Raw genomic sequence first — 57,466 nt, 5'->3', positions numbered from 1 at the left:
AACCCATCGACACAGATCGTCACCTGCCGTACACCGCCGCGGTCCCATACGGCAGGTCGGCGACCACGGCCCCGAGTTCGAGGCGAATGTGGTGATCGACACACGTGACCGGTGCTTTCATCGGCAGCGCAAGGAGTGGGCGCCCTCCCCCGGTTCGTTTTGGAATCGCGAAAGCTCGGCAAAGGCGTCGCTGAATCACGGCCCAGGGGGCAGCCCTCGTTGTGGGTGCCGCTTGAGCCCTGCCCGGGGCTCGGCCACACGGAGGTCACATGGCCGCGTGGCAGCAGGCGGGCACGTCGTGAGGGTTCGCCGAAGCGGCCGTCCAGTGCGGGAGGAGAGCGACCATGGAGATCGTGAAGCAGCCGCCGACCAGTAAGGCGCCGGCCGAGTGGTTCACCGGGGATGTCTGGTGGGACGTCATCTACGCGGGCCAGGAGCCGTCGCGGGCGCGCGCGAACATGGTCAGGTTCGCGCCCGGCGGCCGGACCGCCTGGCATTCCCACTCCCTGGGCCAGACCCTGTACATCGTCGAGGGCGTCGCGCTGATCCAGTCGCGCGGGGGCGTGCTGATCGAGGCCCATCCCGGCGACATCGTCCACACGCCGCCGCGCGAGGAGCACTGGCACGGCGCCGCCCCGGACCAGTTCATGATCCATCTGGCGTTGTGGGAGAGCCCCGGCCCGGACGGAGGTCCGGAGACCACCTGGCTGGAGCACGTGAGCGACACCGACTACCTCGGCCCGCGCGCCGGCACCCGCCACCGACCGACCACCGGCGGGACGGGCACCGCCCCCCGCTCAGCCCGCTGATCACCGCCCTGGTACTGCTCCCGGCCCCGTTCCGCTCCAGGCCGGTACGGAGGCTGTCGATCACCTGCGACGGTCCTCCCACTCCCCACCACGAAGGAGACAGGCCGATCCACCGCCGCCGCCACGACGGGGGCGGGTCTACCTGGCCAGAAGGTCGCGCAGCGCCTTGACGACATCGGCGGGGGCCTCTTCGGCCATGAAGTGGCCACAGGAGACGGTGGCGTGTTCCTGGTGGGGCGCCCACGCCTCCCACAGGGCGGCGGCGTCGAAGCCGAGGGCCGCGCCCCAGTCCTGCTGCAGGACGGCCACCGGCATGCGCAGCCGGTTCCCGGCCCGGCGGTCTGCCTGGTCGTGCTCGACGTCGACGGCGGCCGACGCCCGGTAGTCGGCGACGATGGAGGGGACGGCTTCGCGGGAGGCCTTCAGGTAGGCGGCGCGGATGTCGGCGGGAATCGCCTCCGGATTCCGGGTCCAGATGTCCAGGAAGTAGCCGAAGAAGGCGTCCGCGCTGGCGCTGATCATCTGTTCGGGCAGGCTGGGCGGCTGGGCCATCAGGTAGAGATGAAAGCCGACGGCGGCTGAGGTGCCGTGCATCACGTCCCACATGTCCAGCGTCGGCAGGACGTCGAGCGAGGCGAGATGAGTGATCGCATCGGGGTGGTCCAGCCCGGCGCGGATGGCGACCAGGGCACCCCGGTCGTGGCCCGCCAGGGCAAAACGCTCGTGGCCGAAGGCGCGCGCGAGGGCGACGACGTCGGCGGCCATGGTGCGCTTGGAATAGGTGTGCCCATCGGTGTCGGCCGGCTTGTCGCTGTCACCGTAGCCGCGCAGGTCGGGGCAGATGACGGTGTGATCGGAGGCCAGGTCGGCGGCGACGTGCCGCCACATCAGGTGGGTCTGGGGGAAGCCGTGCAACAGCACGACGGGGCTGCCGGAGCCGCCTGCGGCGACGTTGAGCGACACGCCTTCGGTGACGGTGACGCGCTGGTAGTCGAATCCGGTGATCCTGGGTTCCACGGCGAGGACCCTTTCCGCTAGGCCCGTCTGTTCTTGTCGGGCGGCTGCGTCCAGCCTGCCCGCCGGCGCTCAGCAGCCGGTCAGCGGCGGCTGAGCGGCGGCTGAGCGGCGCTGCCGACAAGGGCCCGGCCGAGACGGCCGGATAACATCGGGTGACATGACCAGCGAGGCGACGGCACGAGCGGTGACCTTCGGTGTGCTGGGCCCGCTGGAGGCTTCGGACGAGCACGGCCCGCTTCCGTTGAAAGGTCCCCGGCACCGGGCGGTACTGGCGCGGCTGCTGATCGCCAGGGGCGAGGTCGTCCCGGTCGACCGCCTGGTCGACGATCTGTGGGACCGGCCCCCGGGCGGGGCGGTCGGGGTGATCCAGACGTTCGTCTCCGCGCTGCGCCGCGCGCTGGAACCGGACCGTCCTCCCCGGCAGCCCGCCCGGCTGCTGGTGACGGCCTCCCCCGGCTACACGCTACGGGCGGAGCGGCGGTCGGTGGACGCCTGGCGGTTCGAGGCGGCGGCGGGTGAGGCCGGCTCGCTGCTGGCGGCAGGGCGGGCCGGGGAGGCGCTGGTCGGCCTGGAGGAGGCGCTGGCCCTGTGGCAGGGCCCGGCGTACGCGGAGTTCGCGGAGGAGGCGTGGGCACGCGGAGAGATCGCCCGCCTGGACGGCCTGCGGCTGCTGGCCGTGGAGCGGCGCGCGGAGGCGCTGCTGGAGCTGGGGCTGGCCGCCGAGGCGGTGCCTGACCTGGAGGCCCACGCCGCGGGCCATCCGCTGCGCGAGGACGCCTGGAAGCTGCTGGCGCTGTCGCTGTACCGGTCGGGCCGGCAGGGCGATGCCCTGGCCGTCCTGCGCCGGGCCCGGGAGGTGCTGGTCGGGGAACTGGGCGTGGATCCCGGCCCCGGGCTGCGAGGGCTGGAGGCCGACATCCTCGCCCAGGCCCCCCACCTCACCGCCCCGGCCAAGACCGGCGGCGGCGTCATGCCGTCACCGCGGGAGGCGGCGGTGTCGTACCCGGCGCCCGCTGATCCTGCCGGGCGGCCGTTCGTCGGGCGCGCGCGGGAGCTGGGTCGCCTGGAAGAGGCCGCCGCGACCGCCGTGCGGCGGGGCAGGCCCGTCCTGGCCCTGGTCTCCGGCGACGCCGGCGCGGGAAAGACCGCGCTCGCCGAGGCGCTCACGGGCACGCTGACGGCGCGGGGCTGGACCACGGCGTGGGGCCGCAGCCCCGAGCATGACGGGGTGCCCGGCACCTGGCCGTGGACACAGATCGTCGAGGGCCTGGCCGCCGCCGGGGCCGGGCCCGCCCCCGCCTTGGTCCCTGTGCCGGACGGCACGGCGACCACACCGTCCGCGGCCCGGTTTCGCATGCACCACGCGGTCGCCTCCTACCTGGCCGGGGCAGCGCGGCGAGCACCGGTGATGATGGTCTTCGACGACCTGCACCGGGCGGCGGCGGAGACTCTGGACCTGCTGACCACGCTGGTGACGGAATCCGCCGCCGGGCCGGCACTGCTCGTCGGGACCTACCGGGCCACCGAGATCTCCCCCGCCCTGACCGACGCGCTCGCCGGGTTCGCCCGCGTGGAACCGGCCCGGGTGTACGTGGGCGGCCTGTCCGAGACGGCCACGGGCGAGCTCGTCCGTACCGTCGTCCAGCGGGACCTGGACGCACGGACCGCGCAGGTGATCCACCGGCGCAGCGGCGGCAACCCGTTCTTCGTCCGCGAGCTCGCGCGGCTGGTCAACGCCGAGGGACCCGCGGCGCTCGACGCCGTTCCCGCGGGCGTGCGGGACGTCATCCGCCACCGCCTGGCGCGGCTGCCGCGACCGGCACAAACGGTGCTGCGGCAGGCGGCCGTGATCGGCCGGGACGTCGACGTGGACGTGCTGGTCGCCCTCGCGGCGGACGAGGACCTGGTGGTCGACGCCCTGGAGTCCGCGCTGCTCGCGGGCTTTCTGACCGAGCGGGAACCGGGCCGGCTGCGGTTCGCCCACGCCCTGGTGCGCGACACGCTCTACGACGACGTCTCCGGGCCACGTCGGGCGCGCTGGCACGCCGCCGTCGCCGAGACGATCGAACAGCTGAACCCGGGTGACATCACCTCGCTCGCCCACCACTTCGGCCACGCCGAGAGCCGGTCCACGGCCGCCCGAGCCGCCCGCTACGCTCGCGCGGCGGCGCTGCAGGCCGAGCGGGGATTCGCCCCGCACGAGGCGGCACGGCTGTGGCGGCAGGCCCTCGCCGCCCACGACCGGGCGGCGGAGGGCGACGTGCGCAGCCGGCTGGAGGCGGTCATGGGCATGGTGCGGGCACTGGCCGTGACCGGCTCCCTGGAAAGCGCCAGGCAGTACCGCGCGGAGGCGATCGCCACAGCCGAGGAACTCGGCGACCCGCAGCTGACCGCCGAGGTGATCAGCGCCTTCGACGTGCCCGCGATCTGGACCCGCAACGACGACGAGGACCTCGCCCGGCAGATCGTCCATGTGATCGAACGCACTCTGACCGCCCTGCCCGAGGGCCAGGCGGCACAGCGCAGCCGTCTGCTGAGCGTCCTCGCCCTGGAACTTCGCGGCGTCCCCACCGACCGCGGACGCCGGGCGGCGCGGGAGGCGGAGGCGATCGCCCGCCGGCTGGGAGACCCGGCCCTGCTCGCCCTCGCCCTCAACGGCCGCTTCATGCAGGCCTTCCAGCAGGCCGGCATGGCCCCGCGTCGTGCCCGGATCGGCGATGAACTGGTTGATCTGGCCACCCGGCACCACCTGGTGACCTTCGAGGTGCTCGGACACCTCATCCTCATCCAGGCCCACTCCGCGCTCGCCGACTTCGTCACGGCCGACGCGCACGCCGCGGCCGCGGACCGTCTCGCCGAACAGCACGACATTCCCCTCGCGGGCGTGTTCACCCAGTGGTACGCCGCTCTGCGGCTGGCCGTCACCGGCCCCCTGGCCGAGGCGGAGGCCGCCTACCGCGCCGCGAGCACCGCACTCGCCGGCAGCGGCATGCCGGGGATGGAACAGGGCGTTCTCCCTCTGGCCCTGCTGTGCCTGCGCATCCAGCGGGGCGAGCGGCCGGAGGCGGACGAGGAGGCGGGCTGGGGCCCGTACGCGCCTTGGGCCCGCCCCCTGATCCTGCTCGACGCGGGCCGCCGCGACGAAGCCGAAGTGGCCGCCAGGGCCCTCCCCGACTCACCCCGCGACCTGCTCTACGAAGTCCGCACCTGCCTCGCCGCCCGGGCGGCCATCGGTGTCGGCGACCGATCGGCGATGGAGCGTGCCTACGCCCGGCTACGCCCCGCCTCGGGGGAACTGGCCGGAGCGGGCAGCGGCCTGCTCACCCTCGGCCCGGTGGCGCTTCACCTCGGCGATCTCGCCGTCGTTCTCGGGCGCCGCGACGAGGCCGCGGACCATTACCGGCAGGCGCTGGCGATCGCGGACAAGGCCGCCGCGACGCTCTGGACGACCGCCGCCCGCGACGCACTCGACCGCCTTGACAGCGAACGACCGGACACCTCTCCGGCGACCGGTCTCCGGAGAGAGCGGCGTCTGTGACAGCGGCCGGGTTCGGCCCGGCGCATATGCGCGATCCTCGCTGTTGACAGGCGGCCGCCAGGTGCGTCCAAGGGCAGCGGGCCGGTCGGCGATCGGGCGAGCACCCTTCACGCGGAGGATCCGCCATGAGTTCGCACTCGGCGCCCTGTACCCGACGTAGCGCGATCGCACGTCGTCTCCCGCTCTTCGAGTTCCGGGCACCGCTGTGAGTGCTCGGCCGGTTCCGGTGGGGAACCGGCCCGCGAGGCCGTCACGAACGCGCCCGGAGCGCCGTCCCCGTGCGCGCCGATGTCCCTCAGGCCAGCAGCCGTTTCGCCTCTCCCCGGTTCTGGGCCAGTTCGCGCACCGCGCTGCCCACTCCTGCCAGCACCGCCGTACGCTCGGCGGGGTTGTGCCGGAGCGCGCGCACGGCCGCGCGGGCCAGGCCGTTCACGGCCAGGGTCTCCCGCGGATCCCGTATCCGGGAGTACACCTCCAACAGGCCGCGCACTCCTCTCGGCCCCCCGATCAGCGCCCGCAGCAGTTCGAACTGCACGTGCGCCAGACCGTCACCCCGCCCGAGCAGGTTCGTCCAGTGGTAGGTGTGCACGCACTGCTCGTCCCGCTTCCGCTCCCAGGCCCGCGTCGCCCGGTCGAGCGCGACCTGGTCGTCCAGGACAGCGGCGGTCTCGCCCAGGAGCCGCCCGAATCGTACGGCGTCACGGATGCCCTGCGCCGTGACCGGGTCCTTGAAGTGCCCCGCGTCTCCGACCAGGACCCAGCCCGGCCCTGACGAGCGGCGGAAGTAGGACGGGTGCTCCGCGGAGCTGACGATCTTCGTAGTCCGGGTGCAGCCCTCCAGGCGCGCGGCCAGCCCCGGCACCAACCCGACGGTCCGGTCGAACTCCGCCTCCAGGTTGCCCCGGAAGTCGGCGACCCGCTCCACCGGCGGCATCAGCAGCACCATCGCCAGTCCCCCGTCGCACGGGAAGGCGTTGCCCAGCTCGTAGCCGGTCAGCCACATCGCGGCGGTGGAGCGCCACTCGTCGCGAGGGTCCTCGTAGTAGGCGTAGTAGCAGGCCCTGCCGTTGGCGTGGGTGATGCGCGGGTGTTCGGCGCCGACCAGGCGCGCGACGGTCGAGCGGCGGCCGTCCGCGCCGACGACCAGGTGGGCGCGGATCTCGTACTCCTGGCCCTTGGGGTCACGGACCCGTACACCGACGGCCCGGTCCCTCTCCCAGAGCAGGTCGATGACGCGGTGCCCCTCCCGGATCTCCGCTCCGCTCTCGCGGGCCGTCTCGACGAGGGCCGTGTCCAGGGCGGCGCGCCGGACGCACATCCCGTAGTCGATCCCGTCGACGGGGGTGTAGCCGCCCCCCGCGTCGAGGCCCGGGCCGCCGACGTGCGCACGGGAGAGCCGGGGGGCGCCGGCCTTCTCGACGCGTTCCAGGGCACCGACTCGGGCCAACTCGGCGACGCCGCCGGCGAAGAGCAGGTGAGTGGAGACGGTCGTGCTGGGGAAGCGCGCCGGATCCACCGCGATCACCCGGCGCCCCTGCCTGGCCAGTGCCGTCGCGGCCGCGGATCCCGCGCAGCGCGCTCCGGCGATGACGACATCGGCGTGTTCGCTCATCGGACCTCCCGCAGACAGTCCGTCATAACCGACGAAGATGTCGGTTATGGGAACAGTAAGTCAGCACTGACCGACGAGTCAACGCCCCGCCGGAGGTAGTCTGCGGGACGTGGAGACCGAGGAACCGAAAAAGCGCATGCGGGGATCAGTTCGGCGCGCGCACATCACCGAGGCGGCCCTGACCGTCTTCGCGGCCCGGGGCTACCACGCCACCGCGATGGAGGAGATCGCGACGGCGGCAGGGGTGACCCGCTCGGTCCTGTACGACCACTTCCCGTCCAAGCGGGTGTTGCTGATCACGGTTCTGCAGGAGCAGAACGCGCTGCTGGTGGAGCACATCGGTGCCCGCATCACCGGATCGGGATCCCCCGGCCAGCGACTGCGCGCCACTCTGGACGCGTACTTCAGCTTCGCCGAGCACCGCCCCATGGCCCGCCGCCTGCTGTTCGACCACACCGACGAGAACGACCCCGAGATCAAGGCGGTCCGCTGGGGCATCAGGGAGACCCGGACGCGGGCGGTCGCCGTGATGCTCGCGCGTGACCTGAGCCGTCTCGGATTCGACGCGGAGACCGAGATCGCCCAGGCGGTGGTCGAGTTGCTGCTCTCCAGCACGGACGGCCTGGCCCAGTGGTGGGCGCGGCATCCGTCGGTGCCACGCGAGGAACTGGTCAACGCGGCCATGCGCGTCCTGTGGAACGGGCTGTCCCAGGTGACCGAGCCCGATCCTCGCTAGCGCCCCTGTTTCGCTTTGCGCACATTTCAGTCTTGACAGACGTTAGCCGTGCGTTCATTGTTCCGCCTAGCTGAACCAACAGAGGTGTCGGTTAGCTTGGAGGATCGATGGAAGAGCAAGAAAGCCGAGACGGCAGTCGAGGCACACTCGGCCGGCGTCGGTTCGTCACGGGCGCGATGGCCGCCGCGGCCGCCGCGACGGTCGGGCCACTGGTGGGTGCGCCGGGAGCCAGGGCGGCCGCCCCCTCCTTGCTGACCGCGTCGGTCACGGGCAAGCGGGTAGCGATCTTCGGCGCCGGGATGGGCGGACTGAGCGCCGCCCAGGAGTTGGCCGAGCGTGGTTTCCAGGTCACCGTCTATGAGCGCAAGTCCCTCGGCGGCAAATCCCGGAGCATTCCGGTGCCGGGGACCGCCGCGGGCGGGCGCCGGAATCTGCCCGGTGAGCACGGCTTCCGCTTCTTCCCCGGCTTCTACCAGAATCTCCCCGACACGATGAGCCGCATCCCGTTCGGCAACGGCAACACCAGGGACAGCCTCGTCAACGCACAACTGGAGGTGATCGCCTACAAGGGCCAGCAGCTCCGCATCCCGGTGCCCGGCAGCCTCGGCGGAGTGCTCACCCCGGATTCGCTCAGGGACTACCTGATGACCGCCCTCAGCGCCGTCAGAACGGTCCCGCTGCTGCAGATCGAGTTCTTCGTCTCCAAGATCATCGCGTTCGCCACCAGCGGCCCCCGACGGCGCCTGGGCCAGTGGGAGAACATGGCGTTCTCCGACTTCATCAAGTCGAGCGCGATGTCGGAGGACTACCGGGAACTGCTGGTGAAGATGTTCACCGCCTCCCTGGTGGCCGCCCAGCCGGACAAGGCCAACACCCGCACCATGGGTCTGATGTTCGAGGCGCTCGCCTTCAGCGCGATCGGCCTCGGCCCGTACGGCCCGCCCGACCGGGTGCTCAACGGCCCGTCGAACGAGGTGTGGATCGACCCCTGGATCAGCCATCTCACCGGGCTCGGCGTCGAGTTCAAGGTCGGCTGGACCGCCACCGGGTTCACCCACAGCGGTGGCCGCATCACCGGCGCGCAGGTGACCGACCCCACCGGGGCCGCCGGGACCGTCACCGCCGACCACTATGTGGCGGCCCTGCCCGTCGAGAGGCTGCAGCCCCTGCTGACGACCTCGATGAAGACCGCCGACTCCTCACTGGCCCGGCTCTCGAACCTCGAGACGGACTGGATGAACGGCGTGATGATCTATCTGAGGGAGCCCCGCCCGATCGCACTGGGGCACCTCATCTACGCGGGCAGCCCGTGGGCGCTCACCTCGATCAGCCAGGCCCAGTTCTGGAAGAACGACTTCGCCGGGACGTACGGAGACGGCACGGTCACCGACTGCCTCTCCCTCGACCTGTCGGACTGGAACACCCCGGGCATCCTGTTCGGGAAGACCGCCAAGCAGTGCACCCGGCCGCAGATCGTGCAGGAGGTCCTCGCGCAGGTGCGCGCCGCCCTGCCAGGCGGCGCGGCGCTGCTGCCCGACTCGCTCGTGCACTCCTGGTTCGTCGACCCGGCGATCACCGGCGAGGCCACGTCCACCGTGGCCAACGACGAGCCGTTGCTCATCAACACCCCCAGTTCCTGGAGTAACCGCCCCAAGGCCACGACCAATATCCCCAACTTCTACCTCGCCGCGGACTTCGTCCGTAACAGCATCAACCTCGCCACCATGGAGGGGGCCAACGAGGCGGGACGAATGGCGGCGAACGCCATTCTGGACGCCGCCGGATCGTCGGCGGCCAAGGCGACGCTGTACGAGCTCTACCTGCCCCCCGAGTTCAACGCGCTCTACGCCCTCGACGACACCCGCTACGCGCTGGGCCTGCCCAACAAGTTCGACCTGTTCTCCCCGTACTGGCCAGGGCACTGATCAGCGGCCCTCGGAGCCCGGCCGCCCGGTCCGGCTCCAGGAGCCGGCTCCCTCCTGACGCCCACGGTGCGCACCGCGCGGGACAGGACGAATTCACGCTCGCCGAGGCGGCGCCCACCTGTCGACCGCGCGGGTCGCCGGCCCCAGCGCCCACCGCGCCTGCGCCTGCGCCTCGGCGGGCTACCGACCCATCGCCGACCGACGGAACGGCTCCCTGCCGGAAGGCGTTTCCGCCGGTCGCGACGGTGGCGTTGGAGCCGATGTCGATCTCCGTCGCGCATCGGAGGGAGCCCGGTAAGTGCGTCTTGACAGAACAATCATCCAATAGCAGATTGGGCGGCCAGTCCCGATCTCCCCCTTTCCCCGCAGGTCCGGTAACGGTTCGCCCGCCATCTCCTCGGCGGGCCGGCGCGAAGACCGGACCGCCCTGTTCGTCACTGACGGAGGAATCTTGTCTTCCACCCGGAACACCGACTCCCGCTTCCCGCATACGCCCGTGACGCTGCCCGGCGGCGGCCTCAACTGGCTGGATCAGGTCGCCCGCCACGCCCGGCACATCCCCGACCGGGTCGCATTGCGCTTCGAGGGAGTCTCCACCACCTGGGCGGAACTCCACCGGCGGGTGCTGGCGCTGGCGACGGGTCTGGCCACCGAGGGCGTGGGACGGGGCGATCGGGTGGCGATCCTGATGACCAACCGGCCGGAGTACGTGGAGGCGGTGCTCGCGATCAACCTGCTGGGCGCGCTCGCTGTCCCGCTGAACTTCCGGCTCACCGCCGACGAGATCACCTTCATCCTGAAGGACAGCGGCTCCGTCGCGCTGATCGCCGACCAGGCTCTCGCCCCGGCCGTGGCGGCGGTGCGCGGCACGCTCTCGTCCCCGGCGACGTGTGTGGTCGTCGGCGCGGACCCGGCCCAGGCCGGGCCGGAAACCCTGAACTACGCCGATCTGGCCGGCGCGTCCACCGCGGAACCGCCCGCCGCCGACATCGACGAGCGCTGGCCCGCGCTGATCATGTACACCTCCGGGACAACAGGGCACCCGAAGGGCGCCGTGCTGTCGCACCTGAACCTGGCCGGGCAGTCCGGCACGCTGATCCGGTACTGGCGGCTGCATCTCGACGACGACGTGAACCTGTGCGCCTCGCCGATGTTCCACATCGCCGCGCTCGGCACGATCGCGCCGTCCATCGCGACCGGCGGCACCACCGTCATCGTGCCGAGCAAGCAGTTCGATCCCGACGACCTGCTGCGGACCGTGGAGAGCGAACGGGTCACCCACCTGTTCCTGGTCCCGGCGCAGTGGCAGCAGGTCATCGCCCATCCGGGGGCGCCCGCCCTCGCCACCCGCCTGCGCGCCATGTCCTGGGGGGCCGCGCCGGCGAGCGTCACCCTGCTGCAGGCCATGGCCGACACCTTCCCCGGAGTCCCCAACGTCGCGGTCTTCGGTCAGACCGAGATGTCACCGGTCACCTGCGCCCTCGAGGGCGAGGACGCGCTGCGGAAGATCGGCTCGGTCGGCCGTCCCGTCCCGGCGGTGAGCGTCCGCGTGGTGGACGAGGAGATGCGCGACGTCGCGCCCGGCGAGGTCGGCGAGATCGTGTACCGCGGTCCCACCCTGATGTCGGGGTACTGGAACAATCCCGAGGCCACCGCCGAGGCGTTCGCCGGAGGCTGGTTCCACTCCGGAGACCTGGTCCGCGCCGACGAGGAGGGCTTCGTCTACGTCGTCGACCGCAAGAAAGACATGATCATCTCGGGTGGTGAGAACATCTACTGCGCCGAGGTCGAGAACGTGCTGGCCGGGCATCCGGCGGTGGCCGACGTCGCGATCGTCGGCGCGCCGCACCCGCGCTGGGGGGAGACCCCGGTCGCCGTGGTGGTCCCGGCCGACCCGCTCGCCCCGCCCACCCTGGACGAGCTGACCGAGTGGTGCCAGAGCCGGCTGGCGTCCTACAAGAAGCCGACACGCCTGCAGGTCATGGAGGCACTGCCCCGCAACGCCTCGGGAAAGGTGCTCAAGCCGGTGCTCCGCCAGGCCGTCGGAACCACCCCGCCGGATTAGGGCCCGTACGGGGTTGAGATCAGCGGGATTCGCCTGCGCGGTGGTTTGCGGTCCTGGTAGGCCATCGCTATGGCGCGTGGGGATCTCACTGACGAGGAATGGTCCTTGATCGATCCTCATCTGCCCTTGGGTGAGCGCGGTCCGATCCCGGACCTGCGGCAGCGGTTCAATGCGGTGATGTGACGGTTTCGTACCGGCAGTCCGGGACGGGGACGGACGCCGGCGGTTACGACGGCGGCGCCGAATACGGCCGACGGTGGCCGGGCTGGGCCGCTCTCGGGGCGGGCTGACCAGCAAGGTCCACCTGTCGGCCGACCGGCGATGCCGTCCGCTGTCCTTCGTCCTGACCCCGGGCCAAGCCGGCGACAGCCCACGGCTCCGCGCCGTCCTGGCCCGGATCAAGGTCCGGCTGCCCGTCGGTCGCCCACGCACCCGCCCGGCCGCGGTGGCCGCCGACAAGGCCTACTCCTCCCGCGGCAACCGCCTCTATCTGCGCAGGCGCCACATCAAGGCCGTCATCCCCGAAAAGACCGACCAGGCGGCCAACCACAAGAACCGCGGCTCCCGTGGCGGCCGCCCGCTCAGCCATGATGCAGAGCTCTACAAGCAGCGCAACACGGCCGAACGGTGCATCAACCGGATCAAAGAGTGGCGCGCTCTGGCCTTCCGCTCCGACAAGACCCCCGAAAGCCACCTCGCGGGCCTTCATCTACGCGGCGTGCCCACTCCACAAAGTTGTGCCGTCGGTCCACCGAGCATGACCGGGCAACCCGATACCGATGTCCATCGCAGATGCGATTCCTTCCAGAAAGAGCTCGTGGGCAAAGGGCGTGACCGGAGCACCCGTCACCCGGGCCGGTCAAGTGTGGCCGGGGCGGTGTGTGAGCCGGTCGGATCGTGTTCCAGCAGCCGCTGCAGTTCGGCGACGGGCTGGACTCCCGAGACCGGCGGGCGGCCGTCGATCACCAGGCTCGGAACGCCGGTGACGCCGTGCTCGGCCGCGCGGCGCCGGTCGGCGCGCACCTGTCCGGCGTACTCGTCACCGGCCAGGACGGCGCGCACCTCATCGCCGTCCAGCCCGGCCTCACCGCCTAGGCGCTGCAGGACCTGCGCATCGGCCACGTTGAGACCCTCGGTGTGGTACGCGTGCAGCAGCAGCTCCATCATCTGGTCGGCCCGGCCGCGGTCGGCGGCCAGCTTGCTCAGCCGGTGCGCGTCGAAGGTGTTCACCGGACGGGCCAGGTGCAGGTTCAGCTCTAGGCCTTCCGCTGCACCCAGCGACCGGATCCGTGCAACGCGGGCGGGCGCCTGCTCGCCCCACCAGCCGGCCATGGCCTCGGCGGCGGTCGGGCCGGGAATCCGGCCTTCCTCCGGCGCGAGCTCGTAGCTGCGCCAGATCATCTCAACGCGGTCGCGGCCGGTATGCGCGGCCAATGCGGTGGTCAGGCGTCTTTTACCGATGTAGCACCAGGGACACAGCACATCGGCGTATATCTCAAGCTTCATGAAACGTCCTGCACAGTGATCGTGGTTGATCGAAGGTGGTTGGTCTCAGCCGGCGGCATGGGCGGCGCCGCCAGCGGTTCGGGCGATCAGGCATCCCGGCGCTGGGGCCCGGGACCGACTTCCCGAACGACGGTGTAGGTAGGCACTCCGGTCATGCGTGGTTCGGCCTTGCCGGAAAGGCTCTCCAGCGCCTTGCCGATGGCGGCCGTCCGGCCATCGGTGTCGGAAGTCTCCACGAAGTGGCGGTAGTCCGCCTCGCTCGCCCAGTGCACGATGTTGTACACGCGGGTGCCGTCGGTGCTCACGTGGAAACGGGCCGAGCGGTACCCGGGGTAGAAACGCACCCACCGCTCCTGGATCTCCGCGAAGGCCTCCACAAGCTCACGCTGCGTGTCAAAGCCATCGACGGTGTAGTCAATGATCGAATAGAAACCGGAATCCGTGCTCAAGGAACACACTCCTCAAGGTCTGCTGTGGGCGGGCCCCGGCCGCCCATCGTGCAATCTCAACCACGGTTGAGGTCAAGCACACCCCTGGCACGGAGGCGTAACCGCCCCTGCCCTACTTCCGGGACGCGGCAATTCCGGCATCGGCATCGCCGAGACACTGCGCACCCGGGTCCGCCAGGCACAGATCGACGAGGGCTGCCGCCCCGGCCGCGCCACCGATGAATCCGGCGGGACTTCACCGCAACCCGGCCGAATGCCGCCTGGGTGGCCACGTCCCACAGCCGAATGGTGGCGTCCTGGCCCGCGCCGGCGACCAGGTCACCCTCCGGAGCGAAGGCGAGGCTCCGCACGATGCCGGCATGGCCGACGAGCGGCTGGCCGACCTGACGGCGGGTCTCCATGTCCCACAGCCGGATCGTCCGATCAGCGCCTGCGGTGGCCAGCAACGTGCCTTCCGCGCTGAAGGCCAAGTCCGCCACATTGGCGCGGTGAGCATGCAGCACGGCGATCCGCTGACGGCTTGCGGTGTCCCACAACCGGACCGTCCCGTCGGCCATGCCGACCGCCAGGAGACGCCCATCCGGGCTGAACGCCACGGACACACCTGCTGCGTCCACGAGCGCGGCGCCGATCTGGCGGTGGCGGCGAACGTCCCAGAACCGCAGGGTGCCATCGATACCGGAGCTGGCAAGCAGGCCGCCGTCGGAGCTGAAGTCCAGGGCGAGCACCAAAGCCGTGGAGAATTCGGGGCTCTCAGTGTGGCCGAGCAGCGGCAGGCCATTTCGCCGTTGGGTGGGCACGTCCCACAGCTGGATGGTTCCGTCGGTCTCGCCGATTGCCAGGGTCTTTCCGTCGGGGCCGAACACTACGGGGCCGCTGTAGCCCAACTCCGCTTTGGCGATGAGGTCGCCGAACCGCCGCCGCGCGGTCACATCCCAGAGGCGGCCGCCGGTGACGCTGGAGGTCGCGACGGTGCGTCCGTCGGAGGCCAGGTCCATCGCGTGGATCGTCTCACCGCCCTTCTGAGTGAGTGGCCGACCGACCTGGCGCCCAGTGGCAAGATCCCAGATGCGCACGGTGCCCTCTTCACCCGCACTGGCCAGGGTGCGGCCGTCGGCGGAGACGGCGAGGTCGAGGGCGGGGCCGATGTGGCCGATGAACGGCACGCTCACCTGGCGGCGGGCGCGGGTGTCGTACAGGACGATCACATTGCCTTCGCCCACGGTGACCAGCGTCGTGCCGTCGGGGGTAAGCGCCAGCGACAGCCCGGCTCTGGTGATGGGCTCGCCGATTTGCTTGCTGGTGGCGAGGTCCCAGAACCGTATGGTTTCGTCGCTGTCCACACTGATCAAAGTGGTGCCGTCGGGGGTGAAGGCGATCCGCCACGCCGCGACGTTGCCGCTACTGGAGACCATAAGCGGGCTGAGGTTGAAACCGTCTGCGACGTCCCACAGGCGAATCGCGCCGTCGGCGCCCGCTGAAATCTTCTGTCATGACCTCGCTCGCCACGACGAGCAGGCTGCCGTCGCGGGTGAAGGCGAGGTCATTGACGAGTTCCTCCGGGCTGGTCATCGGTCTGCCGACCGCACGGCCTGTGGCCATGTCCCACAGCCGGACCGTGCCGTCGTCGCCACCTCCTGCCACGATTCCCCCCTTGGGACTGATGGCGACTGCGTTGACGCGCCCGGTGTGCCCGCTGAAGACGGCCCGAGCAGGGGCCGGCGTGGTCGTGATCAGGGCACGCCGGGCCTCGGGGGTGGGGGCGACGCTCCAGGCGGTGGCGGCCAGCAGGGGTACCTCCGTCAACTCTGCGCCAAACGTGGAGGCGTACTCCCAGCGCGGCGACGCCTCCGTCAGCCCGGCGAGCCGGGTGCCCCGGTAGAGGAACGCCGGATCACGGCCGTGCCGCAGCCATTCGCGCGCGTCGTCGTCGAGTTGCCGCCGAACCAGGAGAGTCGCGCGGTCGGTCTGGATCCAGGTACGCAGCTGTGGCCAGGCATGGGTCAGGGCTTCGTGGGTGATCTCGGCTCTGTCCTCGTCGACAGAAACCAGGCGGGCACGGACGAAGCGGTCCAGGACCTTGCGCGCGATGCCGTGATCCGGCGAGGCCGGCGGGGGGGGAACAGGTCGGCCAGGAGGATGCTGCGGCTCCGGCCATCCGCAGCGGCAGGTCGTGGTAGGCGGCGTCCCACGCCTGCCGGTCCCCCAGGTCTGCGGGTAGTGGCCGGCCGGATTCCAGAAATCGTCCAGGCATGGCGCACGTCCCCGACCTACAGATGGAGCTGCAACAACAGCGTCAAGCTCAACCTCTCCGCGGTGCTTGACGCGGCGCTCCAAGTCGTCGGTGCGACTGCCACGGTCATCTCGATCGTCGCTTGAGCAAACCTGATCAGCGAGAGCCACCTGAGCGGGCGGCCCTGAGGAGGGTGTCGAACCTACGCACACTCACCAGGGCCACCTGGGCGCAGGCTCGGCCAATGCAGAGCCCGACGCAAGCGGGTGCCCCGGCCTTCCGGCCGGGGCACCCGCTCTGTTCGGCGCCTTACAAGTTTGTGCTGGCATGGACGGTTCGGATATCCGGGCGATGGAGTGCCGTGGCCGCCCTTCCATCGACGTCTGATGCGCCGCCTCCCCGGCTTGGGCCCCGACCACCGGCCCATAAGGGAGATACGCATTAATCGCGTGGTGGGCCTTCTCCGCATCGGTCAGCTCGAACTCGGCGAGCGTCATCGATTCTCGGCCGCGAAGAAGGCGGCCGCTTTTTCAAGGACGCCAGTTTCTCGCGCAGCTCGGCGTTCTACCGCTCCAGTTCGCGGACCCGCGCCCGCTCCGGCCCGGTGGCCCAACGGCGCCGCCGCTGCCGTGGGCTTGCTCACCCACCTGCTCGACCACCACCGCGACAAGCAATAACCGGCGTCAGCTTCTCGGCCGTAAACGACCGAGCGTGCAGCTCCTCGCCGTCGATGGGTTCGACGGTTCAGGCCGCGTCGTCGGCAGCGTGACTCACTGCCCAGCCCGCCACCCCGCGCGAGGCGATGTTACGGGCCGCGTTGACGTCGGCGTGCTCAGCGAAGCCGCACGACGTGCAGGAGAAGGTCGCCTGGCCGGGCCGGTTCCTCTTGTCCACATGCCCGCAGGCCGAGCAGGCCTGCGAGGTGTAGGCCGGATCGACGTGGACAACGGCGACGCCCTGGCGGGCGGCCTTGTAGGCGATGAAGCCCCCCAGCTGGTGGAAGCTCCATGAGTGCAGCGTGACCCGCTGGGGCTTGCGGAGCCGTACCCGGTCACGGATGCCCTGGAGGTCTTCCAGGGCGATGCCTTGCCCGGTGCGTGCAGCCTCGGTCACGATCTGCTTGGCGATGATGTGGTTGGTGTTCGCGGCGAACCGGGCCTCGGCCCGGCGACGCCGCTTCAACAGCCGTTTGGCGGACTTGGTCTGCTTGGCCTGCAGGCGGCGGCGCAGCTCGCGGTGGCGGTGGCGGACCGCGTTCAGGGTTTTGCCGCTGTGGCGAACCCCGCCACTTGTGGTCGCGATGTTGACGATTCCCAGATCCACCCCGGTGAACCCGTTCGGGGTGCGCACCGGCACGTCCGGCAGGTCGCAGGTGGCGATGAGGAACCACCTACCGTCGCGATACAACAGGTCCGATTCGCCCTTGCGGTAGGCGGCCAACATCGTGAGCTGATCGGCAGAGGCGGTGAACGCCACGTTCTTCATCCGCCCGCGCGTGGTCCAGATCGACACCGTCCGCGCCTCCATCTGCCAGGACAGGCAGCGGTCGTCGAACGGCTGGGCCGCACCGGGGCGAAAGACGATCGGCGTGGCCAAGACCCGCTCACGCCGGACGGAGCCAGGTTTGCCCAGGTTGCCGTGGCGGATATTGGCGTGCAGCGTGACGTAGGCGTCGGCGACCTTCTTGACGACATGCTGCGCGGCTTGGGCCGCCAGCCCGTAGTCGTCCTTGATCTGCCCGTAAGCATGCCGGCGCAGGTCGTAGTTGCGAAACACCCGCCGGTGGTGGGCGAGCGCTGAGACCCAGGTGGCCGCGGCGTTGACCGCGCGCAGGGTCGCCTCCAGCGCCGCCGCCTGCTCGGGCGTCGGCAGGAGTCTCACCTGCACCACCAGCTTCACAACGCCCAAACTATCCTTTGGCCCATGTCACCGTGATAGGAATCCGACCTGCGCCGGGGCCGGGGCCGAACCGTTGTCCGCACGCTGCACGCGCATTCGGTCTTCACACCCGGGCATCGGTGCGGGGTCTTCACCGGCGAACCGCTGCGCCGCCGCGCCGCTGCGCCGCCGCGCCGCTGCGAAGAAATCATGATCGAGGTGTGCGGCTTGTTGAGTTCAACGGCGAGTACGACCATGTCCGCCTGCTCGTCGGCTGCCCGCCCAAGGTCGTCCTTGCGGCCCTGGTCGATTCCCTCAAGGGTGTCTCGGCCCGCCTGCTGCGCAAGGAGTATCCCGCTGTCCACAGGTATCTGCGGGGCGGCCGCTTGCGGTCTCCGTCCTACGTCGCCGCCTCCCGCGGCGGCGCCCTTTTGAGCCTTATCAAAAAGTACATCGAAAACCAGGAGCGCCCGGACCAACGACCGGACGTTCACAACCCCAGGACCGGGAAGCGATTCCTCCCGGGCGTGAACACCCGGGGTTCCTCGCTAGATAACGCTGAACCGATTCGGCCTCCCTGGGATGGTGCGGGCCGGAACCGGCCCAAAAGCCGCAGCCCGGCCCGCGATCGAGCGGCTCATCATCCTCGTCGTCGGGCAGGTCGACATCAGGGGTGTGTTTGCCGGCGGTACTGCGTACCGTGAGGGGGTTCCCTCGCGCCAGGCTCCGCTCCCCCACGCCCGGAGGTCGCACGATGGCCACTCCCTCGTCCCCGCTTTCACCTCGTCCTGCCCGACCGACCGGAGCCGGCGCCTCGGCTCACGCGCAGTACCGTGCGGCCTGGGCTGAGGGACGCACTCGGCGCCTGATCCAACAGGCTGCGCTCGCCGTGGCGGTCTTCGCCGTGGTGACGTGGCTGTGGGGCTGGTGGGCGGGCCTGATCGCCACGGCGCTCGTCGCTGGGATCGACGCGCTCACCCGGTGGCGAAAGCACGAGGCGGTGAGAACCTGGCGCAAAGGTGCCGCGGGTGAGCGACGGACGGCTCGCATGCTGCGTCCTTTGAGCAGGCACGGCTACACGGTGTTGCACGATCGGACCTTGCCCTACGGGAAGGCGAATGTGGATCACCTGGTGATCGGGCCTGGGGGCCTGTTCGTCGTAGACACGAAGAACTGGGACAAGCGCAAGCGCATCACCCGGCGGGGCCGCCGCGGGTACGTGCGCGTCGGGCGGACCTCGGGCGACAAGGTGGTGGGCTCAGTGATCTACGAGGCGGGCAGAATCTCGGAGACGCTGAGCAGAGCGCTCAAACGACCGGTGAAGGTCGCACCGGTGGTGGCGATCCACGGGCCCGCGGTACCGCTGCTGCGCGTCATGCGGGTCTCAGGGGTGCCACTCCTGCGGGCCTCCCAGGTGCCGGGCTGGATCTCTCGGCAAAACGCGGTGCTCAGCGTGGCCGAGGTCACCGAACTGAGCGCGGCGGCCGAGAAGCTGTTCCCGCCCTACGTCGAGTAACGCCACTGGCCGACCGCTACCCCGAAGGCAGAGCGCCCAATGCCCCGACCGACACCGCACAACCCCTGGGATCGCTTCTTCGACCCCGCCGAAAAGCCGCGCGGGCCGCGACGTGCCCTACGGGGCGGGTAGCTTCGTGGAGATGCAACGGAAACCGAATCTCCGAGCCCTGTGCCGGCGCCTGCCGGCAGGCGGGAACCTGCCCGGGCATCGGCTGCGGTTCGGCTCCGGCACCGAGGGGATCGAGCGGCTCGAGGCGTCGCTGGTCGGTGAGGCGTTCTCACCACACCGCCACGACACGTACGCGATCGGGATGACACTGCGGGGTGTGCAGACCTTCCGCTACCGCGGTGAGCTGCGGCACTGCCTGCCCGGAGAGTGGCACATCCTGCACCCCGACGAAACCCATGACGGCGCGGCGGGTACCGACGAGGGATTCGGCTACCGGATCATCTACATCGACCCTTTCCTCGTCCAGGAGGCGCTGGGCGGAAGACCGCTCCCCTTCGTCGCCGATCCTGTCGTCGGGCATCGCGACGTGCATCCGTCCCTTCTCGCGTCACTGGCGGACATCGACGAACCGTTGGGCGACCTCGAACGTCTCGAGGTCGCGCTCCTGGTCGCGGAGATGCTGGAGAGGCACTCTTCCGCTCCGTTGAGGAAGCGGGCACCGCTCGCTTTGGAGCCGCTGTCGCGCGTGCGGGACCTCATCGCCGACGATCCGGCGGTCAGGCACACGGTTGAGGAGTTCGAGGACGTCTCGGGCCTGGACCGCTGGACGATCGCGCGTCAGTTCCGGGCCGCGTTCGGCACCAGCCCGACCCGTTTCCGCACCATGCGGCAACTGGACCGGTCACGCCGGATGCTGGCGGGCGGCATGCCGTTGTGCGACGCCGCACTGGGGGCGGGATTCGCCGATCAGAGCCACATGACGCGGATGTTCAAACGGGCCTACGGCCTCACGCCGGCGAGGTGGGTCGCCGCGCTCGCCGGTGTCACAGCCCACCCGTGACGTTGAGGACGGCACCGGTGACGTAGGACGCCTTGCCCGACATCAGCCACGAGACCGCCTCGGCGATCTCCTCCGGCCTGCCCGGTCGTCCCCAGGGGATGCGCCCCGCGACGCGCCGGGCTCGTCCCGGCTCCCCCGCGCGAGCGTGGATGGTGGTGTCGACCGTTCCCGGCGAAACGGCGTTGACCCGGATGCCGTCCGGGGCGAGCTCCTTGGCCAGACCGATCGTCAGCGTCTCGAGCGCCGCCTTGGTCGCGGCGTACGCGACGTACTCGTGTGGCGATCCGGTACGGGCGGCGACCGAGGAGACGTTGACGATCGCCGCCCCCGGCGCCCGCCCCGCCCAGTGCCGCGCGGCCTCGCGGCACAGCCGGACGGGCGCCACGAGGTTCACGTCGACGACGCGCCGCAGGTCGGCGTCGGTCAGGCCGGTGAAGGGGCCGATCCTGCCGGTGACCCCGGCGTTGTTCACCAGGCCCGCCACCTCGCCGAAGGACCCGGCGAGGTGGAACAGCCGCTGGGGAGCGTCCTCCTCGGTGACGTCGACACGAAGACCACGGACGGGGACGTCGGCGCCGTCGAGGGCGGCTTCCAGCGTCCGGGCGTCGTCGTCGGAGTTCGAATGCGTGAAGACGACACCGAACCCGTCCGCGCGCAGCCGTTCGACGATGCTCCTGCCGATTCCCCGCGTCCCGCCGGTGACGATCACGATCGGGTGTGTGGTCATTCCTGTGCTCCCTGGGTCGATCCGGTCCTGGCCTCGATCGCGCGGACGACGGTCACCATGTCCGAGTGATGATGCCCCAGCGCGAGCGTCTCGCCGAACAAGGCGTGGCAGACGTCCAGCAGCGGCGAGGCCAGGCCGGCCTTCCGCGCCGCCTCGGCGATGAGCCGGTTGTTCATCAGCACGTCGGCGACCGACGCCTGAGCGCCGAAGTCGCGCTCGACCAGCTTGAGCGCCTTCACCCGCGAGACACCGCTGGCCATCGGGCCGGAATCGAGCACGTCCAGGAGCAGGCGCAGGTCGAGGCCGTGGCGGTCGGCGAAATGCACGGCCTCCGCCAGGCCGGTCACCATGGTGATCAAAAACAGGTTGACCGACAGCTTCATCAGCAACGCGGAGGGAACCGGCCCGCACACCACCGTCTCGTGGCACATCGGCCGGAACAGCGGGCGAACCTCCTCGATGGCCGCGAGCCGGCCTGCCAGCATCGCCACGAGCCGCCCGGCCTTGGCGGGATCACGCGATCCTGAGACCGGGGCCTCGACATAACCGCCCCCGGCGGCGAGGATGTCGGCCTCCAGTCCCGAGGAGTGGTCGGGTGAGGTCGTCCCCATGTGAACGATGACGCGCCGCGCGACGTTCGCCTCGAACCGGGCTGTCCCGCGCCCCAGCACGGAGTCGATCGCGGCGCCGTCGGCCAGCATGAGGAACACGACGCGCACCCGCTGGAACACCTCGGCGGGACTCGTCACCACCTTCGCGCCGGCCGCCCGCAGCGTCTCGCTCCTGCCTGCGGTACGACTCCAGACGACGAGGGGCGTCCCCGCGCGAACCAGGTTGAGGGCCATGGGCTCTCCCATGAGCCCAAGACCGATGAAACCGATCTCCATCCATCCCACCTCCGGCCGTATCCACTGCGAGCAATGTTCTAGGCCAAGGCGCCGCCGACAGTCTTGAACGATTGTGCCGCCGGAGTCCGGATTCATATCTGAAACTTCTAGCTACCAGCAGATTCATCTGTTGGACTTCTGATCGCCGGGCGGCCACGCTAGTGGGCACCGAGGTCCACCACCGGGAGGAATCCATGCCGGAGTACGAGAAGGCCATGCGGCCCGAAGACATCACCCGCCTGTTCGTCGAACGGTCCAACGCCGGTGACGCGGCCGGAGTCGCCGCGCTCTACGAGGAGGGCGCGGTGATGGCCTATCCGCCCGGCGGCCGGACGGTGGGCCGGGAGGCGATCCGCGCGCTGTGGGAGAAGGTGCTGGCCGGCCGTCCCCGCTTCGAGCAGGAACAACCGCTGCCGACCCTGATCAGCGGCGACATCGCCCTCACCTCGACTCCACCGAAGGACGGGAGCGGCGCCCGTGCGCAGGTCGTCCGGCGCCAGCCCGACGGCAGCTGGCTGCGCCTGCTCGACCAGCCCGAGTTCGTTCCCCCCACCCGCTGAGGGGAGGTCGAGCTCCCCAGGGGCGCGTCGGCATCGCGCGCTCCAGGGTGGCCCGCTGGACGCCCCCTGGCTACGGGTGCACGGGGAGGTCGCGCGGGCTCGTTCCGGCCTGGTCCGGCCGATGGACGTCGCCCAGGGCGGCGCGGACGTCACGGAGGTGGTCGGTGGTCTCGACGGCCTGGGCGCGGGTGAGATCGGCCAGGCCGAACGAGCTCTCGTTGAGTGCCTCGGTCGCCTGCCACGCCAGGGTCTGCCCGGCGGAGGTGATCCTGGCCAGGACCACGCGCCGGTCGTCGGGGGAGACACGCCGTTCCACGAGCCCGCGCTGCTCCAGGCGGGTGACGACGTTGGTCACGGAGGCGGGGTGCACCATCAGCCGCTCCCCCATCTTTCCCATCGGCAGCGCCCCTCGCGCGAATGCCAGCAGTTGCAGCGCCTCGTAGGCGGCGAAGGTCAGGCCGTACGGCTTGAGGGTCTCCTCGATCCGGCTCAGCAGCAGTTGCTGCACCCGCATGACGGAGGTGACGGTGGCCATGTGGTCGGCATGTTCCGGCCAGCGAGCGTTCCACTGCCGGTGGGCTTCGGCGATGGAGTCGAAAAAGGGTGAACTAGGCACCGGCTCACGCTACTTGACCGAATCCCGATCACCTATGTACTTTAATGCCAAAATATTTGATGTCCAAGGATTTATTACCCTCCAGGAGAGTCCGGTGCCACGCTCCGACGACCACTCCCGCGTCAACGGCTCGCTGCACGTCCCCGCCCACCCGGTGCGTTTCGTCACCGCCGCCGCGCTGTTCGACGGGCATGACGCGGCGATCAACATCATGCGGCGGATCCTGCAGGCGCAGGGAGCCGAAGTGATCCACCTGGGCCACAACCGCTCGGTGCGGGAAGTGGTCGACGCGGTCATGGAGGAGGACGCCCAGGGGGTGGCGGTCAGCTCCTACCAGGGTGGGCACATCGAGTACTTCGAATATCTCGCCTCGGCGCTCGGGCAGGCAGGGCTGGGACACGTCCAGATCTTCGGCGGCGGCGGTGGCGTCATCGTGCCGGAGGAGATCGCCCGGCTGGCCGAGTCGGGGGTGCGGATCTTCTCCCCCGAGGACGGCCAGCGGTTCGGCCTGCCGGGAATGATCAATCGGCTCATCCGTGAGTCGGACGTCGATCTCGCCGCGCGGCCGGTACCGGTCGAAAGCGTGCTGGCGGGTGAGCGGACGGCGCTGGCACGCGTGATCACCTGCCTGCAGGGCGGGACACTGCCGGAGGCCGACCGGCGGGTGCTGGCGGACGCGGCCGCCGGTCGCCGGGTGCCGGTGCTCGGTATCACCGGCACCGGCGGGTCCGGCAAGTCCTCCCTCACCGACGAGCTGGTACGCCGGTTCCGCACCGACCAGCAGGACAAGCTCCGGGTGGCCGTGCTGGCGGTGGATCCGACCCGGCGCCGTGGCGGCGGCGCGCTGCTGGGCGACCGGATCCGGATGAACACCCTGGACGGCGACCGTGTCTTCTTCCGGTCCCTGGCCACCCGGGGCGCCCGCGAGCTGCCGGAGAACATCGAAGCGGTGATCGAGGCGTGCAAGGCCGCCGGATACGACCTGGTGATCCTGGAGACTCCGGGCATCGGCCAGGGCGACGCCGCGATCGTCCCCCTCGTCGACGTCGCACTGTATGTGATGACGCCCGAGTTCGGTGCGGCCTCCCAGCTTGAGAAGATCGACATGCTGGACTTCGCCGACGTGGTGGCGATCAACAAGTTCGAACGGCGTGGCGCGGCCGACGCACTGCGCGACGTGTCCCGGCAGCTGATCCGCAACCGGGAGGCTTTCGGCGCCCGGCCCGAGGACATGCCGGTGTTCGGTACCAGCGCGGCCACCTTCAACGACGACGGTGTCACCGCCCTGTACCAGCACCTGAGCGGTCTGCTGGCCCAAAGCGGCCTGCCGCTCCAGCCCGGTGTCCTGCCCGAGGTGAGCGGCCGCGCGTCCACCGGCGCGGCCCAGATCGTCCCGCCGGGCAGGATCCGCTACCTCGCCGAGATCGCCGAGACCGTGCGCGGTTACCACGCCGAGACCGCCCGGCAGATCCAGGCCGCCCGGCGCCTGCAGCGGCTGACCGAGGTGGCGGCCGAGCTCACCGGACCGCCCGCCGCGGCCGTCGCCGAACTGGCCGAGGCGGCCAGGGCCGACCTCGCACCGGCGAACGCCGAGCTCATCGACGGCTGGCCGGCGGTCGTCGAGGCGTACTCGGGCCAGGAGCAGGTGGTGCGGGTCCGCGACCGGGAGTCGCGCACCAGGCTCACCCGCGAGTCGCTCTCGGGCAGCACGATTCCACGGGTGGCGCTGCCGCGCTACACCGACCACGGGGAACTGCTGCGCTTCCTGCGGAGCGAGAACCTGCCGGGCCGTTTCCCGTTCACGGCCGGGGTCTTCCCGTTCAAGCGCGAGGGCGAGGACCCGGCCCGGATGTTCGCCGGCGAGGGGGACGCCTTCCGCACCAACCGGCGCTTCAAGCTGCTGTCGGCCGACAGCGAGGCCACCCGGCTGTCCACCGCGTTCGACTCGGTCACCCTGTACGGCCGCGACCCCGGCCAGAGCCCCGACGTCTACGGCAAGGTCGGCACCTCCGGCGTGTCGATCGCGACCCTGGACGACATGAAGGCGCTCTACGACGGGTTCGACCTGTCCGCACCGGCCACGTCGGTGTCCATGACCATCAACGGCCCCGCCCCCACGATCCTGGCCTTCTTCCTCAATACCGCCATCGACCAGGCGCTCGATCGCCACCGCGACACGCACGGGCGCGAGCCCTCGCCCGAGGAGGCCGCGGAGCTGCGCGCCCGGACACTGGCCACCGTGCGCGGCACCGTGCAGGCCGACATCCTCAAGGAGGACCAGGGCCAGAACACCTGCATCTTCTCCACCGAGTTCTCGCTCCGGATGATGGGCGACATCCAGGAGTGGTTCATCCACAACGGGGTGCGCAACTTCTACTCGGTGTCGATCTCCGGCTACCACATCGCCGAGGCCGGGGCCAACCCCATCAGCCAGCTCGCCTTCACGCTGACCAACGGTTTCACCTACGTGGAGTCCTATCTGGCCCGGGGCATGGACATCGACGACTTCGCGCCCAACCTGTCGTTCTTCTTCTCCAACGGCATGGATCCCGAGTACAGCGTGCTCGGCCGGGTCGCGCGGCGGATCTGGGCGGTCGCGATGCGGGAACGCTACGGCGCGAACGAGCGATCACAGAAACTCAAGTACCACATCCAGACCTCCGGCCGGTCGCTGCACGCCCAGGAGATGGATTTCAACGACATCCGCACCACGTTGCAGGCCCTCATCGCGATCTACGACAACTGCAACAGCCTGCACACCAACGCCTACGACGAGGCCGTCACCACCCCCACCTCCGAGTCGGTACGCCGCGCCCTGGCCATCCAGCTCATCATCAACCGCGAGTGGGGCCTGGCGATGAACGAGAACCCGTTGCAGGGCTCGTACATCATCGACCAGCTCACCGACCTGGTCGAGGAGGCCGTGCTGGAGGAGTTCGACCGGATCAGCGAGCGCGGCGGCGTGCTCGGCGCGATGGAGACCGGCTATCAGCGTGGCCGCATCCAGGACGAGTCGATGCGCTACGAGCAGCGTAAACACGACGGCAGCCTGCCGATCATCGGCGTCAACACCTTCCGCAATCCCGACGCCGACGCCCGCGACGCCGGGCCGATGGAACTCGCCCGCGCCACCGAGGGCGAGAAGCGCTCCCAGCTGGAGCGGGTCGGCGCCTTCCAGGAACGCCACCGCGAGCAGGCGCACGCCGCACTGGCCGCGCTCAAGGAGGCCGCCCACGACGGCGAGAACATGTTCGCCGTGCTGATGGACACCGCCCGCGTCTGCAGCCTGCAGCAGATCACCGACGCGCTCTTCGAGGTGGGCGGCCAGTACCGGCGCAACGTCTGAGAGGTCGCGGCCCGGACGGGAGGCGGGTCAGGTGTCCCCGGACACCTGACCCGCCTCCCGTTCGGCCTTTCTCGAATGGCCGGACGGGCCGGTGGCCCCGCCTGGTCGCCGATCGCGCGCTGCGGGAACTCCACAACGACCCATTACCGTGTCCGCAAGAACTTGATTGACAGATGCAGCTAGAGAACAAGATTACGAAACTATTTCGCACGAGTCTTGCCGGGCGGGGTTCAGGGGTCCTAATGTCGCCTCACCTCAGGAAGGTCGCTCTCCTCGGACGCCCTGGGGTGTTCACCCCCCGAGAGAAACGAGCACGCCATGTCACGGATCGGCACAGGAGTCGCGGCGAGGTGGTCCGGCAGGCCACCTCGAAGGGTCGCGGCGGTGATGGCGGCCACCCTCGGTCTCAGCGTCGCGCTCGGCGGCACGTCCCTCGCCGACAGGAACGCGAACGGAGCCTCGACGCCCGCGGTGACTCGCGCCGGCCTCGACCCGTCACTCGTCGCGGGCCGGGGCGCGAGCGTCGACTTCGCCGAGCAGGAGGCGGAGAACGCCGCGACGAACGGCACGGTCATCGGCCCGGACCGCACCGCGTACACGCTGCCGTCGGAGGCGTCGGGCCGCAGGGCGGTCAAGCTGACGCCCGGGCAGCACGTCGAGTTCACCCTGCCGGGCGCGGCCAACGCGATCACCGTGCGCTACAGCATCCCGGACGCCCCCAACGGCGGCGGCATCACCGCGCCGCTCAACGTCACGGTGAACGGCGGGGCCAGGAAGTCCATGACCCTCACCTCGCAGTACGCGTGGCTGTACAACCAGTATCCGTTCTCCAACGACCCGAACGCCGACCTGCTCCACCCCGACTGGTGGATCACCGAGTGCGCCTGCGTGCCCGCCGCCACCACGCCCACTCCGGCGATCACCAAGCCGTTCCGCCCGAGCCACTTCTACGACGAGCAGCGCCTCCTGCTCGGCAGGACCTACCGCGCCGGTGACAGGGTACGGCTCACGGTTCCCGCCGGGAGCAACGCCGCCTGGACGGTCATCGACCTGCTCGACTCGCACCTCGTCGGCGCTCCGCACGTCAGGCTCGTCGCGGCGAACGTGCTGGCCTTCGGCGCCGACCCGCTCGGGCGGCGCGACTCCGCCGACGCGTTCGACAGGGCGATCGCCTTCGCCAAGGGCAAGCGACTCAAGGTCTACATCCCGCCGGGCACCTACCAGGTGAACCGCCACATCATCGTCGACGACGTGACGATCGAGGGCGCGGGCAACTGGTACACGATCATCAAGGGGCGCGAGGTCACACTGCCCGCGCCCGCCCCCGACGGCTCGGTGCACACCGGCGTCGGCTTCTACGGCAAGGACGCCTCGGCCGGTGGCAGCGACGACGTCCACCTGTCCGGCTTCGCGATCGAAGGCGACGTCCGCGAACGCATCGACACCGACCAGGTGAACGGCGTCGGCGGGGCGATGAGCAACTCGACCATCAGCGGCCTGCACATCCGCCACACCAAGGTGGGCCTGTGGTTCGACGGGCCGATGACCAACCTGAAGATCACCAACAACGTCGTCGTCGACCAGATCGCCGACGGTCTCAACTTCCACACCGGCGTCACGAACTCGGTCGTGTCGAACAACTTCATCCGCAACTCCGGGGACGACGGCCTGGCGATGTGGTCGGAGAAGACCTCCAACGCCGGCAACACCTTCGACCACAACACCGTGCAGACGCCCGTCCTCGCGAACGGCATCGCCGTCTACGGCGGCACCGACAACACCGTCTCGAACAACCTCGTCGCCGACCCGATCCGGGAGGGCAGCGCCATCCAGGTCGGCTCCCGCTTCGGCGCCGAGGCCTTCGCCGGACACCTGTGGGTCAGGGACAACACCACGGTCCGGGCCGGCACGTACGAGCTGAACTGGAACATCGGCCTGGGAGCCATCTGGTTCTACGCGCTGGAGAAGAACATCGCCGCCGACATCCAGGTGGTCGGCAACCACTTCCTCGACAACACCTACAACGCGATCATGCTGGTCAGCGACTGGCCGGTGAAGGACCTGTACTCGATCACCAACGTCCACTTCAAGGACATCAGGGTCGACGGCACCGGTACCTCCGTGGTCAGCGCCCGGGTGAAGGGATCGGCGTCCTTCGAGAACGTGGACGCCCGCAACGTCGGCGCGGTCGGCGTCAACAACTGCGGGGCGTTCAACTTCCCGTCCACCGGCTCGGAGTTCTCGCTGACGGACCTCGGCGGCAACGACGGGGGCGGCACCACCGGTCCCTGGCTCGCACCGTGGGAACTGCCGAACACCATCACCTGCGACGACCGTCCGCCGGTCGTCGCGCCTCCTGCCCCGTCCCCCTGGTGAGCAACCGGCGGGGGTCAGGACCGAGCAGGCCGTGAAACGGGAAAGCCCGCCCCCGGGTCTTCCGGGGGCGGGCTGTTCGCCGTGATGGACGGTTACCGCAGGACGGGGTGGTCCCGGACCAGCGGGGTGGCGCCCCACCACCTGCCGAGCCCAAGGGTGTCACCGGCCTGGGCCATCGCCAGGCCGGCCAGCACGAGGGCGTAGACGAGGTGCTCGTCCATGAAGGGGTTGGTGGTCAGCGGCAGTTCGGCCGCCCACATCAGAACCATCATCAGCCCGCCGGCGGCGGCGGCGATCCGCAGACCCGCCCCCGCGATGAGGGCCGCGCCGACGCCGAGCAGGCCGAGCATGAACAGCCAGTCCACCCAGCCCTGCCCGGCCAGACCGGTGAACAGACCGCCGAGCGCGTTCTCCCCGGTGCCCTTGAGGAACCCGGTGGTCGGGCTGCCCCCGGCCACCCACGCCCGCTCGGCGGGGGTGGCGAACCCCCAGCCGAAGGTCTTGTCCAGGAACGCCCACAGGAACACCCACCCCAGGGCGATGCGGGCGACCGCCCACACGTAGTCGACCGGGCGCCTCGCGGCGGCGGGGATGACGGCGGCGGGAGTGACGGGGGCGGCGTTCATGACCGGCCCGGTGTGAACTCGTCCGTGAGTGGTGGCCATGACGGCTCCCCTTTCCTGTGGTGTCTCTCGGTTTCTTTCGCACCCTCATCACATCGTTTTTCGGAGCCCGGACGCAGTGCCGTACGACTCGCGCCGAGGTCCCGGAGGTCCCGTTCCCATGGGACTTTCGACCCTCCGGACCCCGGAGACGCCAAGGCACGGACACCGGGGACGGCGGAGTTCCACGAGCGCCATCCGGCCCTCACCGCATGGACGCGGGAACGCCCCGCCCTCGCCCTCGCGACACGCTGACGAGCGCCTTCGCCCGCCCTCAGCCGGTGAGCAGCGCCGCGACCGCGCCGGTCGTCGCCGGATGCCGGGTGAGCAGCCCGCCCACCGCCGGGGCCGCCGCGACGCTCGCGGTCGTCGTCGGCCACTCCCCCGCGCAGCCGAGCAGCGCCGCCACGGCGTCGCACGCCCGCGGGTGCCCGGCCAGCAGCCCGGCCACCGGCCCGCTCGGCGCGGACGCCGGCCCGGCCGGCACCGCCGGCCGCTCCCACGGCGCGACCCACCGGTCGAGCTCGGCCAGGGAGGCGGGGAAGGTCCTGCCCGCCTCGCGCACGAGCACCGGGACCAGCTCCGGCACGTGCCGGCGCAGCGTCGTGATCAGCGTCGGCAGCCATGGCAGCAGAACCTCGTCGGGCAGTCGCGCGAAGGCCTTGGACAGCACCTCGACCACGAACGGCGCGAGGGCGGGAACGGGTTCGAGCGCCTGGACGAACCCGCTCAGGTAGAGCGGGAAGGAGGGGATGACGAGCGGGTTGGCCAGCAGCTCGTCACACCGGGCGCGCAGCCGGGCCTGCGAAAGCAGGCCCAGCTGGGTCTGGGCCGCCCACAGCAGCGCCGTCTTGGCCGGCTCCTGCGGATGCGCCTGCCGCACCGCCAGCTCCAGCTGGGCCCGGTCACAGCCCAGCGACAGCGCGAGACTCTCCATGGAGAACAGGAAGCCGAGCATGGCACCGACCTGGCGGACTCCGGTGTCCTCGTCCACGAAGGCGGTCGGCAGCAGCGTGCAGTAGTGCGCGTAGCCGGCCGTGACGAACGCCTCGCACCAGGCCGGCAGGTCCGGCTGGGTGGCCCGGTAGTACGCCAGCAGCCGGCGGATCCGGCGCAGTACCTCGGGGGCGTCGTCCACGGTGCGCTCGGCCGCCAGCAACTCCACCGCGCGGTTGCCGAGCTCGTCGGCGAAGCGGCGGCCGCCCAGGTAGAGGATGGCGTCCTCCACCGCCGCCAGAGCGACTCCCGCGCCGGCCTGCGGCTCCCGTACCTTGCGGCGCAGGCGCTGTTCCAGCACCTGCTCGACGGTGACGCCCTCGTAGCCCAGTTCGACGATCGACCGCTGGTGGCGGCCGATCGCCAGGTCCCAGCTCTCCTGGATCGGCCGCTCTCCCAGGCGGCGCGCCCCCATGATGGGCCGGACCGCGCCCTCGGGCAGCAGCTGGCGCAGTATCCACAGCAGGTCCGAGCACGGCACCAGTCCGGGATCGGCTCGCAGGTCCAGCAGCGCCCGCTGCTGGGTGCGCCTGCCGGGGTCCAGCCCGAGCGGTTCCAGCCGGTCGTACACGTCGCGTGCCAGCGGCGGGAGCGCCTCGTAGCCGACCTCGCCGATCCGGTCGCCTCCCAGGAGGATCTCGCACAGGCGGCGGATGTCACGGCGGCCCGGCACCACGTCCTTCTCGATGCACGTGACAGCCGCGTCCTGGAAGTCGTACGGCGTCGGCCTGGCCCGGTTACGCAGCCCGGCGAGCAGGATCGAGGTCTCGAACACCGCGATGGCGTCGGCGGTGCTGGCCAGGTAGCCGTTACGCCGGGCCAGCCGCACGATGTCGACACACCAGCCGCGCAGCTCGGCCTCGTCCAGGTCGTCCAGAGCGGGCGGGGTGGCCAGGAACCCCGACAGCCGGTCGGTGACCTGCTCCGCGGGGGCCGGCACCGCGGCCCGTACGGGGGACACGGTCCGCGAGCGGGTGCCCCGCTGCCCCCGCAGCCGGTACGGCGTGAGGCCGCCGCGCGTCGCCGCCTTGGCCCAGGTCGCCGCGGCGATCGACACCGACCCCTGGGCCAGGCCGAACTGGGCCTCGATCGCCGAGTGGCTGGAGGGGATCAACCCGTACAGCCAGCGCGTGGCCGTAGGAGGGGTGATGGTGTACGCCGGCGCGTCGGCCGCCAGGCCGAACTCGGGCACCGTGCTGACGGCGTGGAAGGCACCGCACACGTACAGGCAGGTCGCCGGGTCGGCGCCGGAGACGGCCAGGTGCTCGCGGATCCGGGTCCACATGTGGCGCTCGCGTTCCTCGTCACCGGCCAGCCGCTCACCACCGGGCCCCAGCCGCCGGAACAGGCTGCCGATCAGCGCCATGGCCTGCCGGTAGGTGTCGTAGTCCGCACCGGCCAGCGGCTGCTCGACGTACTGGTCCCACCACTCCGACCAGTGGCGGACCTTGCCGTGGCGCAGCAGGTGCTCCTCCAGCTCGGCGAAACGCGGCCTCAGGTCGCCCACCTCGACACCCACGGCGTCGCCGTGCAGGTCGCCGTCGCGTTCGGCGGCGACCGGCTCGGCCTCCTCCCGGGGCAGCCACTGGAAGACGTGGTCGGCCGAGCGGTCGACCAGCACCAGCTCGACACCCGGGGTGTCCAGCGCGTAGGCGATGGCCTGGTACTCCGCCGAGGCCTCGGTCAGCGGCGCCACAACGCTCAGCGGGCCGGAGCCGGGCGGAAAGCCCTCCGGCTCGGTGGCGAACGCCTGCAGCGCCACCGGCAGCCGGCAGTTGCGCAGTTCCTCCAGCAACGGCCGCAGGTCCTCACACAACTCCAGATAGACGACCTTGGGCTGCCGGTCGCGCAGCCGCCGCGTCATGGCCAGCGCGGAGGCCGGTGAGTGGTGACACACCGGGAATATCTCCAGCTCCTCGTGCAGCGCCCGGTCGACGTCGTCGACCAGACCCGCCAGGATCTCAGACAGCGCGTCCGGGCCGCCCGCAAAGGCGGTGGCGGCGTCCAGAAGCTGCTCGCGCAGGGCGGCGAAGGTGCTCATCACATCTCCTCGGGCATGGAGACCCCGAGCTCTGGCTCTGGGCGGGAAACCCGGCGTGCTGCCAAGGGTCGCGGGAAGGAGGTCATGACAGCGTGGAGATCGCCTGGCGGCCGCCTTCGAGGAAGCCCGTCCACTCCCCGCCCTCCTTCTTGCTGCGCGGCTCGACGACCCCGTGCCAGTACTTGTTCAGGATGGCCAGGTCCTCGGGGGCGCGCCTGGCCAGCGAGCCCACCAGGGCGCCGCCCAGCGTCTGGGCGCGCAGGGTCCGATCACCGAAGAAGTCGCTGTGCAGGATGGCGTCCTCCAGCACACCGATCTGCTCGGCGGTCGACAGCGCCGACTCCAGCTTCTCGTCCTCGCTGGTGGCCGAGGCCGCCGCGGCGCGCAGGTCGGCGAAGCTCTGCAGCAGGATGTCCAGCAGTGTGGGCGGCAGGTCCAGCTCGATGCGATGGCGGCGCAGCAGCTCGGTGGTGCGGAAGCGGACGATCTCCGCCTCGCTGGCCTTGCTCGTCACGACCGGGATCCTGACGAAGTTGAACCGCCGCTTCAGCGCCGAGGACAGGTCGTTCACGCCCCGGTCACGGCTGTTGGCCGTGGCGATGACGGAGAACCCGGGCTTGGCGAACACGATGTTGTCGGTGTCGAGCTCGGGGATGGAGATGTACTTCTCCGACAGGATCGAGATCAGGGCGTCCTGCACGTCGCTGGTCGAGCGGGTCAGCTCCTCGAAACGGCCGATCACGCCCCGCTCCATCGCCGTCATGATCGGCGAGGGGATCATCGACGCGCGGGACTGCCCCTTGGCGATCACCATGGAGACGTTCCAGGAGTACTTGATGTGGTCCTCGGTGGTGCCCGCCGTGCCCTGGACACCCAGGGTGGAGTTGCGGCAGATGGCGGCGGCGAGCAACTCGGCCAGCCAGCTCTTGCCTGTGCCGGGGTCGCCGATGAGCAGCAGTCCCCGGTCGGAGGCCAGCGTCACGATGCTGCGCTCGACGAAACTCCGCTCGCCGAACCACTTCTGCGAGATCTCCCGCTCCAGCCCGTCGGAGCGCTCGGAGCCGAGCACGAACAGTCGCACCATGCGGGGGCTGAGCCGCCAGGAGAACGGCTTGGGGCCGTCGTCGACCGACTCCAGCCAGTCCAGTTCCTCGGCGTACTTCACCTCGGCGGGCGCGCGCAACATCTCATTGGTCATCGGTAGGGGCTCCTAGGTGAGAAAGTTCTTCAGCTCGAACACGAGTTTGCGGATGTGACCGGAGATCACCGGCGTGCCCAGGTCCTTGAGCCGCTGGCGGAACCACGGATTGACGCTCTGCTGGCCGCCGCTGCTCACCGAACCCACCGGGATGACCCGGACGCCTGAGCGGTGCAGGGATTCCAGGCCGGCGTAGACGGCGTCGCAGTTCCATTCGTAGAAGTCGGAGATCCACACGACCACGGTGTTGCGCGGGTCGGAGACCTTCGGCTGGGCCAGGGTCAGGGCGGCCGTGCCGTCGGTGCCACCCCCCAGCCGGGTCCGGAGCAGCACCTCGAACGGGTCGTTCACCCACGGGGTGAGGTCGAGCGCACGGGTGTCGTAGGCGATCAGGTGCACGTCCACCTTGGGCAGCCCCGCGAAGATCGACGCCAGGATGGTGCAGTTGACCATCGCGTCGACCATCGACCCCGACTGGTCGACGACCACGATCATCCGGGCCGGCGTGGTGCGCCTGGCGGTGCGCCGGTAGTAGAGCCGGTCGACGTAGAGCCGCTGGTCCTCGGGGTTCCAGTTGACGAGGTTCTTCCAGATCGTGCGCTCGACGTCGAGGTTGCGAAAGACCCGCTTGGGCGGCACCGAGCGGTCGATGGCGCCCACACTGGTCTTCTCGACCTGCGTGCGCAGCACCTCGGCGACCTCGTCGACGAACCTGCGGATCAGCGCCTTGGCGTTGGCCAGCGCCACCCCCGACAGGTTGGCCTTGTCACGCAGCAGCTGCTCGATGAGCGACATGCTCGGCGTGAGCCGCCTGGCCAGCACCGGATCGGCCAGAACCTCGCGCAACCGCATGCGGCTGACCAGGTCGGCCTCCAGACCCGCCAACACCGAGGCCGGCTCACGGTCACCCGCGCCGCCACCCGCGCCATCGCTCGTACCGCCGGCCTGGCGGCCGCCCTCACAGCCCAGGGCCTGCTTGAACCAGCCGGCGTCCTGCTGCCAGGCCGCGAGCCGGGTCGCGGTGACCTCACCCGCCCCGGTGGCGAAGACGTTGAGCAGCAGCTTCGACACCAAAGCCGCCCTGCGCACCTCCTGGCCGGCCTCCCGCTCACCCGGTTGCTCACCCGGTTGCTCCCCCGGCGTGAGCAGGTCCCGGAACTCCGCGGCCAGCTCGGGAAAACGCTGCACCAGGGTGTCGACGGACACCGAGGGGTCGAGCAACGCCGCGGGCAGTCCGAGATCGTCGACGACGGCCATGCTGGCGCTCTCCAGCGCGGGCTGCTCGTCGTTGTCGAAGAGGCGGGCGAGCAGCCGCCAGTAGAGCACCTGACGCCGGTTCTGCTCGGCGCTCGCCGTGCTGTTCTCGCTGTTCCGGCTCATCGTCTCAGCAACCGTCCGGCTCGTTCACGCAGCACGGCGACCGCGTCCCCCGCCCTGGCCTCGGCCTTGACCACCTTGGGGTCGGTGGGCCCCAGCGCCCAGTCACCGGTGTGCGCCTCGATCGTCTCGCTCTTGACCTTGGCCCGCACCGCGAGCGGCTGCAGCAGCCAGCGGCCGCCGTCCCAGCGCATCAGCCCGATGCACTCCGAGGATCCGGCCACCAGTTTCGGTGTGAGCGGGCCGCAGGCGGGCAGCCCGTCGGTGTCGACGGCGAGCACGGCGCCGCCCAGGTCGAACGAGCCGTCACGGGTGACCTTGTAGTCCGTCACCAGCACCGGCTCGGCGATGAGCACCGGGTGGCGGTCCAGGGGTGGCGCGGCCGGCGCGAGCGCCCCGGCGAGGGAGACCCTGGCCACCGCGAAGGCGTCGACCGGCGCACCGGCCCGCGCCCGATCGTCATCCCACAGCAGGTCACCGCCGGCCAGCACGGGCACATCGGTGATCTCCAGGCTGCGCCGTTCGGCAAGCGCGCCCAGCAGCCGGGGATGGCGGTTCGGCAGCTTCCAGACGGCGGGACCGACGATGGTGTCCACCTTGGCGGCGGCCACGCTGGTGCGCACCAGCCGGGCCCGGCCGCCGCCGGCGGGTTCCAGCACGCCGTGCACCTGCATCTGTACGGCGGTGGCGTGCTCGTGCACGTCGACGCCGAGGATCAGCAGCCGCCCCGACAGGTGCTCGGCCACGACACGCTCGCCAACCTGGCCGCCCGACCTGGCCAGCAGCAGGGCCCGGGTCCACAGATCGGCCCAGCGCCGTACGGGCAGACGCTCCATCGTGCCGATCGGGCAGCAGGCGCGCAGCTCGGCCGCCAGGCCGTCGAGCAGCACCGCCTGCCTGCGCTGCTCCGGCACGGCCAGCAGCGCCTCGATGGTCTGGTCCGAGGCCGAGACGAGGTCGTGGTCGACGCCGCGCCAGCCGGTGATGGCCAGCTCGCACAGCCAGGACCTGGCGGCGCCGAGCAGGTTGCCCGCACCGTCCGCCTCGGGCATCGGCGCTGCCTGCCACGGGGCGCGTTCGCGCCCCAGCGCCTCGTCCAGCTCGGCCAGCAGAGCGTCGTGCACGGCGCCCAGCAGCGCGGTCCGGCCGCCTGCCAGCATCGTCAGCTGCTCCTCGGCGATCGAGCCGGAGACGACCTTGGCCACTGCCTCCGCCGCCCCCTCGCCGATCGGGGTGAGCGCGAAGGCGCCTGCCAGGGCGGTCAGCGCCGCGGCGTGCTGCTCGGAGAGCCGGGCCAGCCCGTGCACCAGGGCCTCGTCGAAGCCGGTCACCAGCTCCAGCGCCTCCCCGAGGCCGGCCGACTCGCCGTCCCGCAGCCGGGTCAGCTGTGCGGCGAGCATCAGCGCACCACCCTCGTGGCCGGAAACCAGTGAAGCTCGGGGATCGGCACGGTGGTGTCGGGCAGCTCCAGGTAGGCCAGGTGGCGCAGGAAACGGCTGAACACCATGGCCGCGGGGGCGGGGCCGAGGCCGCCGCGCAGGCAGTCGATCAGGTCGGCCCCCTCGGAGACCTCGGCCCGCAGGTAACGGGCCACCCGGTCGAGGCCGTACTGCAGTACGGCCTCGGCGGTCAGGGCCCGCAGGTGCTTGCACGGGTAGGAACCGGACAGGCCGCCGCACGGACGGTTGTTGTTGGTACTGCAGCTGTGGGTGTGGGTGGCCGCGGTGACGGAGGAGACGTAGACGCGGCTGATATCCGAGCCGCTCGACACGACACCCTGCAGCCGGCCGTCCGCCAGCTCGACGAAGGGAACCTTCGCCAGCTTGCGGGGCCGGACCGGCGGCACCACCGGCACCCTGCCGCACTGCTCCCACGCGGCCGTGCCGGCCGGTAAACAGTCGATCATGAACCGGGAACCTATCTCACCGCTCCGACAGAAATCCCGCGAAGGAACCACACCCGAGGGGATCTCCGGGGGCCGCGACGCGGCGACGGTCATCGGCCCCCTGTCGCCGGCAGCGGCCGACACCGGGTCCGGGCCGGCCGTCGATCTCGGGGAGGTTGTGGAGCGCTGGGCCACGAAGGCGTTGGAGCCGCCGTCAGGCCCCCTCAACGGGCAGCCGGTCACCGGATACCCTGGGCGCCGTGACAGAGCCACCACTGCGCGCGGACATGTTCGACGAGTTGTGCCCGTCAGACCTGTCCCCCGTCCGTTTCGGTGACAAATGGGCGGGGATGATCATCCGCTGCCTTGAGCGGGGACCGCGCAGGTTCTCCGAGCTGCGCGTCCCGCTGCGCCGGGTCACCGCGAAGGTGCTCACCCAGTCGCTGAGGTCGCTCGAACGCGACGGGCTGATTCTCCGCACCGCCCACGCCGGCTCCGTCCAGCGGGTCGAGTACGAGTTGACCCCTCTCGGACGCAGCATGCTCGAACCGATGAACGCGGCCTGCGCGTGGTCGGTGGAACACTGGGACGAACTGCTGGAGGCCCGCGAGGCAGCCACGCCGAACCGTATGACCCATTGATGACGACGCCGGTGCCCTCGACACGGGGTGCCGGCGGCGAACGGGCGGGGAGGTCAGCGGCCGGTCGGTGACGACGGTGTCGCGCGGGCCGCCGCGGACCGGGTTCCTCTCGTAGTGCCCGCCGGTGACGAGCAACCGGATCCGCCCCGCGTCGTCCTCCTCCGCCTCCCGGGGGCCCCGGTCCTTGCCGACGGGGTGTCCTGCCTGTCCGGATCCGTGCCAAGGCCGCCGGGGCACCCCGGGCAGGGTCCGGTGATCATGCAGGTGACCTTCGGCCCGGTCTCCGGCCACACCGTGATCGTCCGGTTGGTCCCAGGCCGTTCGGCCCGCCCGCGCCGGGAGTCGGCGAGCGCGTCCAGGACCACGAGGTCGCGGGAGCGTGGACCGTCCCGCGGCACCCAGGCGGCGTACCAGGCGCCTCCGAGAGGGCCTCGTCCCTTCACCGATCCGCCTCCGGACAGCAGGCTTAAGCTCCATAAATTGATAGTTAATCACATGATTAGTTGGAAAGTTGACATTTAAGTAAAGTGACAGTTAGCGTCATCGACATCTTCGACGGAGGAAGACATGACCTTCAGACTTGACATGACGATGATGTTCGCGATGCACGACGCCCTCCGGCGGGAGCTGGAGCGCATCGCCCGGATCACGGCCCGGACCGACGACGACCCCCGACGGGTGCTGCGCACGGCCGCCGGCTGGGAACTGTTCAAGACCTTCCTACGGGTGCACCACACCTCCGAGGACGTCGCGCTCTGGCCCGTCATGCGGCACGAGCTGGCCAGCCGCCCGGACGGTCTCGCCCTGCTGGAGGCGATGGAGGCCGAGCACGCCGCCATCGACCCCCTGCTGGCGGGCGTGGACGCGGCGCTGGCCGACCGCGACCACGGCGGGGAGATTCTCGGCGGCCTGGTCGACGCCCTGGTCACCGGTCTGAGCGGCCATCTGCGCCACGAGGAGACCGAGGGGCTCGCGCTGATCGATGCCAGCCTCGACGACCGGCAGTGGCTCCACTTCGCCGAGATACACCGCGAACGGATCGGCGGCGAGGTGCCCCGCTACCTGCCCTGGCTGCTGGACGGCGCGGACGCACGGACCACCGCGCTCATCCTCGACCGCCTGCCGGCCCCGGTCCGCACCGCCTACCACGACGAGTGGCGCGCGGCCTACACCGACCTGAACCTCTACCCCTGAAGGGACACCCCCATGTCCGCACAGCACGAAGTCCTCGCCGAGCCAGGCGCGCCGACCGGCGGTCGGCCGGGCCCCGCCCTGCTGGTCATCGCCACCGCCCAGCTCATGCTCGTCCTCGACGGCACCATCGTGAACGTCGCCCTGCCGAGCACCCAGCACTCCCTGGGCATCACCCCGGCCGACCTGAACTGGGTACTCACCGCCTACGCCCTGACCTTCGGCGGCCTCCTGCTCGCCGGCGGCCGCGCCGGCGACCTGTTCGGCAGCCGCCGCGTGTTCCGTCTCAGCCTGGTCGTGTTCACCCTCGCGTCACTGCTCGGCGGCCTCGCCACCACCGGGACGGCGTTGATCGCGGCGCGGGCCCTGCAGGGCGCGGCCGCGGCGTTCGCCGCGCCCACCGCGCTCTCCCTGCTGGCCACCACCTTCCCCGCCGGACCGGCCCGCGCCAGGGCCCTCGGCGTCTATGGGGCGATGGGCGGCCTCGGCTCGGTCGTCGGGCTGCTGCTCGGCGGCGCGCTCACCGAATACCTCGACTGGCGATGGGTCATGTTCGTCAACGTCCCCGTCGCGCTGGCGGTGCTGCTCGGGACCGGCGCGCTCGTCGAGGGCGACCGCGACCACGGCCGCGTCGACCTGCCCGGCGCACTCACCGCCACCCTGGGCCTGGGGTCCCTGGTCTACGCCGTCAACCGGGCCGGGACCCACGGCTGGACGACGACGGGCACCCTCGGGTTCTTCGCCGCCGCGACGGTCCTGCTGGCCGCGTTCCTGCTCATCCAGCGGCGCAGCCAGGCCGCGATGCTCCCGCCCGGGATCCTGCGGGATCGGGGCAGGGTCGGCGCCAACCTCGTCATGTTCCTCATCGGCGCGGGCATGTTCGCCACCTTCTTCTTTCTCACCCTCTACATGCAGGGAGTGAAGGGGTACGGCCCCATGCGGACCGGACTCGCCTACCTGCCCTTCGCGCTCGGCATCGGACTCGGGGCGGGCGGCCTCGGCCCCAGGCTCCTGGCCCGGCTGCCTGAGCGGACGGTCATCGTCACCGGCCTGGCCCTGGCCATCGCGGGCATGGTCTGGTTCGCCGCCCTCACCCCGGCCACCGGCTACTTCGCGGTACTGCTGCCCGCCCAGTTCGTCGCGGGCATCGGGCTGGGACTGTGCCTGGTCACCGCGACGATCGTCGGTGTCCAGGGCGTCGCCCCCCGCGACACCGGCATCGCCTCCGCGCTGGTCAACACCAGCCAGCAGATCGGCGGAGCTCTCGGCCTCGCCGTCCTGGCCGCCGTCGCCGCCGCGGCCACCGAGAACCCCGCGCTCCCGGTCTCCCTGACCGACGGCTACACCACCGCCCTGCTGGCGGGCGGCGCGCTCTACCTGATCGCTCTGCTGGCCGCCGCCTTCACGATCACCTCACTGGAGCAGCGGCATCCCTGATCGGGCGCACGGCGCCGAAACGCGCGGAGACGGTTCATCTGCTCCGCAGTTGATGGAGGGTGTGGCCGGTGGCCCGCTTGAACAGATATTCGGCCCGTTCGTAGGAGAGCCTGCGGCGGCCGGTCTCGGGGCACAGGTCGCCGGGGGCGGGCCGGCGGCCGGGGCCGGGCCTGCGCTCGGACAGGAACAGCGGGCCGCGACGACGGCCCGCGACGAGCTGGGGAATGAGCTCGGCGGTGCCCGACCGCCAGTGAATCCAGCGGGACCCCGGCGCCCTGCCGCGCATCCCCGCCAGGTCGAGGTCCTCGACGTTGAGCGCGAGCACCGAGCCGATCCCGGCCGCGCTCTCGTGGAGCATCAGCCACAGGGCGCGCTCGCGCGGGGCGAGATCCTGCCGCTTCCACAGCGCCTCGACGCGCGGCGGCTCCATGGGACGGGTGCGCGACCGGGGTTCGGGCCGGCGACCGATCCCGGCGGCCAGGTCCTCGCCCAGCCGGCCCCGGTCCGCGGCCCAGCAGGAGAAGGAGCGGACGGCACCTCGGTGCCTGTTCCACGTCGCGGCGGCGGCGCTCTCCCAGGCGGCGGCGAAGACCTCGGCGACCTGTCCGGCGGTCACGCCCCGCAGCGGGATGTCGTCGCCGAGATCGCGGCGGAGCCGGCTCATGGTCTGGCGGTAGGAGCGGACGGTCGCGGCGTCCAGGTCGGCGCGGGCCAGGAAGGCACTCGCGGCCTCGGCCAGGGTGACCGCGCTCTCCGGCCTGGCGGCGTCCGCGCAGGTCTGGGCGCGTTCCAGCAGGATCGTGCGTTCGGGCACGTTGAGAGTGAGCGCCGCGGCCCGTTCGAACTCCCGCCGGGCCTCCTCGTGGCGACCGAGCCTGACCAGCAGGTCGCCGCGCACGCTGGGCACCCGATGGTAGCCCTTGAGCGCCGGCTCGGCCGCCAGGGTGTCGACGAGCGCCAGCCCCGCCTCGGGACCGTAGGCCATGGCCAGCGCGACCGCCCGGTTGAGCTGCACGACCGGGGTGGGCAGCACCCTGACGAGGGTTTCGTAGAGGGCGGCGATCTGCGCCCAGTCGGTCTCCTCCGCCGTACGGGCCCGCGCGTGACAGACCGCGATGGCGGCCTGCAGCACGTACGGGCCGAGAGGTCCGCCGGATTGCCTGGCACGCAGCAGTGCCGCGAAGCCCCGGCGGATGAGGAGCTGGTCCCAGCGTCCGCGGTTCTGCTCGTGCAGCGCGACGGGCTCCCCCGACGGCCCCGTCCTGGCGGCCAGCCGGGATGCCTGGAGCTCCATCAACGCGATCAGTCCGTGTACCTCGGCCTCGCCGGGCGCGAGCCCGGCCAGCAGGCGGCCCAGGCGCAGCGCCTCCTGGCAGAGGTCCTGGCGCATCCAGCCGTCGCCCGCGCTCGCCGCGTACCCCTCGTTGAACACCAGGTAGATGACCTCGAGGACCGACGACAGGCGCGCGGCCCGGTCCGGCCCCGTGGGGACCTCGAAGGGGACCCCGAGTTCGGCGAGGGTGCGTTTGGCCCGGACGACGCGCTGCGCGACGGTCGGCTCGGAGACGAGAAAGGCCCTCGCGATCTCGTCGGTGCGCAGGCCACCGAGCAGCCGCAACGTCAACGCCACCCGGGACTCGGCGGACAACGCCGGGTGGCAGGAGACGAACATCAGGCGCAGGACGTCATCGCCCACCTCGTCGTCGAGTGCCGCGTCGGTCTCGGCCTCGGTGCCGTCCGGCCTGGTGGCGAGCTCGTGGGCGAGCTGCTCGTGCCCGCGCTCGAGCCGCTCGCCGCGCCGCAGGTGGTCGATGGCGCGACGTTTCGAAACGGCCATGAGCCAGGCACCCGGATTATCCGGAACGCCTGAGTCGGGCCACCGTTCGAGGGCGGCGAGGAGCGCGTCCTGCGCGAGCTCCTCGGCCAGCCCCACGTCGCCCAGCATCCGGACGAGTCCGGCGATGATCCTCGCCGACTCCATCTTCCAGACCTCGTCGACCGCCCGATGGGCGTCCCGGGACATCACGGGCTCGATCACAGCACCCGCCGGGCCGGGCACGCAAGCGCCCGATCAGTCCTGTGGGCCGAAGACCTGCTGGATGGTGCCCTCACCCTCTCCGATGATCTTCCAGAAGCGCCGGGAGAGCTCGATGGCCTCCTGCTGCGAGCGCGCCTCGATGAGCGCGAAGCTGACGATGGCCTCCTTCGTCTCGGTGAACGGCCCGTCGGTGACGGTCATCTCGCCACCGGAGGCCGAGATGTGGAGGCCGACCGGGTCCAGGCCGCCGGTCGCCAGCAGCACCCCCGCCCGGGTCATCTCCTCGACGAACGCGGCCATCTCCGCGTGAACCGCCTCGCTCGGGGGTGCCGCGTCGCCGCCCTTGGTGGTCATCAGGAATCGCATCTTCATATCTCCTTCGGGTGATCAGAGAACCGATCCTCGCCGGTTTCCAGCTACGCGTCGATCGGGGCCGGCGAAAATCGACACGCCTCGTCCGACCAGGGCGGCGACCGGATGTGACAGGGAATGCACACCGCCCACGCCTCCGCCGGGTTTCGTCCCGGCACCGAGCCGGGTCACGCCGGCGAACCGGCGGCCAGGGAGAAGTAGGCCTCCTCCTCCTGGTCGAAATGGAGGATCAGGACGGCGTACAGGCCGTAGAGGCAGGCGCGCAGGTCGTCGAGCTGCTCCGGGCGCGGCCCGCCGGCCTCGATGAGGGCCAGGTGACTTCCCAGGCGTCGTACCAGGCGTTCGATCTCGGCATGCGCCCTGCTCATGGTCATCACGACCTCCGGGCCGCCCAGCACCTGCCCCATGGCCGGATACAGCCGCTGCTCCTCGGCCCGTTCGTGAGGCAGCAGCCGCTCGGTGAGGAACGCCTGGACCTCTCGCAGCCGGTCGAGTAACGCCGTGGGCGGGGTCCTGCCCAGCTCGTCGGCCGTCTCCCGGATCAGCTCCAGGGTCGGCCGCAGCGAGGAGTGCTCCAGCTCGAAGCGGCGCAGCAGGGATTCGGTGGCGGAGTCCATCACCGGCCGGGTTCCCCGGGTGGGGCGCAGCGCCCGTAGCGCGTTGAGGATCACCGCGATGTCGATGCCCTCCTGCAGCAGGGCGCCGGCCGCGGGTGGCAGGGCGCCGGCCGCGGCGGCCACCATGGCCAGCAGTGACAGCGCCATCCCGGTGGCCGCGCTCTGCACGGCGATGTGCCGGGAGCGGCGGGCGACGTCCATCGCGTCGGCGAGCCGGTCCAGGCGGTCGGTGGTGAGCACCACGTCCGCGGCCTGGGTGGAGGCGGCGGACCCCCGGGCCCCCATCGCCACTCCGACGTCGGCCGCCGCCAGGGCCGGGGCGTCGTTGATCCCGTCGCCCACCATCACGGTCACCGCGTCGGCCGCCTCCCGCCGTACCGCCTCGACCTTGGCCGCGGGGGTCTGCTCGGCGAGCACCCGGTCGATGCCGAGTACCACGCCCACGCTCTCGGCGACCTCGGCCCGGTCTCCGGTGAGCATGACCACCCGCTCGATGCCCGCGGCGCGCAGCCGCCGCAGCGTCCGCGCGGCGTCGGCCCGGATGGCGTCGCGAAGCAGGATCACCCCTGCCGCCCGGCCGTCCAGCGTCACCCAGACGGTCATGGCCCCGTCCAGCGCGGCCCGCGCCCGCTGGATCCGCTCCCATTCCGAAGGCGAGGAGGTCGTCGCCTTGCCGACCTCTATCAGGTGCCCGTCCACCACCCCCGTGGTGCCGGTGCCCGGCCTCTCCTGGATCTCGGCCGGTTGCGGCAGCTCGGCACCGCGCGCGCGGGCCGCGTCGACGATCGCGGCGGCGAGCACGTGCGACGACATCTGATCCACCGCGGCGGCCAGGCGCAGCACGTCGTCGGTACGGACACCGGGCGCGGCCACGACGTCGATCACCCGGGGCCGGCCGGCGGTCAGCGTCCCGGTCTTGTCCAGGATGAGCGTGCGTGCCTGGCCCAGCCGCTCCAGTGCTCCACCACCCTTGACCACCACGCCGTGCCGTGCCGTGCGGGACAGCCCGGAGGCGATGGCCGCGGGTGCGGCGAGCAGCAGCGGGCAGGGGGTGGCGACGACCAGTACCGCGACGGCCCGTACCGGCTGGCCGGACAGCAGCCAGGCGGTCGCCGCCAGCAGCAGGGTGACCGGCAGGAACCAGGAGGCGAACCGGTCGGCGAGCCGCACGACGGGGGCGCTGTCGGTCTCCGTCTGCCGCGCCAGCCGCACCACTCCCGCGTAGGCGCTGTCGGCCGCGGTCCGGGTGGCCCGCAGGTCGAAGGCGGCACCGGCGTTCACCACACCGCTGCGCACCCCCTCCCCCGAGGCGTACTCCACCGGTACCGACTCCCCCGTCAGCGCCGACTCGTCCAGCAGCGCGAGATCGCCCGCCACCGCGCCGTCGACGGGGACCATCTCCCCGCTGGGTACCAGCAGCAGGTCTCCCGGGCGAACCTGCTCGACCGGTACCAGGTCCGGCACCCCGTTCTGGTAGCGCCGGGCCGAGTGCGGTGCCCGTTCGTACAGGGCGGTCAGGTCGTGGCGGGCCCGGCGCAGGGCGTGCTCCTCCAGTGCCCGCCCGGTGGCGAGCATCACGCCGATCAGGGCACCGGCGAGGTACTCCCCCACGGCGAGCGCTCCGGCCAGGGCGAGGACGGCGATGGCGTCCACGCCCATCCGGCCGTTCCGCAGCGCCGACACCACCCATCCCGTCGCGGGCACCAGTGACACGCCAGTGACCAAGGCCCACACGATGTCGGCGGCCGCCTCCGCGCCGGTCAGGCGGAGCGCGAGACCGGCCAGCAGTCCGGCCACTGTGCCCACCAGAAGGGCGACGGCCATCAAACGTCCCATTTTCCCAGCCTCCTGACGAGCCGTGCCGGGATCAGGACCTTCGGCCGCCTGGCAGGGCGACGATCACGATCCGACCACCGCCACCGGGCAGTGCGCGTGGTGCAGCACGCCGTGACTGATCGACCCCAGCAGGGCCGAGCCGAATCTGCCCATTCCCCGCGTGCCGACGACGACGAGGTCCGCGGCGGCCGAGGCTTCGCAGATGGCGGCGGCCGGGTGCCGGCACACCACTGTCTGCTCCACCTCGACCAGCGGGTACCTCTCCCGCCAGGGCGTGAGCGCGCCGGCGGCGATGCTCCGCGCACCGGCGAAGATGTCCTCGACCAGCGGCGCGTACGCGATGGCACCGGGCCCCATGACGGGCACCTGCCAGGCGTGGATCGCCCGTAGCCGGGCGCCGCGCCGGACGGCCTCGGCGAAGGCGTACCCCAGTGCCGCCGTCGAGTGGGCAGAGCCGTCGAAACCGACGACGACCTGGCCGCGGGCCGGCTCCCACGCCCCCCTGACGATGACGATCGGCGCGGCCACGTGCCCGGCCAGGGACAGGGAGACCGACCCGAGCAGCAGCCCGGTGAACCCACCCAGCCCTCGGCTGCCCACCACGATCTGCTCGGCGCCCTCGGCCTCGCGCCGAAGGATCTCCGTCACCCGGCCCTCCCGCAGCACGCTCTCCACCTCCAGGTGGGGTGTGCGCCCACGCACCACGGCGACCGCGCTCTCCAGCACCCCCCGGCAGTGCTCGGCCACGGAATCCCGGAAGCCGGGCGGGGTCTGCAGCGGGATGTCGTAGGTCCACGGTTCGCACACGTACACGATCCGCAGCGCGCACCCGCGCCGTACCGCGTCATCGGCGGCCCAGGCGACCGCGCCCTCCCCGTGGGCCGAGCCGTCCGTACCCACCACCACCTGCGCCGTCATGTCGCCCCCCTCGGACTCCCCCTCCATCCGACCGCGTGGCGGCGTTCGCCGTAGCGGACCAATGCCCCTTTCACCAGGGACTTCCGCCCCCTGTCGCGGGCCGTTGCCCGCGGAATGGGTATTGTCGGTCATAGCAGACCGTGCAGTCTCCCCGGCCCGGCCGGCAAGATCGAAAGATCTTTCCGGACCGGCGTCCTCATCGTATGACGATCCCCCCAAGGTATGGATTTCCGTACCGTCAGCGTGTTGCCAAGGAATCAGGGGCAGAAGGGGGACGGCCCGTGAACGCCGTTGTGATGGAATCGCTGGAACCACTCGTCGCTGGACTGCGATCCGAAGGTTTCACCGTCGTCGGGCCGACGGTCCGGGACGGCGCCATCCGGTTCGCCGAACTCTCCCATTCCGCGCAACTGCCTGCGGGGCGGGGCGACGATCAACAGCCTGGGCACTACCGGCTGACCGAGCGTGATGACGAACTGGTGTTCGGTTTCGCCGCCAGTCCCGACTCCGCCAAGCGTTACACCCAGCCGCCCCGCCAAGCGCTGTTCCGGATGCGCGAGGCGGAGGTGGAGGAGACCCGGAGCCAAGCGCCCCGCATCGCGCTGCTGGGGGTGCGCGCCTGCGACCTGGCCGCGATCGCCGTACAGGATCGGGTGTTCCTCGGCGGCAGGCATCCCGATCCGGCCTACCGCGAGCGGCGCGAGGCGCTGTTCCTCATCGCGGTGAACTGCGCGGTGCCCGGGGGCACCTGCTTCTGCGTCTCCATGGGCACAGGACCGAAGGCCACCGCCGGGTTCGATCTGGCGCTCACCGAACTGAGCGCCCCGCACCGGTTCCTGGTCGAGACGGGAAGCGAGCGGGGCGCGGAGGTCGTCGCGCCGCTCCCGCACCGGCCCGCCGGCGACGACGACGTCACGGCCGCCGAGGAGGTCTCCCGCGTCGCCGCCACCCGGATGGGCCGCCAGGTGGACACCGACAACATCCAGGAGCGCCTGGCCGCGGCGCACGACTCGCCGCGCTGGACCGAGGTCGCCTCCCGCTGCCTGGCCTGCACCAACTGCACGATGGTCTGCCCCACCTGCTTCTGCACCACGGTTGAGGACGCCACCGACTTCAGCGGCGGGGAGGCGGAGCGGACGGAGGTGTGGGACTCCTGCTTCACGCTGGACTTCTCCGAGGTCGCCGGCTCTCCCGTACGCGGTTCGGGATCCGCCCGCTACCGGCAGTGGCTGACGCACAAGTTCTCCACCTGGTTCGACCAGTTCGGCATGTCCGGCTGCGTGGGCTGCGGCAGGTGCATCACCTGGTGCCCGACCGGCATCGACGTCACCGAGGAGCTCGGATGCATCCTATGACGCCGGCGCCCTACCGGGTGCGCTCGCGCCGCCCGGACCGGGCCGACACGGTGACCTTGACCCTCGGGCCGCTGGAGGGCCCCTGCCCGCCGTTCCTGCCGGGCCAGTTCACGATGATCTACGCCCCCGGTGTCGGGGAGATCCCGGTCTCGATCAGCGGCCGGGCCCGCGCGGGCGGGTACCTGCAGACGATCCGCGCGGTGGGCGCGGTCAGCGGGGCACTGTGCCGGACCAGACCCGGCGATGTCGTGGGCGTTCGCGGGCCGTACGGCACGGCCTGGGACGTGCCGGCCGCGGCGGGACTGGACGTGGTCGTCGCCGCGGGCGGCCTCGGGCTGGCCGCGCTGCGGCCGGTCGTCCGCGAGCTGGTCGCCCACGGCTCCCGGTACGGCCGGATCAGCGTGATCGTCGGCACCCACACGCCGGCGACCCTGATCTACCCCGCCGAGCTGGCCCGCTGGCGCGAGGCCTGCGGCATCGACGTCCAGGTGACCGTGGATCACCCCGACCGCGCCTGGAAGGGGCCGGTGGGGCTGGTCACCCGGCTGATCGACCAGATCGTCTTCGATCCCCGCCGCACCTTCGCCTTCGTCTGCGGCCCGGAGGCCATGATGCGGGCGACCGCGGCCAGGCTGGTACGGCGGGGCGTCCCGGCGCGGCGGGTGGCCCTGTCGGTGGAGCGCAACATGAAGTGCGGCGTCGGCCGCTGCGGCCACTGCCAGCTCGGCCCGCTGCTGACCTGCCTCGACGGCCCGGTGCTGAGCTACGAGCGGGCGGCCGGGCTGCTGGCCGTGGAGGAACTGTGATGGCCGGCCCCGCGGCCACGCGCCGGCGTCCACGGCTGGCGGTGTGGAAGTTCGCCTCCTGCGACGGTTGCCAGCTCACCGTGCTGGACTGCGAGGACGAGCTGCTGTCGATCGCCGCCGAGGTGGACATCGCCTACTTCCTGGAGGCCTCCAGCGCGACCGGGCGCGGCCCCTACGACCTGTCACTGGTCGAGGGGTCGATCACCACTCCGGCCGACCTGCGGCGGATCCGGCACGTGCGCCGCGTGTCGAAGCGCCTGGTGACGATCGGCGCCTGCGCGACCGCGGGCGGCATCCAGGCGCTACGCGACTTCGCCGACGTACGCGAGTTCGCCTCGATCGTCTACGCCCGTCCCGACTACATCGCCACACTGGAGCGTTCCACTCCGATCTCCGCCCACGTACCGGTGGACTTCGAGCTGCGCGGGTGCCCCATCGACGGCCGACAGCTGCTGGAGGTCGTCTCGGCCTTCCTGGCCGGACGGCGCCCCTGTGTACCGGCCCACAGCGTCTGCGTGGAATGCAAGGCCCGGGGCAACGTCTGCGTCATGGTGGCCCACGGCACCCCCTGCCTGGGCCCGGTCACCCAGGCCGGCTGCGGAGCGCTCTGCCCGGCGTTCAACCGGGGCTGCTACGGCTGCTTCGGCCCGATGGAGAGCCCCAACACCCGGGCGCTCAACGCGCAACTACGCGAGCTCGGCATGAGCACCCCCGAACTGGTGCGCGTCTACCGGACGTTCAACGCCACCGAGGAACCCTTCCGCCAGGCGTCCGAGGAGGCCGGAGATGACGCATAGGTCGATCAGGATCGGTGCCCTGACCCGCGTGGAGGGCGAGGGATCCCTGCTGGTGCGCGCCCGCGACGGCCGCGTCACCGACGTGGAACTGAACATCTACGAGCCGCCGCGCTTCTTCGAGGCGCTGCTGCGTGGCAGGGCCCACACCGAGCCGCCCGACATCACCGCCCGTATCTGCGGGATCTGCCCGGTGGCCTACCAGATGAGCGCCTGCCAGGCGATCGAGTCCGCCTGCGGGGCGGAGGTGACCGGGCCGCTCCGGGACCTGCGGCTGCTGCTGTACTACGGCGAGTGGATCGAGTCGCACGCCCTGCACATCCACCTGCTGCACGCCCCCGACTTCCTGGGCTACGACAGCGGCGTGGCCATGGCGGCCGACCACCGTCCCGTCCTGGAACGGGGACTGGCGCTGAAGAAGGCGGGCAACGAGCTGGTGGCGGCCCTCGGCGGGCGGGCGATCCACCCGGTCAACGTGCGGGTGGGCGGCTTCTACCGGGTGCCCGCCCGCACCGAGCTCGCACCGGTCGCCGAACGGCTGCGCCACGCCCGCGACCAGGCGCTGGCGACGGTGGAGTGGGTGGCCGGGTTCGACTTCCCCGACGTGGAGCACGACTACCGGTTTCTCGCGCTGAGCCATCCCGCCGAGTACGCCATCCTGTCCGGCTCGATCTCGGTCAGCGACGGCACCGCCTTCGCCGCGTCCGACTGGCCCGCCCACGTCGTGGAGGAGCAGGTGCCGTGCTCCACCGCCCTGCACGCCCGGCTCGACGGATCCACCGGCTATCTGGTGGGGGCTCTGGCGCGCTACGCCCTGAACGCGCACCTGCTGTCACCGCTGGCCCGGTCGGCGGCCTCGGACGCCGGACTCGGCCCCGTCTGCCGCAACCCGTTCCGCAGCATCGTGGTCCGGGCCGTGGAGATCCTGCACGCCTGCGACGAGGCGTTGCGGATCATCGAGAACTACACCGAGCCGGACGCGCCCTCGGTTCCGGTCGACCCCCGTCCCGGAGTCGGCCACGGCGTCTCCGAGGCCCCGCGCGGCACGCTCTACCACCGCTACCGGATCGACGACGCGGGGCTGATCGCCGAGGCCGACATCGTGCCACCGACCTCGCAGAACCAGGCCCGCATCGAGATGGACCTGCGCCACCTCGTCGAGCCCCGCCTCGACCTGCCGCAGGTGGAGCTGGCGGCGCTGTGCGAGCGGACGGTACGCAACCACGACCCGTGCATCTCCTGCTCGGCCCATTTCCTGGACCTGCGGCTGGACCGCTGAGGCCGGTTTCCGACAGGGGGATTCATGCACGAGCAGATCGTCATCGGAATCGGCAACGAGTTGCGGGGCGACGACGCCGCCGGGCTGGAGGTGGCCCGGCTGTTGCGCGGCGTGCTTCCGCCCGAGATTCCCGTGGTCGAGAACGGAGGTGATCCGGCCGAGCTGATCGAGGCGTGGACGGGTGCGGGCCTGGCGATCGTGATCGACACGGTGCTCTCCGGCGCGCCCCCGGGTACGGTGCGCCGGAGCACCGTCCTCGGCCCGGCCGCCTCCTCTCGGGATGCCCACCGGACGCCTCCCGCCCTCGGGCACGGCAGTTCCCATGCCCTGGGCGTCGCCGACGCCGTCGCGCTCGGCCGGACTCTCCGCCGCCTGCCCCGCGAGCTCGCGCTCTACACCGTCGAGGGCGCCGATTTCGGGCTCGGGGCCCCGGTCACCCCGGCGGTGAGACAGGCCATCGGGAAGCTCGCCGAGACCGTGGCCGGCCTTGTCGGCCCGGAGCGGGCGCGGTAGCGCCGGAGAACCGGGGAATTCCCCGGCGACGCGACGGCCGAGAGGAGTCACGCCCAGCCGACCGGCGCCACGAGGTCGAGCACTCCCCGGGCCAGGACGAGGGCGGCCACGACGAGGACGAGGTAGGCGAACCAGCGGCGCAGGCGCTCGGCGTCCAGGTGGCGGCCCAGGCGGGCGGCGGCCAGCGATCCGGCCACCGCGGCCGTCGTGAAGGCCCCGATGACCGTGTAGTCCAGGCCGGCGCCATCGGCGTGGGCGACGAACCCGGCCGCCGAGTTGACCACCACGATGAGCAGCGAGGTGCCGACCGCGGCCGTCATCGGCAACCCCAGCGCCAGCACCAGGGCCGGGATGATGAGGAACCCGCCGCCGACGCCGAACAGGCCGGTCAGCGCGCCCACGGCCGCGCCGGCGGCGACGGACCTGGGCAGGCAGCTGCGCCAGTTCACCCCGCCGCCGGGCAGTGCGCAGGCCCCGCCGGCCGGGGCGTCGCCGGCCAGCATCCGCCGGCCGGCCACCGCCATGAGCGCGGCGAACCCGATCAGGATCGCCTGCGGGGGCAGCATCCGGTTGATCGCGGCGCCTCCGAACGCGGCCAGGGCCCCGGCGCCGCCGAACACCGCGGCGATGCGCCAGCGCACCTGTCCGGCCCGGATGCGAGGCAGCACGGCGGTGGCCGAGGAGACGCCCACCACCAGCAGCGAGGCCGGCACCGCCGAGGCCGGCGGCAGGCCCGCCCCGTACACCAGGGCGGGCAGCGCCAGGATCGACCCGCCGCCCCCCAGCAACCCGAGCAGGACGCCGATCATCGCGCCCAGGCCGAGCGCCGCCGTCAAGAGGTCGCCTCCCGTTGCGCCAACCGGCCCAGCACCGCCTCCAGGCTGGGCCGGCGGGGACCTCGGTTGTAGGGGAGTTTGGCCAGCAGCATGCCCATCGCGCAGGTGTTGGAGAGCGCGGCGAAGGTCAGCCCGCCGCCGATCGCGGCGGCGAGCCATTTGGCCGGGGGGAACAGCGTGCTGGCCAGGATCGAGGTCAGCACCAGGGATCCGGCCACCAGACGCACCTGGCGTTCCAGCTCCCAGCGGGCCCGGCCGGTACGGAGCGGCGCGCCGGTCCCCTGCCAGGCGAGGATGCCCCCTTCCAGGAGGCGCGGGGCCGCCTGTCCAGCTCCGGACAGGGCCGCCGCGGCCTGCGCGGCGCGTTGCCCGGAGCGGCAGACGAGCACCACCTGCTCCCACCGGGGGCCCTCCAGGTGGGCGCGCAGCCGTGCACGGTGCTCGCGCAGCAGATCCAGTGGCACGTTGACCGAGCCGGGGATGTGGGCGGTCTCGAACTCACCGGGGGTGCGCACGTCGATCAGCCGGGGCGCGGGTCCGGAGTCCATCAGGTTGCGCAGGGCGGCCACATCCAGCGTGGCGGGCCTGTCGGGGTGAATGGTCATGAGGTCTCCTCGATGGTCAGGCCGCTTTCGGCCGCTTGGGCGTAGTCGTCATCGATGTGTACGACCCGGCGGCCGGCGCGGGTCAGCAGGCTGCTCGCGGCGGCGGCCCGGTAGCCGGAGCCGCAGTGCACCCACACCGTCCCGTCCGGGATCTCGGCCAGGCGGTGCGGTAGTTCGGGCAGCGGGAGGTGCGTCGCGCCGTCGATGTGCCCGGCGCGCCATTCGTTGCGCAGCCGCACATCCAGCACGACGTCGGGGGCGGGCAGATCGCGCACGTCACGGCCGTCGCGCACGGCGGCCAGTTCGGCGAACGTGGCGACGGTCAGCTCACCCAGCCTGGCGCCGTCGCCGTCGGCCCACTGCTCGGGGGTACCGGTCGCGGCGGCGGCCGGACGGTCGATGCCGATGCGCGCCAGCTCGCGCTGGGCGGCGGCCACCTGCTCCGCTGATTCGCCCAGCAGCGTGATGGGCGCCCCCCAGGGGGCCATCCAGCCCAGCCAGGTCGACATCGGGCCGTCCAGGCCGAAGCTCAGCGTTCCGGCCAGGTGCCGCCGGGTGAACGCCTTGCGCGAGCGCAGGTCCACCACCCACTCACCGGCGTCGATACGCGCGCGCAGCCCGGCGGCGTCGGCCCGCCTCGCCGGGGTCAGATCGACCAGGTCCGCGCCGGCGGTGTTCCTGGCGCCCATGTGGGCGTAGTAGGCGGGGTAGGCGTCCAGCCCGGCGAGGGTCTGGGTGACGAAGTCGTCGGCCTCCAGCCGCAGCGCCGGGTTGGCGCCGCGCTCGTGTCCCATCGTCGAGGATGCGGCGTCGGTCTGGGTGGCCGAGCAGAAGCTGCCGAATCCGTGGGTGGGCCAGACCTGCGTACCGTCGGGCAGCAGGTCGGCCAGCCGTCGCACCGAGGCGTGCTGGTGCCGGGCCAGGGCGTGGGCGTGCCGGGCGCCGAGCAGGTCGGTGCGGCCGGTGGTGCCGAACAGCAGCGACCCGCCGGTGAACACTCCCATCGGCCCGCCGGGACCGCCGAGCACGTAGGACAGGTGGTGGAAGGTGTGCCCGGGGGTGGCCACCGCGGAAAGGCGCATCGACGGTGACAGCGCCATCTCGTCGCCGTCGCTCACGGGCACCCGGTCGAAGGCGACCTCGTCGGCCGCCGCCACCAGGTAGGCCGCGCCCGTCAGTCTGGCCAGGGCCAGCCCGCCGGAGACGTAGTCGTTGTGCAGGTGGGTCTCGGCCACGTGGGTGACGCGCACGCCCAGCCGACCGGCCAGGGCCAGGATCCGGTCGATGTCCCGTTGCGGGTCGACCACCAGCGCCACCCGCCCGTCGTGGGCCAGGTAGCTGCGGTCCCCCAGCGAGGAGGTCTCCACCACCACTGTCTCGATCGTCGTCATCGTCGCCTCTCACTTCGTCGTTGTTGTCTTAGCCAGCAGGTGAGGACCGGCCAGGCCCGGTTTTCACGCCGGTCGGCGAACTCTCGCCGGATGGGTGTCCGGCGTCGCCGCGGCGCCCCGCCCGAGGCTCCGTCACGGAGGGCGTTCAGGCCACTTCGGTGCGAATATACCCCGGGGGGTATCTTTTGGACAGAAAGGCGCCACGCCTCCCACCGCCCCGCCCGCCGCGCGACGGGCGGGGCGATGGTGTCACGACGCCGGTGTCACGACAGGGCCAGGAACAGTTTCTCCAGCCGCTCCTGGCTGATCGGCGGCTGCTCGCCGCGCTCACGCGCCATCTGGCACTGCTGCATGCCCGTCGATATGATCTTGAATCCGGCTCGGTCCAGCGCCTTGGAGACCGCCGCCAGCTGGGTCAGCACCCGCTCGCAGTCGTCCCCGTTCTCGATCATCGCGATCACTCCGCCCAACTGCCCCTGGGCCCGCTTGAGTCGTGTCAGCGCGTCCGACAGGACCGTCGCGTCCATCTCCATCCCGCCCCACCTCCGCTCCCAATATACCCCGGGGGGTACATGGGTGCGGTGTGAGAGACCTCACGCCGGCGGTCCGAGGTGACCGGTGAACCAGTCGCGGGCGAGGGCGGCGACGTTTTCGAGTGCCCCCGGCTCTTCGAACAGGTGGGTGGCGCCGGGGACGACCTGGAGCAGGCTCTCGCAGCGCAGCCGTTCCTGCGCGGCCCGGTTGAGGTCGAGCACCACCCCGTCGGCACCTCCCACGATCAGCAGGGTCGCCGCCCGCACCTCGGGCAGCCGCGGCCCGGCCAGATCGGGCCGCCCGCCCCTGGAGACGACGGCGGTGACCTCGGAGCCCGGCTCCGCCGCCGCCCACAGCGCGGCCGCCGCTCCGGTGCTCGCCCCGAAGTAGCCGACGGGGAGGCCCGCCGCCCAGGGTTGATCGCCCAGCCAGCCGGTCACCCGGACGAGCCTTTCTGCCAGCAGCCCGATGTCGAACACGTTGCCTCTGTCGGCCCCCTCATCCAGGGTGAGCAGGTCGAACAGGAGCGTCCCCAGACCGGCGCCGTTGAGCACGCCGGCCACGTACCGGTTACGCGGGCTGTGCCGGCTGCTGCCGCTGCCGTGCACGAACACCACCACTCCCCCGGCGCCGGGCGGGACGACGAGCTGGCCCGGCAACTCGACCTGCCCGGCGTCCACCAGGACCTCCTCGTCGCGGCCCGGCGGATCGGAGGCCGCGTTCCCGCCGCGTTCCCCTGCCGCTGGCGCGGCCCTTCGGAGCAGCTCGGCCACCTGCTCATCGGTGGTCTGGGAAAAATTGACGTACCAGACGCCGACCGCCAGCAGGCGTTCCGGTGTCCGCAGGCAGACCACCTCGTCGGCGACCTCGCGCAGGCTCGCGATCGTCTCCGGTGACCCCACCGGCACCGCCAGCACCACCCGTGAGGCACCCCGCGCCCGGGCGACCTGGCAGGCGACACGCGCCGTCCCCCCGGTGGCGACCCCGTCGTCCACCACGATCGCCGTACGGCCCGTCAGGTCCACCGGAGCGCGGTCGCCGCGCAGTTGGCGCGCACGGCGCAGGACCTCGGCCCGCTCATACTCCTCCACCTCGGCCGTCTCCGCATAGGTGAGCTCCGTGAGCAGCACGATGTCGTGGTTGATGACGCGGACCCCGCCCTCCCCCACGGCGCCGAACCCGAGTTCCGGCTGGAACGGCACCCCGAGCTTGCGGACCACGATCACGTCCAATGGCGCGTCAAGGGCCTGGGCCACCTCGAACGCCACCGGCACGCCGCCCCTGGGCAGCCCCAGAACGACCACTTCCTCATCGGCACCGACAGACCCGCGTAACCGCTCGGCCAGCCGCAGGCCCGCATCCTGACGATCGGCGAACACCGCGTCCCCCCTTCCGACGCCCCGCACACCTCCGCTTGCCGGCGGGACCTCGAGATCACGCCGCGACCGGAAACGGCGCCCGGCTCCGCCGGGCGACCGGCCGCTCATCGGCCACCGCGGCCCCCTCGCGGCCGGCGGCGGGAATCTCGCCCCTCGGCCCCACCGTCAGCCGCCGGCATGTCCCGGCGGGCAGGGCCGAAGATCCCGGCTCGCAGCCTCATATAGGAGAACAACCGGCCGGGCGGACCCATTTCACGAGCACCGGCCCGCTTCCCGACGGCTGTCGGAACACCGCTTCCCCGGCGACTCACCGGGGAGGCTCAGGACAAGACGGCGCCCTCGCGCTCTTCGAGCACCCGGCCGTTCTCATCCACGATCTGGTACTCGAGCTGGCGGCAGCCGATGCCCACCTTGCCAAAGGCGGCGATCAGAGCCCTCAGACGGCCCTCCGCCTCGGCGACCGTCGCTGTGGTGAGGGAACCGGACAGCAGATAGTAGGGCTCCTGATCACGGTCGTTTCCGGAGGGGAGGTGGACCCCGGGCTGGGCGTAGAGCGAGATGCTCTCGCTGTCGTAGTCGATTTCCCAGCCGAAGAAGTGGAGCGCGACGCGGACCGGGCCACCCGCCCAGACCTCCAGGACACGCGCCATGGTCATGTGGTCGTCACCGTCAAGAACCCCGGCGTACTCGACGTACTCGATGTCCGCCATGGCCACGATCATCACATGGTGAGCGGCCCGCCCACAAAGCGGGGCGTCAGCGGGAACCCGGAGACGGGGGCACCGAGGCGGTAACGGCGTTGAACACGTACCACGGGCCCTCCGAAGGCCGAACACCGCCAATGACGGGACTTTAGCCCCTAACGTCCCCGGTACGCCGACAGGCAGCCTGAGAGGCATGAAGCTCGACTCGGCAGGCCTTGAAGTGCTTTCCCGGCCGGAGTGCCTCGAACTCCTGGGCTCGGTCTCGATCGGACGGATCGTGTTCACCGACCGTGCCCTTCCGGCCGTGCAGCCGGTCAACTTCGTCCTCGACGACGAGACGGTGGTGATCCGCACCACCATCGGTTCCAAGCTCGCCGCGGCGGCCCGTGACGCGATCGTCGCCTTCGAGGCCGACGATTTCGATCCGTCGGCGCGAACCGGCTGGTCGGTCACCGCGGTGGGGCCCGCGCGAGCCGTGTACGAGTCGCGGGAGATCGAGCGCCTGGCCCGGCTGCCCCTGACCACCTGGGCACCGGCAAGCCGGGACCACTACATCCTGGTGCAGACGGGCCACCTCACCGGCCGCCGGATTTCCCCTAGACCCGTGGACCAGGGCGCCGCGGCGCGCGACTAGAGCGGCACGCTCCAGGTCAGGCTGGTGCCCCCCGTCTCCGGCGAGACGATCTCGAAGAAACCGCCGAGCCGGGTCGCCCGCTCCTGCAGATTGCGCAGGCCGCTGCGCCTGCCGTCGCCGGCCAGCCCGACGCCGTCGTCCCGCACGACGAGGGTGAGCCGGTCGTCCAGCGCCTCGACGGAGACGTCGATCCTCCCGGCCCTGGCGTGCCGTACCGCGTTGGACAGGGCCTCGCGCAGCACCGCCAGCAGGTGGTCGGCGACCTCGGGCGACACGCGGTTGTCGAGCTGCCCGTCCATCCGCAGGCCGGGCATGAAGCCCAGGTGACCACGGGCGCCTTCCAGCATCTCGACGATGCCGGCGCGCAGGCTGGGGGCACCGTCCCCGCCGGGTGTCTGAAGGGCGAAGATGGTGGAGCGGATCTGGCGGATGGTCTCGTCGAGCTCGTCGATGGCGCCCTTCAGGCGGCCGGAGGCCTCCGGTCTCTCGACCAGCCGGACCGTGCTCATCAGTGTCATGGCGACGGCGAACAGCCGCTGGATGACCACGTCGTGCAGGTCCTTGGCGATGCGGTCGCGGTCTTCGAGCAGGCCCAGCCGTTCGGCGTCCTTGCGGCTCT

Annotated in this window: 47 protein-coding genes and 2 pseudogenes (1 of these 49 running past the window's edge); 21 read left to right on the top strand and 28 right to left on the bottom strand. The window is 71.4% G+C overall.

Annotation, left to right across the window (positions count from 1 at the left end; genetic code table 11):
• The first annotated feature begins 344 nt into the window (after positions 1-344).
• Positions 345-809 carry a cupin domain-containing protein gene (locus tag AB0K21_RS35010; protein WP_364155928.1) on the top strand — a complete coding sequence of 155 codons (465 nt, stop codon included), beginning with the start codon at positions 345-347 and terminating at the stop codon, positions 807-809.
• A gap of 138 nt (positions 810-947) precedes the next feature.
• On the opposite strand, the gene AB0K21_RS35005 is transcribed toward AB0K21_RS35010, so the two are convergent.
• Entirely contained in the window at positions 948-1,826 is an 879-nt protein-coding gene (locus AB0K21_RS35005; RefSeq protein WP_343969576.1) for an alpha/beta hydrolase, read from the bottom strand.
• 157 nt (positions 1,827-1,983) lie between these two features.
• Between AB0K21_RS35005 and AB0K21_RS35000 the strand changes: the two genes are divergently transcribed.
• Positions 1,984-5,364, top strand: a complete 3,381-nt coding sequence (locus AB0K21_RS35000; protein ID WP_364155926.1) for a BTAD domain-containing putative transcriptional regulator — start codon at positions 1,984-1,986, stop codon at positions 5,362-5,364.
• A gap of 295 nt (positions 5,365-5,659) precedes the next feature.
• On the opposite strand, the gene AB0K21_RS34995 is transcribed toward AB0K21_RS35000, so the two are convergent.
• Positions 5,660-6,976: an NAD(P)/FAD-dependent oxidoreductase gene (locus tag AB0K21_RS34995; RefSeq protein WP_343969570.1), complete on the bottom strand. Its 1,317-nt coding sequence runs from the start codon at positions 6,974-6,976 to the stop codon at positions 5,660-5,662.
• A gap of 136 nt (positions 6,977-7,112) precedes the next feature.
• On the opposite strand from AB0K21_RS34995, the gene AB0K21_RS34990 reads away from it, so the two are divergent.
• The 4 genes and pseudogenes from AB0K21_RS34990 to AB0K21_RS34975 all read left to right on the top strand — a co-directional run.
• Entirely contained in the window at positions 7,113-7,712 is a 600-nt protein-coding gene (locus AB0K21_RS34990) for a TetR/AcrR family transcriptional regulator (RefSeq protein ID WP_343969567.1), read from the top strand.
• 107 nt (positions 7,713-7,819) lie between these two features.
• Positions 7,820-9,637, top strand: coding sequence for an FAD-dependent oxidoreductase (locus tag AB0K21_RS34985; protein WP_343969564.1), 1,818 nt, complete (start codon positions 7,820-7,822; stop codon positions 9,635-9,637).
• 451 nt (positions 9,638-10,088) lie between these two features.
• Positions 10,089-11,702 carry a long-chain-fatty-acid--CoA ligase gene (locus AB0K21_RS34980; protein ID WP_343969561.1) on the top strand — a complete coding sequence of 538 codons (1,614 nt, stop codon included), beginning with the start codon at positions 10,089-10,091 and terminating at the stop codon, positions 11,700-11,702.
• A gap of 69 nt (positions 11,703-11,771) precedes the next feature.
• Positions 11,772-12,417: pseudogene (locus tag AB0K21_RS34975) on the top strand (IS5 family transposase); the annotation flags it as partial.
• A gap of 131 nt (positions 12,418-12,548) precedes the next feature.
• Here AB0K21_RS34975 and AB0K21_RS34970 read toward each other — a convergent pair.
• The 6 genes and pseudogenes from AB0K21_RS34970 to AB0K21_RS34945 form a co-directional block, all read right to left on the bottom strand.
• Positions 12,549-13,208: a DsbA family oxidoreductase gene (locus tag AB0K21_RS34970; RefSeq protein WP_343969558.1), complete on the bottom strand. Its 660-nt coding sequence runs from the start codon at positions 13,206-13,208 to the stop codon at positions 12,549-12,551.
• An 86-nt stretch (positions 13,209-13,294) separates the two neighbouring features.
• Positions 13,295-13,666: an antibiotic biosynthesis monooxygenase gene (locus tag AB0K21_RS34965; protein WP_343969554.1), complete on the bottom strand. Its 372-nt coding sequence runs from the start codon at positions 13,664-13,666 to the stop codon at positions 13,295-13,297.
• Positions 13,667-13,713: 47 nt separating this feature from the next.
• Positions 13,714-15,072, bottom strand: coding sequence for a WD40 repeat domain-containing protein (locus AB0K21_RS34960; RefSeq protein ID WP_343969551.1), 1,359 nt, complete (start codon positions 15,070-15,072; stop codon positions 13,714-13,716).
• Positions 15,059-15,463, bottom strand: a complete 405-nt coding sequence (locus AB0K21_RS34955) for a hypothetical protein (protein WP_364155974.1) — start codon at positions 15,461-15,463, stop codon at positions 15,059-15,061. Before AB0K21_RS34955 ends, AB0K21_RS34960 begins: the two co-directional genes overlap by 14 nt.
• Before the next feature lie 96 nt (positions 15,464-15,559).
• A pseudogene (locus AB0K21_RS34950) lies at positions 15,560-16,060 on the bottom strand (hypothetical protein); the annotation flags it as partial.
• 574 nt (positions 16,061-16,634) lie between these two features.
• On the bottom strand, positions 16,635-17,798 hold the full coding sequence (locus tag AB0K21_RS34945; RefSeq protein ID WP_364155922.1) for a transposase: 1,164 nt from the start codon (positions 17,796-17,798) through the stop codon (positions 16,635-16,637).
• A gap of 23 nt (positions 17,799-17,821) precedes the next feature.
• Here AB0K21_RS34945 and tnpA point away from each other — a divergent pair, with 23 nt between their 5' ends.
• The 3 genes from tnpA to AB0K21_RS34930 all read left to right on the top strand — a co-directional run bounded on the left by tnpA (position 17,822) and on the right by AB0K21_RS34930 (position 20,296).
• Complete coding sequence (gene tnpA / locus AB0K21_RS34940) at positions 17,822-18,472, top strand: IS200/IS605 family transposase (RefSeq protein ID WP_364155971.1); 651 nt, start codon at positions 17,822-17,824, stop codon at positions 18,470-18,472.
• Positions 18,473-18,657: 185 nt separating this feature from the next.
• Positions 18,658-19,284, top strand: coding sequence for a nuclease-related domain-containing protein (locus tag AB0K21_RS34935; protein ID WP_364155920.1), 627 nt, complete (start codon positions 18,658-18,660; stop codon positions 19,282-19,284).
• A 142-nt stretch (positions 19,285-19,426) separates the two neighbouring features.
• The gene (locus AB0K21_RS34930; RefSeq protein ID WP_364155918.1) at positions 19,427-20,296 is read left to right on the top strand and encodes an AraC family transcriptional regulator; all 870 of its coding nucleotides are present in this window, start codon (positions 19,427-19,429) and stop codon (positions 20,294-20,296) included.
• Here AB0K21_RS34930 and AB0K21_RS34925 read toward each other — a convergent pair.
• Together AB0K21_RS34925 and AB0K21_RS34920 are read right to left on the bottom strand one after the other, a co-directional pair.
• On the bottom strand, positions 20,280-21,023 hold the full coding sequence (locus AB0K21_RS34925) for an SDR family oxidoreductase (protein ID WP_364155916.1): 744 nt from the start codon (positions 21,021-21,023) through the stop codon (positions 20,280-20,282). The genes AB0K21_RS34930 and AB0K21_RS34925 overlap by 17 nt on opposite strands.
• Positions 21,020-21,910, bottom strand: coding sequence for an NAD(P)-dependent oxidoreductase (locus tag AB0K21_RS34920; protein WP_364155914.1), 891 nt, complete (start codon positions 21,908-21,910; stop codon positions 21,020-21,022). Before AB0K21_RS34920 ends, AB0K21_RS34925 begins: the two co-directional genes overlap by 4 nt.
• A gap of 194 nt (positions 21,911-22,104) precedes the next feature.
• On the opposite strand from AB0K21_RS34920, the gene AB0K21_RS34915 reads away from it, so the two are divergent.
• Complete coding sequence (locus AB0K21_RS34915; RefSeq protein ID WP_364155912.1) at positions 22,105-22,470, top strand: nuclear transport factor 2 family protein; 366 nt, start codon at positions 22,105-22,107, stop codon at positions 22,468-22,470.
• Positions 22,471-22,540: 70 nt separating this feature from the next.
• Here the strand turns inward: AB0K21_RS34915 and AB0K21_RS34910 are convergent, their stop codons facing one another.
• On the bottom strand, positions 22,541-23,086 hold the full coding sequence (locus AB0K21_RS34910) for a MarR family transcriptional regulator (RefSeq protein ID WP_364155910.1): 546 nt from the start codon (positions 23,084-23,086) through the stop codon (positions 22,541-22,543).
• A 94-nt stretch (positions 23,087-23,180) separates the two neighbouring features.
• On the opposite strand from AB0K21_RS34910, the gene icmF reads away from it, so the two are divergent.
• Both icmF and AB0K21_RS34900 read left to right on the top strand, forming a co-directional pair.
• Positions 23,181-26,432 carry a fused isobutyryl-CoA mutase/GTPase IcmF gene (icmF, locus tag AB0K21_RS34905; protein WP_364155908.1) on the top strand — a complete coding sequence of 1,084 codons (3,252 nt, stop codon included), beginning with the start codon at positions 23,181-23,183 and terminating at the stop codon, positions 26,430-26,432.
• A 318-nt stretch (positions 26,433-26,750) separates the two neighbouring features.
• Positions 26,751-28,808, top strand: coding sequence for a glycosyl hydrolase family 28-related protein (locus tag AB0K21_RS34900; protein WP_364155906.1), 2,058 nt, complete (start codon positions 26,751-26,753; stop codon positions 28,806-28,808).
• 92 nt (positions 28,809-28,900) lie between these two features.
• Here AB0K21_RS34900 and AB0K21_RS34895 read toward each other — a convergent pair whose 3' ends face one another.
• From AB0K21_RS34895 to AB0K21_RS34870, 6 genes are all read right to left on the bottom strand, one after another.
• Positions 28,901-29,434, bottom strand: a complete 534-nt coding sequence (locus AB0K21_RS34895; RefSeq protein WP_364155968.1) for a hypothetical protein — start codon at positions 29,432-29,434, stop codon at positions 28,901-28,903.
• Between the two features lie 310 nt (positions 29,435-29,744).
• Positions 29,745-32,507: a DUF5682 family protein gene (locus AB0K21_RS34890; RefSeq protein WP_364155904.1), complete on the bottom strand. Its 2,763-nt coding sequence runs from the start codon at positions 32,505-32,507 to the stop codon at positions 29,745-29,747.
• Positions 32,508-32,589: 82 nt separating this feature from the next.
• The gene (locus AB0K21_RS34885) at positions 32,590-33,705 is read right to left on the bottom strand and encodes an AAA family ATPase (protein ID WP_343980809.1); all 1,116 of its coding nucleotides are present in this window, start codon (positions 33,703-33,705) and stop codon (positions 32,590-32,592) included.
• 12 nt (positions 33,706-33,717) lie between these two features.
• Positions 33,718-35,085 carry a VWA domain-containing protein gene (locus AB0K21_RS34880; protein ID WP_364155902.1) on the bottom strand — a complete coding sequence of 456 codons (1,368 nt, stop codon included), beginning with the start codon at positions 35,083-35,085 and terminating at the stop codon, positions 33,718-33,720.
• A complete protein-coding gene (locus AB0K21_RS34875; protein WP_343980814.1) occupies positions 35,082-36,482 on the bottom strand; it encodes a hypothetical protein in 1,401 nt (466 codons plus the stop codon). Before AB0K21_RS34875 ends, AB0K21_RS34880 begins: the two co-directional genes overlap by 4 nt.
• Positions 36,482-36,988, bottom strand: coding sequence for a hypothetical protein (locus AB0K21_RS34870; RefSeq protein WP_343980817.1), 507 nt, complete (start codon positions 36,986-36,988; stop codon positions 36,482-36,484). Before AB0K21_RS34870 ends, AB0K21_RS34875 begins: the two co-directional genes overlap by 1 nt.
• Before the next feature lie 239 nt (positions 36,989-37,227).
• Here AB0K21_RS34870 and AB0K21_RS34865 point away from each other — a divergent pair, with 239 nt between their 5' ends.
• From AB0K21_RS34865 to AB0K21_RS34855, 3 genes are all read left to right on the top strand, one after another.
• Positions 37,228-37,608: a helix-turn-helix domain-containing protein gene (locus tag AB0K21_RS34865; protein ID WP_343980820.1), complete on the top strand. Its 381-nt coding sequence runs from the start codon at positions 37,228-37,230 to the stop codon at positions 37,606-37,608.
• Positions 37,609-38,175: 567 nt separating this feature from the next.
• Positions 38,176-38,802, top strand: coding sequence for a hemerythrin domain-containing protein (locus AB0K21_RS34860; RefSeq protein ID WP_364155899.1), 627 nt, complete (start codon positions 38,176-38,178; stop codon positions 38,800-38,802).
• Positions 38,803-38,814: 12 nt separating this feature from the next.
• Positions 38,815-40,236: an MFS transporter gene (locus AB0K21_RS34855; protein ID WP_364155897.1), complete on the top strand. Its 1,422-nt coding sequence runs from the start codon at positions 38,815-38,817 to the stop codon at positions 40,234-40,236.
• Positions 40,237-40,270: 34 nt separating this feature from the next.
• Here AB0K21_RS34855 and AB0K21_RS34850 read toward each other — a convergent pair whose 3' ends face one another.
• The 4 genes from AB0K21_RS34850 to AB0K21_RS34835 form a co-directional block, all read right to left on the bottom strand.
• Complete coding sequence (locus tag AB0K21_RS34850) at positions 40,271-42,274, bottom strand: RNA polymerase sigma factor (RefSeq protein ID WP_364155895.1); 2,004 nt, start codon at positions 42,272-42,274, stop codon at positions 40,271-40,273.
• Between the two features lie 33 nt (positions 42,275-42,307).
• Positions 42,308-42,640: a YciI family protein gene (locus AB0K21_RS34845; protein WP_343980835.1), complete on the bottom strand. Its 333-nt coding sequence runs from the start codon at positions 42,638-42,640 to the stop codon at positions 42,308-42,310.
• Between the two features lie 173 nt (positions 42,641-42,813).
• Positions 42,814-45,099, bottom strand: a complete 2,286-nt coding sequence (locus AB0K21_RS34840; RefSeq protein WP_343980838.1) for a heavy metal translocating P-type ATPase — start codon at positions 45,097-45,099, stop codon at positions 42,814-42,816.
• A 63-nt stretch (positions 45,100-45,162) separates the two neighbouring features.
• Entirely contained in the window at positions 45,163-46,017 is an 855-nt protein-coding gene (locus tag AB0K21_RS34835) for a universal stress protein (RefSeq protein WP_343980840.1), read from the bottom strand.
• A gap of 281 nt (positions 46,018-46,298) precedes the next feature.
• Between AB0K21_RS34835 and AB0K21_RS34830 the strand changes: the two genes are divergently transcribed.
• The 5 genes from AB0K21_RS34830 to AB0K21_RS34810 are packed head-to-tail and all read left to right on the top strand — an operon-like array spanning position 46,299 to position 50,764.
• The gene (locus AB0K21_RS34830) at positions 46,299-47,372 is read left to right on the top strand and encodes a 4Fe-4S dicluster domain-containing protein (RefSeq protein WP_343980843.1); all 1,074 of its coding nucleotides are present in this window, start codon (positions 46,299-46,301) and stop codon (positions 47,370-47,372) included.
• The gene (locus AB0K21_RS34825) at positions 47,360-48,178 is read left to right on the top strand and encodes an FAD/NAD(P)-binding protein (RefSeq protein ID WP_343980846.1); all 819 of its coding nucleotides are present in this window, start codon (positions 47,360-47,362) and stop codon (positions 48,176-48,178) included. Before AB0K21_RS34830 ends, AB0K21_RS34825 begins: the two co-directional genes overlap by 13 nt.
• Positions 48,178-48,975 carry an oxidoreductase gene (locus AB0K21_RS34820; RefSeq protein ID WP_343980849.1) on the top strand — a complete coding sequence of 266 codons (798 nt, stop codon included), beginning with the start codon at positions 48,178-48,180 and terminating at the stop codon, positions 48,973-48,975. The genes AB0K21_RS34825 and AB0K21_RS34820 overlap by 1 nt, the downstream gene beginning before the upstream one ends.
• Complete coding sequence (locus AB0K21_RS34815) at positions 48,965-50,251, top strand: nickel-dependent hydrogenase large subunit (protein WP_343980851.1); 1,287 nt, start codon at positions 48,965-48,967, stop codon at positions 50,249-50,251. The genes AB0K21_RS34820 and AB0K21_RS34815 overlap by 11 nt, the downstream gene beginning before the upstream one ends.
• A gap of 24 nt (positions 50,252-50,275) precedes the next feature.
• Entirely contained in the window at positions 50,276-50,764 is a 489-nt protein-coding gene (locus AB0K21_RS34810) for a hydrogenase maturation protease (protein WP_343980855.1), read from the top strand.
• Positions 50,765-50,811: 47 nt separating this feature from the next.
• Here the strand turns inward: AB0K21_RS34810 and AB0K21_RS34805 are convergent, their stop codons facing one another.
• From AB0K21_RS34805 to AB0K21_RS34780, 6 genes are all read right to left on the bottom strand, one after another.
• Positions 50,812-51,600, bottom strand: coding sequence for a sulfite exporter TauE/SafE family protein (locus AB0K21_RS34805; protein ID WP_364155890.1), 789 nt, complete (start codon positions 51,598-51,600; stop codon positions 50,812-50,814).
• On the bottom strand, positions 51,597-52,205 hold the full coding sequence (locus AB0K21_RS34800; RefSeq protein ID WP_343970208.1) for a rhodanese-like domain-containing protein: 609 nt from the start codon (positions 52,203-52,205) through the stop codon (positions 51,597-51,599). The genes AB0K21_RS34805 and AB0K21_RS34800 overlap by 4 nt, the downstream gene beginning before the upstream one ends.
• Positions 52,202-53,596, bottom strand: a complete 1,395-nt coding sequence (locus AB0K21_RS34795; protein ID WP_364155888.1) for an MBL fold metallo-hydrolase — start codon at positions 53,594-53,596, stop codon at positions 52,202-52,204. Before AB0K21_RS34795 ends, AB0K21_RS34800 begins: the two co-directional genes overlap by 4 nt.
• A gap of 263 nt (positions 53,597-53,859) precedes the next feature.
• On the bottom strand, positions 53,860-54,129 hold the full coding sequence (locus AB0K21_RS34790) for a metal-sensitive transcriptional regulator (protein ID WP_030914234.1): 270 nt from the start codon (positions 54,127-54,129) through the stop codon (positions 53,860-53,862).
• Between the two features lie 60 nt (positions 54,130-54,189).
• Positions 54,190-55,509 (bottom strand): phosphoribosyltransferase, encoded by a 1,320-nt coding sequence (locus AB0K21_RS34785; protein WP_343966218.1) that lies wholly within the window; start codon positions 55,507-55,509, stop codon positions 54,190-54,192.
• Positions 55,510-55,829: 320 nt separating this feature from the next.
• The gene (locus AB0K21_RS34780) at positions 55,830-56,219 is read right to left on the bottom strand and encodes a hypothetical protein (protein ID WP_343966216.1); all 390 of its coding nucleotides are present in this window, start codon (positions 56,217-56,219) and stop codon (positions 55,830-55,832) included.
• Between the two features lie 187 nt (positions 56,220-56,406).
• Here AB0K21_RS34780 and AB0K21_RS34775 point away from each other — a divergent pair, with 187 nt between their 5' ends.
• Positions 56,407-56,847, top strand: a complete 441-nt coding sequence (locus AB0K21_RS34775) for a pyridoxamine 5'-phosphate oxidase family protein (RefSeq protein WP_343966213.1) — start codon at positions 56,407-56,409, stop codon at positions 56,845-56,847.
• On the opposite strand, the gene AB0K21_RS34770 is transcribed toward AB0K21_RS34775, so the two are convergent.
• On the bottom strand, positions 56,844-57,466 hold the 3' end of the coding sequence (locus tag AB0K21_RS34770; RefSeq protein ID WP_343966210.1) for a GAF domain-containing protein. It continues 1,078 nt past the right edge of the window; the window shows 623 of its 1,701 coding nt (coding positions 1,079-1,701); its start codon lies beyond the right edge, outside the window; the stop codon is at positions 56,844-56,846. The two genes, AB0K21_RS34775 and AB0K21_RS34770, sit on opposite strands and share 4 nt — an antisense overlap.

The sequence above is a fragment of the Streptosporangium sp. NPDC049248 genome (genome assembly GCF_040678965.1).
Classification (GTDB): domain Bacteria; phylum Actinomycetota; class Actinomycetes; order Streptosporangiales; family Streptosporangiaceae; genus Streptosporangium; species Streptosporangium fukuiense.
This window is presented reverse-complemented; position numbering and strand designations above follow the sequence as displayed.

Bases quoted from the DNA above. Each gene is read 5' to 3' on its own strand.
- AB0K21_RS35010 (WP_364155928.1), top strand. From the start codon at position 345: ATGGAGATCGTGAAGCAGCCGCCGACCAGTAAGGCGCCGGCCGAGTGG.
- AB0K21_RS35000 (WP_364155926.1), top strand. From the start codon at position 1,984: ATGACCAGCGAGGCGACGGCACGAGCGGTGACCTTCGGTGTGCTGGGC.
- AB0K21_RS34995 (WP_343969570.1), bottom strand. From the start codon at position 6,976: ATGAGCGAACACGCCGATGTCGTCATCGCCGGAGCGCGCTGCGCGGGA.
- AB0K21_RS34990 (WP_343969567.1), top strand. From the start codon at position 7,113: ATGCGGGGATCAGTTCGGCGCGCGCACATCACCGAGGCGGCCCTGACC.
- AB0K21_RS34985 (WP_343969564.1), top strand. From the start codon at position 7,820: ATGGAAGAGCAAGAAAGCCGAGACGGCAGTCGAGGCACACTCGGCCGG.
- AB0K21_RS34970 (WP_343969558.1), bottom strand. From the start codon at position 13,208: ATGAAGCTTGAGATATACGCCGATGTGCTGTGTCCCTGGTGCTACATC.
- AB0K21_RS34960 (WP_343969551.1), bottom strand. From the start codon at position 15,072: ATGGTCTCCAGTAGCGGCAACGTCGCGGCGTGGCGGATCGCCTTCACC.
- AB0K21_RS34930 (WP_364155918.1), top strand. From the start codon at position 19,427: ATGCAACGGAAACCGAATCTCCGAGCCCTGTGCCGGCGCCTGCCGGCA.
- AB0K21_RS34925 (WP_364155916.1), bottom strand. From the start codon at position 21,023: ATGACCACACACCCGATCGTGATCGTCACCGGCGGGACGCGGGGAATC.
- AB0K21_RS34920 (WP_364155914.1), bottom strand. From the start codon at position 21,910: ATGGAGATCGGTTTCATCGGTCTTGGGCTCATGGGAGAGCCCATGGCC.
- AB0K21_RS34915 (WP_364155912.1), top strand. From the start codon at position 22,105: ATGCCGGAGTACGAGAAGGCCATGCGGCCCGAAGACATCACCCGCCTG.
- AB0K21_RS34900 (WP_364155906.1), top strand. From the start codon at position 26,751: ATGTCACGGATCGGCACAGGAGTCGCGGCGAGGTGGTCCGGCAGGCCA.
- AB0K21_RS34895 (WP_364155968.1), bottom strand. From the start codon at position 29,434: ATGAACGCCGCCCCCGTCACTCCCGCCGCCGTCATCCCCGCCGCCGCG.
- AB0K21_RS34890 (WP_364155904.1), bottom strand. From the start codon at position 32,507: ATGAGCACCTTCGCCGCCCTGCGCGAGCAGCTTCTGGACGCCGCCACC.
- AB0K21_RS34885 (WP_343980809.1), bottom strand. From the start codon at position 33,705: ATGACCAATGAGATGTTGCGCGCGCCCGCCGAGGTGAAGTACGCCGAG.
- AB0K21_RS34880 (WP_364155902.1), bottom strand. From the start codon at position 35,085: ATGAGCCGGAACAGCGAGAACAGCACGGCGAGCGCCGAGCAGAACCGG.
- AB0K21_RS34875 (WP_343980814.1), bottom strand. From the start codon at position 36,482: ATGCTCGCCGCACAGCTGACCCGGCTGCGGGACGGCGAGTCGGCCGGC.
- AB0K21_RS34870 (WP_343980817.1), bottom strand. From the start codon at position 36,988: ATGATCGACTGTTTACCGGCCGGCACGGCCGCGTGGGAGCAGTGCGGC.
- AB0K21_RS34860 (WP_364155899.1), top strand. From the start codon at position 38,176: ATGACCTTCAGACTTGACATGACGATGATGTTCGCGATGCACGACGCC.
- AB0K21_RS34855 (WP_364155897.1), top strand. From the start codon at position 38,815: ATGTCCGCACAGCACGAAGTCCTCGCCGAGCCAGGCGCGCCGACCGGC.
- AB0K21_RS34845 (WP_343980835.1), bottom strand. From the start codon at position 42,640: ATGCGATTCCTGATGACCACCAAGGGCGGCGACGCGGCACCCCCGAGC.
- AB0K21_RS34840 (WP_343980838.1), bottom strand. From the start codon at position 45,099: ATGGGACGTTTGATGGCCGTCGCCCTTCTGGTGGGCACAGTGGCCGGA.
- AB0K21_RS34835 (WP_343980840.1), bottom strand. From the start codon at position 46,017: ATGACGGCGCAGGTGGTGGTGGGTACGGACGGCTCGGCCCACGGGGAG.
- AB0K21_RS34825 (WP_343980846.1), top strand. From the start codon at position 47,360: ATGCATCCTATGACGCCGGCGCCCTACCGGGTGCGCTCGCGCCGCCCG.
- AB0K21_RS34820 (WP_343980849.1), top strand. From the start codon at position 48,178: ATGGCCGGCCCCGCGGCCACGCGCCGGCGTCCACGGCTGGCGGTGTGG.
- AB0K21_RS34815 (WP_343980851.1), top strand. From the start codon at position 48,965: ATGACGCATAGGTCGATCAGGATCGGTGCCCTGACCCGCGTGGAGGGC.
- AB0K21_RS34810 (WP_343980855.1), top strand. From the start codon at position 50,276: ATGCACGAGCAGATCGTCATCGGAATCGGCAACGAGTTGCGGGGCGAC.
- AB0K21_RS34800 (WP_343970208.1), bottom strand. From the start codon at position 52,205: ATGACCATTCACCCCGACAGGCCCGCCACGCTGGATGTGGCCGCCCTG.
- AB0K21_RS34795 (WP_364155888.1), bottom strand. From the start codon at position 53,596: ATGACGACGATCGAGACAGTGGTGGTGGAGACCTCCTCGCTGGGGGAC.
- AB0K21_RS34790 (WP_030914234.1), bottom strand. From the start codon at position 54,129: ATGGAGATGGACGCGACGGTCCTGTCGGACGCGCTGACACGACTCAAG.
- AB0K21_RS34780 (WP_343966216.1), bottom strand. From the start codon at position 56,219: ATGGCGGACATCGAGTACGTCGAGTACGCCGGGGTTCTTGACGGTGAC.
- AB0K21_RS34775 (WP_343966213.1), top strand. From the start codon at position 56,407: ATGAAGCTCGACTCGGCAGGCCTTGAAGTGCTTTCCCGGCCGGAGTGC.